This is a genomic window from Halosolutus halophilus (assembly GCF_022869805.1).
Lineage (GTDB): Archaea > Halobacteriota > Halobacteria > Halobacteriales > Natrialbaceae > Halosolutus > Halosolutus halophilus.
Genome location: NZ_CP094974.1, coordinates 2,995,698 through 3,052,696, shown reverse-complemented (window position 1 = coordinate 3,052,696; position 56,999 = coordinate 2,995,698). Strand labels below are relative to the sequence as shown.

At 57.8% G+C, this 56,999-nt stretch carries 57 protein-coding genes and 1 pseudogene (2 of these 58 cut by a window edge); 26 read left to right on the top strand and 32 right to left on the bottom strand.

Translation table 11 applies throughout. The features are described 5' to 3' along the window. On the top strand, nt 1-723 hold the final stretch of the coding sequence (locus MUG98_RS14930; protein WP_265108238.1) for a hypothetical protein. The gene continues 879 nt to the left of window position 1, outside the view; 723 of the gene's 1,602 nt are visible here — the last part of the coding sequence; its start codon lies off the left edge, out of view; its stop codon occupies nt 721-723. Nucleotides 724-813: 90 nt separating this feature from the next. Further along, nucleotides 814-1,374, top strand: coding sequence for a hypothetical protein (locus tag MUG98_RS14925; protein ID WP_265108237.1), 561 nt, complete (start codon nt 814-816; stop codon nt 1,372-1,374). Between the two features lie 152 nt (nt 1,375-1,526). Here MUG98_RS14925 and MUG98_RS14920 read toward each other — a convergent pair whose 3' ends face one another. After that, complete coding sequence (locus MUG98_RS14920) at nt 1,527-1,982, bottom strand: hypothetical protein (RefSeq protein WP_265108236.1); 456 nt, start codon at nt 1,980-1,982, stop codon at nt 1,527-1,529. A gap of 283 nt (nt 1,983-2,265) precedes the next feature. Here MUG98_RS14920 and MUG98_RS14915 point away from each other — a divergent pair, with 283 nt between their 5' ends. Continuing rightward, a complete protein-coding gene (locus MUG98_RS14915; RefSeq protein WP_265108235.1) occupies nt 2,266-2,517 on the top strand; it encodes a hypothetical protein in 252 nt (83 codons plus the stop codon). A 181-nt stretch (nt 2,518-2,698) separates the two neighbouring features. On the opposite strand, the gene MUG98_RS14910 is transcribed toward MUG98_RS14915, so the two are convergent. Next, entirely contained in the window at nt 2,699-3,019 is a 321-nt protein-coding gene (locus MUG98_RS14910) for a hypothetical protein (protein WP_265108234.1), read from the bottom strand. 98 nt (nt 3,020-3,117) lie between these two features. On the opposite strand from MUG98_RS14910, the gene MUG98_RS14905 reads away from it, so the two are divergent. Continuing rightward, a complete protein-coding gene (locus tag MUG98_RS14905) occupies nt 3,118-3,378 on the top strand; it encodes a hypothetical protein (RefSeq protein WP_265108233.1) in 261 nt (86 codons plus the stop codon). A 3-nt stretch (nt 3,379-3,381) separates the two neighbouring features. Continuing rightward, the gene (locus MUG98_RS14900; RefSeq protein WP_265108232.1) at nt 3,382-3,528 is read left to right on the top strand and encodes a hypothetical protein; all 147 of its coding nucleotides are present in this window, start codon (nt 3,382-3,384) and stop codon (nt 3,526-3,528) included. Between the two features lie 194 nt (nt 3,529-3,722). Here MUG98_RS14900 and MUG98_RS14895 read toward each other — a convergent pair whose 3' ends face one another. Further along, entirely contained in the window at nt 3,723-4,157 is a 435-nt protein-coding gene (locus MUG98_RS14895; protein ID WP_265108231.1) for a hypothetical protein, read from the bottom strand. Between the two features lie 353 nt (nt 4,158-4,510). Here MUG98_RS14895 and MUG98_RS14890 point away from each other — a divergent pair, with 353 nt between their 5' ends. Next, a complete protein-coding gene (locus MUG98_RS14890; RefSeq protein WP_265108230.1) occupies nt 4,511-5,059 on the top strand; it encodes a lamin tail domain-containing protein in 549 nt (182 codons plus the stop codon). 76 nt (nt 5,060-5,135) lie between these two features. After that, nucleotides 5,136-5,414 carry a DUF3006 domain-containing protein gene (locus MUG98_RS14885; RefSeq protein ID WP_265108229.1) on the top strand — a complete coding sequence of 93 codons (279 nt, stop codon included), beginning with the start codon at nt 5,136-5,138 and terminating at the stop codon, nt 5,412-5,414. Between the two features lie 131 nt (nt 5,415-5,545). Here the strand turns inward: MUG98_RS14885 and MUG98_RS14880 are convergent, their stop codons facing one another. Together MUG98_RS14880 and MUG98_RS14875 are read right to left on the bottom strand one after the other, a co-directional pair. Further along, entirely contained in the window at nt 5,546-5,941 is a 396-nt protein-coding gene (locus tag MUG98_RS14880; RefSeq protein WP_265108228.1) for a hypothetical protein, read from the bottom strand. A 210-nt stretch (nt 5,942-6,151) separates the two neighbouring features. Further along, nucleotides 6,152-7,021, bottom strand: coding sequence for a PQQ-binding-like beta-propeller repeat protein (locus MUG98_RS14875; RefSeq protein ID WP_345779772.1), 870 nt, complete (start codon nt 7,019-7,021; stop codon nt 6,152-6,154). Between the two features lie 1,084 nt (nt 7,022-8,105). On the opposite strand from MUG98_RS14875, the gene MUG98_RS14870 reads away from it, so the two are divergent. Next, nucleotides 8,106-8,231: a hypothetical protein gene (locus tag MUG98_RS14870; RefSeq protein ID WP_265108227.1), complete on the top strand. Its 126-nt coding sequence runs from the start codon at nt 8,106-8,108 to the stop codon at nt 8,229-8,231. Between the two features lie 360 nt (nt 8,232-8,591). After that, nucleotides 8,592-13,991, top strand: a complete 5,400-nt coding sequence (locus MUG98_RS14865; RefSeq protein WP_265108226.1) for a PAS domain S-box protein — start codon at nt 8,592-8,594, stop codon at nt 13,989-13,991. 66 nt (nt 13,992-14,057) lie between these two features. On the opposite strand, the gene MUG98_RS14860 is transcribed toward MUG98_RS14865, so the two are convergent. From MUG98_RS14860 to MUG98_RS14850, 3 genes are all read right to left on the bottom strand, one after another. Further along, nucleotides 14,058-14,213 (bottom strand): hypothetical protein, encoded by a 156-nt coding sequence (locus MUG98_RS14860; RefSeq protein ID WP_265108225.1) that lies wholly within the window; start codon nt 14,211-14,213, stop codon nt 14,058-14,060. Then, nucleotides 14,210-14,467, bottom strand: coding sequence for a HalOD1 output domain-containing protein (locus MUG98_RS14855; protein ID WP_265108224.1), 258 nt, complete (start codon nt 14,465-14,467; stop codon nt 14,210-14,212). The genes MUG98_RS14860 and MUG98_RS14855 overlap by 4 nt, the downstream gene beginning before the upstream one ends. A 643-nt stretch (nt 14,468-15,110) precedes the next feature. Continuing rightward, a complete protein-coding gene (locus tag MUG98_RS14850) occupies nt 15,111-15,863 on the bottom strand; it encodes an Lrp/AsnC family transcriptional regulator (RefSeq protein WP_265108223.1) in 753 nt (250 codons plus the stop codon). A gap of 138 nt (nt 15,864-16,001) precedes the next feature. Here MUG98_RS14850 and MUG98_RS14845 point away from each other — a divergent pair, with 138 nt between their 5' ends. Continuing rightward, nucleotides 16,002-18,278: an amino acid permease gene (locus MUG98_RS14845; RefSeq protein ID WP_265108222.1), complete on the top strand. Its 2,277-nt coding sequence runs from the start codon at nt 16,002-16,004 to the stop codon at nt 18,276-18,278. A 28-nt stretch (nt 18,279-18,306) separates the two neighbouring features. On the opposite strand, the gene MUG98_RS14840 is transcribed toward MUG98_RS14845, so the two are convergent. The 3 genes from MUG98_RS14840 to MUG98_RS14830 form a co-directional block, all read right to left on the bottom strand. Continuing rightward, nucleotides 18,307-18,747: a universal stress protein gene (locus tag MUG98_RS14840; protein WP_265108221.1), complete on the bottom strand. Its 441-nt coding sequence runs from the start codon at nt 18,745-18,747 to the stop codon at nt 18,307-18,309. 79 nt (nt 18,748-18,826) lie between these two features. Beyond that, nucleotides 18,827-19,183 carry a hypothetical protein gene (locus MUG98_RS14835; protein WP_265108220.1) on the bottom strand — a complete coding sequence of 119 codons (357 nt, stop codon included), beginning with the start codon at nt 19,181-19,183 and terminating at the stop codon, nt 18,827-18,829. A 1,220-nt stretch (nt 19,184-20,403) separates the two neighbouring features. Beyond that, the gene (locus tag MUG98_RS14830) at nt 20,404-21,147 is read right to left on the bottom strand and encodes an Lrp/AsnC family transcriptional regulator (RefSeq protein WP_265108219.1); all 744 of its coding nucleotides are present in this window, start codon (nt 21,145-21,147) and stop codon (nt 20,404-20,406) included. A 431-nt stretch (nt 21,148-21,578) separates the two neighbouring features. On the opposite strand from MUG98_RS14830, the gene MUG98_RS14825 reads away from it, so the two are divergent. The 4 genes from MUG98_RS14825 to MUG98_RS14810 all read left to right on the top strand — a co-directional run bounded on the left by MUG98_RS14825 (nt 21,579) and on the right by MUG98_RS14810 (nt 26,068). Next, a complete protein-coding gene (locus MUG98_RS14825; RefSeq protein WP_265108218.1) occupies nt 21,579-22,247 on the top strand; it encodes a potassium channel family protein in 669 nt (222 codons plus the stop codon). Next, nucleotides 22,247-23,794 carry a TrkH family potassium uptake protein gene (locus tag MUG98_RS14820; protein WP_265108217.1) on the top strand — a complete coding sequence of 516 codons (1,548 nt, stop codon included), beginning with the start codon at nt 22,247-22,249 and terminating at the stop codon, nt 23,792-23,794. Before MUG98_RS14825 ends, MUG98_RS14820 begins: the two co-directional genes overlap by 1 nt. A 342-nt stretch (nt 23,795-24,136) precedes the next feature. Beyond that, nucleotides 24,137-24,424, top strand: a complete 288-nt coding sequence (locus MUG98_RS14815) for a hypothetical protein (protein ID WP_265108216.1) — start codon at nt 24,137-24,139, stop codon at nt 24,422-24,424. 315 nt (nt 24,425-24,739) lie between these two features. Then, a complete protein-coding gene (locus MUG98_RS14810; protein WP_265108215.1) occupies nt 24,740-26,068 on the top strand; it encodes a TIGR00341 family protein in 1,329 nt (442 codons plus the stop codon). A gap of 341 nt (nt 26,069-26,409) precedes the next feature. On the opposite strand, the gene MUG98_RS14800 is transcribed toward MUG98_RS14810, so the two are convergent. From MUG98_RS14800 to MUG98_RS14780, 5 genes are all read right to left on the bottom strand, one after another. Further along, nucleotides 26,410-26,559, bottom strand: a complete 150-nt coding sequence (locus MUG98_RS14800; RefSeq protein ID WP_265112563.1) for a hypothetical protein — start codon at nt 26,557-26,559, stop codon at nt 26,410-26,412. A gap of 255 nt (nt 26,560-26,814) precedes the next feature. Further along, a complete protein-coding gene (locus tag MUG98_RS14795; RefSeq protein WP_265108214.1) occupies nt 26,815-27,294 on the bottom strand; it encodes a hypothetical protein in 480 nt (159 codons plus the stop codon). A gap of 283 nt (nt 27,295-27,577) precedes the next feature. Then, on the bottom strand, nt 27,578-28,159 hold the full coding sequence (locus MUG98_RS14790) for a CDP-alcohol phosphatidyltransferase family protein (protein WP_265108213.1): 582 nt from the start codon (nt 28,157-28,159) through the stop codon (nt 27,578-27,580). A 1-nt stretch (nt 28,160) separates the two neighbouring features. Then, nucleotides 28,161-28,655 (bottom strand): GNAT family N-acetyltransferase, encoded by a 495-nt coding sequence (locus MUG98_RS14785; protein WP_265108212.1) that lies wholly within the window; start codon nt 28,653-28,655, stop codon nt 28,161-28,163. 791 nt (nt 28,656-29,446) lie between these two features. Then, nucleotides 29,447-29,692: a MarR family transcriptional regulator gene (locus MUG98_RS14780; RefSeq protein ID WP_265108211.1), complete on the bottom strand. Its 246-nt coding sequence runs from the start codon at nt 29,690-29,692 to the stop codon at nt 29,447-29,449. A gap of 185 nt (nt 29,693-29,877) precedes the next feature. Here MUG98_RS14780 and MUG98_RS14775 point away from each other — a divergent pair, with 185 nt between their 5' ends. From MUG98_RS14775 to MUG98_RS14755, 5 genes are all read left to right on the top strand, one after another. Continuing rightward, complete coding sequence (locus tag MUG98_RS14775; protein ID WP_265108210.1) at nt 29,878-30,075, top strand: hypothetical protein; 198 nt, start codon at nt 29,878-29,880, stop codon at nt 30,073-30,075. Between the two features lies 1 nt (nt 30,076). After that, nucleotides 30,077-30,556 carry a hypothetical protein gene (locus tag MUG98_RS14770; RefSeq protein ID WP_265108209.1) on the top strand — a complete coding sequence of 160 codons (480 nt, stop codon included), beginning with the start codon at nt 30,077-30,079 and terminating at the stop codon, nt 30,554-30,556. Continuing rightward, entirely contained in the window at nt 30,556-31,044 is a 489-nt protein-coding gene (locus MUG98_RS14765; RefSeq protein WP_265108208.1) for a hypothetical protein, read from the top strand. The genes MUG98_RS14770 and MUG98_RS14765 overlap by 1 nt, the downstream gene beginning before the upstream one ends. 417 nt (nt 31,045-31,461) lie before the next feature. Further along, complete coding sequence (locus MUG98_RS14760; protein WP_265108207.1) at nt 31,462-32,286, top strand: PQQ-binding-like beta-propeller repeat protein; 825 nt, start codon at nt 31,462-31,464, stop codon at nt 32,284-32,286. After that, nucleotides 32,286-33,101, top strand: a complete 816-nt coding sequence (locus MUG98_RS14755) for a hypothetical protein (protein ID WP_265108206.1) — start codon at nt 32,286-32,288, stop codon at nt 33,099-33,101. Before MUG98_RS14760 ends, MUG98_RS14755 begins: the two co-directional genes overlap by 1 nt. Before the next feature lie 88 nt (nt 33,102-33,189). Here MUG98_RS14755 and MUG98_RS14750 read toward each other — a convergent pair whose 3' ends face one another. From MUG98_RS14750 to MUG98_RS14740, 3 genes are all read right to left on the bottom strand, one after another. Beyond that, entirely contained in the window at nt 33,190-33,684 is a 495-nt protein-coding gene (locus tag MUG98_RS14750; RefSeq protein ID WP_345779771.1) for a hypothetical protein, read from the bottom strand. Between the two features lie 660 nt (nt 33,685-34,344). After that, complete coding sequence (locus MUG98_RS14745) at nt 34,345-34,551, bottom strand: hypothetical protein (protein ID WP_265108204.1); 207 nt, start codon at nt 34,549-34,551, stop codon at nt 34,345-34,347. Between the two features lie 513 nt (nt 34,552-35,064). Next, nucleotides 35,065-35,451 carry a hypothetical protein gene (locus MUG98_RS14740; protein WP_265108203.1) on the bottom strand — a complete coding sequence of 129 codons (387 nt, stop codon included), beginning with the start codon at nt 35,449-35,451 and terminating at the stop codon, nt 35,065-35,067. A gap of 636 nt (nt 35,452-36,087) precedes the next feature. Here MUG98_RS14740 and MUG98_RS14735 point away from each other — a divergent pair. The 3 genes from MUG98_RS14735 to MUG98_RS14725 all read left to right on the top strand — a co-directional run bounded on the left by MUG98_RS14735 (nt 36,088) and on the right by MUG98_RS14725 (nt 40,758). Then, complete coding sequence (locus MUG98_RS14735; protein WP_265108202.1) at nt 36,088-37,767, top strand: SulP family inorganic anion transporter; 1,680 nt, start codon at nt 36,088-36,090, stop codon at nt 37,765-37,767. Nucleotides 37,768-38,326: 559 nt separating this feature from the next. Beyond that, nucleotides 38,327-39,766, top strand: a complete 1,440-nt coding sequence (locus tag MUG98_RS14730; protein WP_345779800.1) for a cryptochrome/photolyase family protein — start codon at nt 38,327-38,329, stop codon at nt 39,764-39,766. 689 nt (nt 39,767-40,455) lie between these two features. Further along, nucleotides 40,456-40,758, top strand: a complete 303-nt coding sequence (locus MUG98_RS14725) for a DUF8011 family protein (RefSeq protein ID WP_265108200.1) — start codon at nt 40,456-40,458, stop codon at nt 40,756-40,758. 461 nt (nt 40,759-41,219) lie between these two features. Here MUG98_RS14725 and MUG98_RS14720 read toward each other — a convergent pair whose 3' ends face one another. The 4 genes and pseudogenes from MUG98_RS14720 to MUG98_RS14705 form a co-directional block, all read right to left on the bottom strand. Next, on the bottom strand, nt 41,220-41,936 hold the full coding sequence (locus tag MUG98_RS14720) for a DUF2270 domain-containing protein (RefSeq protein ID WP_265108199.1): 717 nt from the start codon (nt 41,934-41,936) through the stop codon (nt 41,220-41,222). 285 nt (nt 41,937-42,221) lie between these two features. Continuing rightward, a pseudogene (locus tag MUG98_RS14715) lies at nt 42,222-43,039 on the bottom strand (TrmB family transcriptional regulator). Between the two features lie 263 nt (nt 43,040-43,302). Continuing rightward, the gene (locus MUG98_RS14710) at nt 43,303-43,824 is read right to left on the bottom strand and encodes an Lrp/AsnC family transcriptional regulator (RefSeq protein WP_265108198.1); all 522 of its coding nucleotides are present in this window, start codon (nt 43,822-43,824) and stop codon (nt 43,303-43,305) included. 206 nt (nt 43,825-44,030) lie between these two features. After that, nucleotides 44,031-44,564 carry a hypothetical protein gene (locus MUG98_RS14705; RefSeq protein ID WP_265108197.1) on the bottom strand — a complete coding sequence of 178 codons (534 nt, stop codon included), beginning with the start codon at nt 44,562-44,564 and terminating at the stop codon, nt 44,031-44,033. 239 nt (nt 44,565-44,803) lie between these two features. On the opposite strand from MUG98_RS14705, the gene sp36 reads away from it, so the two are divergent. Beyond that, a complete protein-coding gene (gene sp36 / locus MUG98_RS14700; protein WP_265108196.1) occupies nt 44,804-45,010 on the top strand; it encodes a Sp36 family protein in 207 nt (68 codons plus the stop codon). Next, nucleotides 45,007-46,023 (top strand): DUF7972 family membrane protein, encoded by a 1,017-nt coding sequence (locus MUG98_RS14695; protein ID WP_265108195.1) that lies wholly within the window; start codon nt 45,007-45,009, stop codon nt 46,021-46,023. The genes sp36 and MUG98_RS14695 overlap by 4 nt, the downstream gene beginning before the upstream one ends. 592 nt (nt 46,024-46,615) lie before the next feature. On the opposite strand, the gene MUG98_RS14690 is transcribed toward MUG98_RS14695, so the two are convergent. The 4 genes from MUG98_RS14690 to MUG98_RS25655 all read right to left on the bottom strand — a co-directional run bounded on the left by MUG98_RS14690 (nt 46,616) and on the right by MUG98_RS25655 (nt 48,899). Further along, on the bottom strand, nt 46,616-47,089 hold the full coding sequence (locus MUG98_RS14690; protein ID WP_265108194.1) for an SRPBCC domain-containing protein: 474 nt from the start codon (nt 47,087-47,089) through the stop codon (nt 46,616-46,618). Continuing rightward, nucleotides 47,086-47,526, bottom strand: a complete 441-nt coding sequence (locus tag MUG98_RS14685) for an SRPBCC family protein (RefSeq protein ID WP_265108193.1) — start codon at nt 47,524-47,526, stop codon at nt 47,086-47,088. The genes MUG98_RS14690 and MUG98_RS14685 overlap by 4 nt, the downstream gene beginning before the upstream one ends. Continuing rightward, nucleotides 47,523-47,861, bottom strand: a complete 339-nt coding sequence (locus MUG98_RS14680) for an ArsR/SmtB family transcription factor (protein ID WP_265108192.1) — start codon at nt 47,859-47,861, stop codon at nt 47,523-47,525. The genes MUG98_RS14685 and MUG98_RS14680 overlap by 4 nt, the downstream gene beginning before the upstream one ends. A gap of 885 nt (nt 47,862-48,746) precedes the next feature. Next, nucleotides 48,747-48,899 (bottom strand): DUF7837 family putative zinc-binding protein, encoded by a 153-nt coding sequence (locus tag MUG98_RS25655; protein ID WP_486606256.1) that lies wholly within the window; start codon nt 48,897-48,899, stop codon nt 48,747-48,749. A gap of 604 nt (nt 48,900-49,503) precedes the next feature. On the opposite strand from MUG98_RS25655, the gene MUG98_RS14675 reads away from it, so the two are divergent. Next, nucleotides 49,504-50,154: a hypothetical protein gene (locus MUG98_RS14675; RefSeq protein ID WP_265108191.1), complete on the top strand. Its 651-nt coding sequence runs from the start codon at nt 49,504-49,506 to the stop codon at nt 50,152-50,154. Between the two features lie 412 nt (nt 50,155-50,566). Here MUG98_RS14675 and MUG98_RS14670 read toward each other — a convergent pair whose 3' ends face one another. The 5 genes from MUG98_RS14670 to MUG98_RS14650 all read right to left on the bottom strand — a co-directional run bounded on the left by MUG98_RS14670 (nt 50,567) and on the right by MUG98_RS14650 (nt 53,784). After that, entirely contained in the window at nt 50,567-50,791 is a 225-nt protein-coding gene (locus tag MUG98_RS14670) for a hypothetical protein (protein WP_265108190.1), read from the bottom strand. 206 nt (nt 50,792-50,997) lie between these two features. Further along, nucleotides 50,998-51,606, bottom strand: coding sequence for an HD domain-containing protein (locus tag MUG98_RS14665; protein ID WP_265108189.1), 609 nt, complete (start codon nt 51,604-51,606; stop codon nt 50,998-51,000). A gap of 150 nt (nt 51,607-51,756) precedes the next feature. Beyond that, a complete protein-coding gene (locus tag MUG98_RS14660; protein WP_265108188.1) occupies nt 51,757-52,461 on the bottom strand; it encodes an energy-coupling factor transporter transmembrane component T family protein in 705 nt (234 codons plus the stop codon). Between the two features lie 2 nt (nt 52,462-52,463). After that, a complete protein-coding gene (locus MUG98_RS14655) occupies nt 52,464-53,183 on the bottom strand; it encodes an energy-coupling factor ABC transporter ATP-binding protein (RefSeq protein ID WP_265108187.1) in 720 nt (239 codons plus the stop codon). Nucleotides 53,184-53,208: 25 nt separating this feature from the next. Next, nucleotides 53,209-53,784 carry a biotin transporter BioY gene (locus tag MUG98_RS14650; protein WP_265108186.1) on the bottom strand — a complete coding sequence of 192 codons (576 nt, stop codon included), beginning with the start codon at nt 53,782-53,784 and terminating at the stop codon, nt 53,209-53,211. 424 nt (nt 53,785-54,208) lie between these two features. Here MUG98_RS14650 and MUG98_RS14645 point away from each other — a divergent pair, with 424 nt between their 5' ends. Then, nucleotides 54,209-56,999, top strand: the 5' portion of a protein-coding gene (locus tag MUG98_RS14645; RefSeq protein ID WP_265108185.1) for a DUF7282 domain-containing protein. Its footprint extends 1,049 nt past the window's final position; 2,791 of the gene's 3,840 nt are visible here — the first part of the coding sequence; its start codon is at nt 54,209-54,211; its stop codon lies off the right edge, out of view.

Genomic DNA, 56,999 nt, shown 5'->3' with positions numbered 1-56,999 from the left:
GGCTACGGTGGACCGGTCACAATGGCCGCAATCGACGCCGGTGAGATCAGACCCGCAAACGCGCGCCCCGTCGATGGTGACGCTTGGTGGCGCGGAGTCGAAAATCTCCGCGAACTTGGTTTCCCGGTCTCAAAATACGAACCAGCAACTGACGATTCCCGTAACGGCGACGGACGGGCAGTGTCGGCGCTCCCGATCGGTCAGTTAGATGCACTCGAACCCGCTGAGCGCAGTCGATTTGCAAAGAAACGTGGCCTCGAGTGGCCGTCGACAGCCGCCGCTCGCGAAGTGCTCTTCGACACAATCCTCGAGGTGATCCGCAACGAAGACGACCGGATCGTCGATGCGCCGACATCGCTGGGTAAGTCCTACGCGATCGCGTCGACACGCTGGGGTGCTCGTACCGAGATCACCGGCGGCCGCCCGGTCGTCCATTTGCTCGAGACGCAGGATGCTCGTGACGAGGCCGTCGACGTCGCCGAAGAACGTGGCGGGCAGTATCACGTTTTGCTTGGTCGGCACGGGGGCTGTCCCGTCTGTGCCGGTAACCACGACGACGAGATCTCGATTAATGGTGAACCCGCCAGCAAGTGGCTCGACCGGCAGTGCGAGGGAAAGGGGATGCCATTCTCGGCGGCACATCGGTATCTCGAAGAGCACAACGATCAGGGCGTGACCCTCCCCTGTACCAAGGATGGGCCGTGTACGGCAATTTCCCAGTGAGACAAGTACCGCGAGGGCCCCGATGGCGAACTCGAGTACTGGCCACTCGTGATCGCGACGCACAACTTCGCGTATGCGCCCGGACTCCGAATGCACAACAACGTCGTCGACGAGGAACCCAGTTACGAGCAGGACGATCTTACGACCGATCGGATCCGCCTGGCCGTCGGTGCCTACCTCCGCGAGATCGATGCGCCTGTCAGGACATGGGAAGCGTTCAACCAACTCTCTCTGCACGACGACTATCAGGGCGACGCGGCCAAGGAGCGCGACGCCCTCGAGGACGCACTCTACGAGGTGCCCGATCGCGAGTGGTACTTCGAGAACCCCGACGCCCACACGCTCGCACCAGCACTGGCACGGACGATCTTCCGTGCTGAAGAGCGGGCAAACGGACGACGGTTCGGCAAGACGATGCACGAACCCCCGCGACTGGAGGCCAGTGTTCGCGACGACGATGAGTGGAACCGCGAGTGGGTCTCGGTCGTCCTCGACGAGTCGAACGACGTCCGTTCGGATCGACGTCGGTGGGATCGCCGGCGAGGCGATGAGCGTCTACGATCTGGAGATCACGCCGGAGTTGCTCTCGTTGCGGTTGGGGTCGCGCAAGCGCACCGAGGACTCGATCGAGCAGATCCGCTCGACGGTTGACGCCACCAGCGATCGCGTATAGATACCTGCGTTTTTACTGGCGCTCGACAGTGTCGTAGAAAAATCATTAACTGCTCCTCAGAGGAAGGGAAGTGGGTGACCGAACCGTTATACGTTGAGTGGGGAGAACAAGACCACGATTGGAACAACTGCTAGTCGTCCGGAAACCAAGTCGCGTTTCCAGTCACGGCACCTCCCTCAGTAAGCACAAATTCTATTTCATATCCATCGACTTCTGCCCCTTCTGAATTGGTTGTATTAAGTGGCGACAAGTGGTACGTATCGCCAGTGATAGAGTAGCAAAGCGCGACAAACGAACCGTCCTTCTTTGGCCACTCGTCGGTAATTACCACAGATGACTTACCTGCGATCGTTCTTACTGTTGTATATTCCGTATATCCTTCATATACGACGTCGATCGAGATGCGACGCTCGGAATGGCCTTCGTTTTCGACTGTTATCCGTTCTAGTGTCGTAATATCTTTCGGAGAGGATTCTTCAGGATCCTCCGAAGCGAATTCTTGAGGACTTTTGAAGGCAGCACAACCGGCTAGACCGCTTATCGATGCGACTGCCCCGATCGAGACAAGGGCCGTTCTGCGGTTCACAATCATAATTTATCGTTGACATAAAAGTATTTTTCGTTATTATCTATCGAAATCCTTGTCCACTGTGACCCCAATCAAAGTACCACAAGGGTGTTACATTCAATGTAGCATAACAACGCGGCGTGGAAACTGCTTTCAAACGATTGGCTGGCTTTGTTGAAATACTCTTCTTCAGATAGGTGTCTCTGCGAAACAGCCGGTCAATGAGGGCTGCGAACTGAACGTCACTAACAGAATTTCTTAAAAAAAAACATATAGTGATGCATGTCGAAACTATAATAATATGACATCAAATCGCACGGAAAACCGTCGCTCGCTGGTAATGTCCAGTGTGGTCTATTTCGGTTCCGCCTTCTTAATCGGTCTACCCGTTACGTTTTTCGTTTACGAGGTTTTTGCAGGGATACTCAATCTCCTTCAACTCAACTGGTTTGTTACCTCTGCTGCAGGAATCACAGTCCTTGCTGCTGCATTTTTAGTTGGGATGTGGGTCGCTGGAAAAGTCGCCGAACGCGTCGTCAAGAGACTCTCCTAAACAGTTCCAATGGTGTGTACTCCCCCTCCTGTACTCACCGATCATTCCTCTTCCCGGATCGCTCTCAATCCGTGCCACATTCGCGCGCTGTATTCAGCACGCTATTTATAGCAACCGCTGAGGGTTTCAACAGAGCAAACATGCGTGAGGTTGAAGCGGAGGGACACCGCGCTCCTCTCGCTCATCCTGATTTTTCGTCGACACCGTCCGGGTATTCGAGCACCTCGTGGCTGACAATCTCCCGCTGCTTGACCCGGACGACGTCGTGACCGAGATCGCCCTCCGGCCCTTTCATCAACCGATGCTTCACCTGGTAGCCATCCTCGAAGCCGGCGACGTGCTCGGCAATGATCTGCGCATCCCCGTCCGCCCATCGACGGATGGAGATCGACCACTCCTCTCCCCATCGGTCGGTGGCTTCCTCCTCCATTTTCTCGATGAGTTCGATGTCGTCGTCCTGGAGGACGGCGGAGGCCGGACTTCTGGGTGGGGGGCCAGTCATATAGTTGTCGTGCCGCAGGCTCGATTCTTAAGGGTTGTCCTCGTGGTCAACAGTAACTCACGACAAGGTTTTTAGATGACTTGTGAGAAGAATTCAGTATGACCACAGATCAAATGAAAGAAGACAAGTTGCGGTTCAACGCCGGCCGGTTCGAGGACTCCCTCCTCGGCGCGATCATGACTATCCAGTTCACCCTCGCGCTGCTGGCGGTGATGATGGTACTGGGATGGATCGTGGCGATGGTCGAGCGCTGGTTTGATCCCGCAGAGTCGGCCCTGGCGTTCGGACCCTATATTCTGCTCCCCGTTGGGCTCGCACTGGCTGTCCATCTCCTCAACATCCTGTACGACGTGGAGTAGCTCATGAGTGACCGCCCGCCGAAACTCCAGATTGACGTCGGCAAGCACGGGGAGACCACAGCGGACGTGATCATTCTTCTGCAGTTCCTGGTGGCCGCCGTTGCTACGATGGCCATTGGATTTGTGCTCCTATCGATCGGTCGTGTTTAGTTTGTCTCATTATGCCAGCGGGGCACTGTCTAGATGAGGAACGAGCAGGTGGTGGCGAGAAGTGTCCATGTAACTCGCCAACCTGCTCAGAGAAACCTTGGACGTACAGGGTGATGATAGATATCCAAGTCAACAATATGTCACTCAAGGACGGTGTGCTGTATACAGTCTATCTCCTGAGCGGCATCAATGAGTCAAGAAAGGCTGCGGAAATCGACGAACAAATTCGCTGTCGTCTCATCACGGTAGATGCCAAATTCGATCGCTTCTGTGTTCGATTCGGCAGGGTAATAATGCGCGTGAAAGCGTTCGAATCTACCGTTTTTCAGGAGTACACGGACGAGATACTGCCGTTCTGGAACGACATCTGATTCGTGGATAGCCCCCGCAGAATCGTCGGTGTCTTCTGGTGCTGGCACCGTGTAGTCTCGATTGAGTACCGTTGCTTCGGAATGTGTTCGCTCGTCTTCACGAAGCAACTCTAATTTCAGTGGTTGGGGGTTGTCCGTGTAATTGCGGAGCGTCAGACTGATTTGGGACTGTTCTCCCTGACCGATACTTTGACACCCCGAGAGGGCAGTTAGAGCGACGCTTCCAGCAATCAGAAATGAACGACGGCTACGGGGCATGCATACGCATGTAACGGTAGACTACAAATAGGTTGATATCTTCCCAGGTGGTCAATCTATAATCTACTGCGCGATTAAGTCATCTGAATCGGTATGAAATAAATGGCCTGAACTGCTGACTACATTCTCTAAGTCTTGCACCGTGTTTTTGATGGATTTCAGATGGGTCGGTAGCCATCGCGGTATGTATCGTCCCTGTACTGACCGCAGAGGGTTATGAACCTATCACTCTCTGAGGGTTTCAACAGAGCTAGTTTCGATACCACCGGACGGAACACGCAAGCGGCTTCCTTGAAATGAACTGTGTATGAACCGAGCGCTCCTCGTAGTCTTTGTGACGCTCCTCGTCGTTCTTGCGGGGGTGTGCGAGCGACACCGAGGGCTCCGAGGACGCGATCGACGACCTGCAGGCGGTTGGGGACGCCCTCGAAGTCGCCAACCTGAACGTCAAAGACGTCTCGCCCGATGAGGAGTACATCGTCCTCGAGAACACTGCCGACGAGCCCGTCGATCTCTCTGGGTTCGAACTCCGAGATCGGGAAGGCGGACAGGTCGATGGCGGCCTCTCACCGTTTTCGTTCCCAGACGAATTCGTCCTCGAGCCCGGGGAGACGGCACGGATAACGACCGGTGAAGGCGACTCGACAGAGACCGAGCTGTACTGGGGGTACAATGTGAATATCTGGCGGGGCGATGGCGACGTGGTTCGACTTGTCGACGCCAACGATCAGGTCGTACTCGAGCACGCCTACGGTGATATCGATCTCGAGGAGTCCACGGCGATATTGTGGTACGAACCGATGGTACGTCGATCGCAGTGGAGACGAGCGAGTCGTTCTCGACGGATGCCGAGGATATCCTCGCGGAAACGCCCGAATCCGACGACGAGACGAACGCACTAGCATCACGTCCCCGTGTCGCAGGTGGGGTGGCCAGTGGGATTGATGGAGCTGTCGCGCCTGTGATGGGGTGAGAACGATGGATGGGACCTACACCGGCGTTGTTGACCGGATCGAAGACGGTGAGATCGCCGTGATCTTGCTCGAGGAGGACGAGCAGGTGATCGAGCAAGTGGACGTCCCTGTTGATCGACTGCCCGAACCCGCACGAACGGACGGTGGCGTGCTTTCAGTGACGCTCGAGGACGACGAGGTGGTGTCGATAGAGTATCGAGCGGATGCAACGCGAGACCGCCGTGAGTCTGCTCGGGAGAAACTGGATCGGTTGTCGGAGAAGTTGTCCGATCGCGAGGAGTGAGTTGACTCTGGAGTTGGCGAAGGGAGACTTTCGAGGGAGGGATTATTTGTAGTGAACGAGTGGTTCCGGTTCGGAATTCCATCCGGTAGAGGGGGTAAATCTTGGACGGTCAAACGTTCAGTACAGAGGATTTAGTTGCCGGGATTGGCGATGATGTGGTCGCCGGATACGAACCCAATACGATAATAGGTATCACCTCGTTTGAGATACGCTTCCAACCCACCATCAGTCCGTGCTGATATACTTTGTCGCAGATTCTTTAGTGCTGAGGATTCCTCTCCTATCTCCGACGTGTATTCACCCTCCTCAAGTGCTGTTTGTACGATTTCTTTCTGCCTGCTCAAAAGGTCGCTGAAGACAATCGGTTCGATAGAGTCCTGTTCCGACTCGGAAAGTGTTACCTCTTCAAGCCAGAACTGAATCTCGGTTGGCATCTCGTCGTCGGTAGTGTTTGGTGTCCCGTCGTCGGTTGTGTTTGGCGTCCCGTCGTCAGTTGTGGTTGGCGTCCTGTCGTCCTGCTCGGTCACGCAACCTGCGAGGCCGACACTTCCGAGTAAGAGACCGCGGCGTAGGATAGTACGCCGTGACTGAGACATAATGACAAAAGTATCGGCTGGACGTAAGTGTTTTCTTAGAAGTCAAAGGACCGCTTGAGTTGTCAGCGATAACTATGCACGTTGTAGTGAGTGAGTGTTCACACAAAACAGATCTGGAGAACGGATTTTCAACAAAGCCGATCATCCTTCTTCGAGTGCAACGACGCCTTCAGTCGTCGTCACGAGACAGATGCCATTAGCGAGAATCGCTGATTCAGTATAGCCGTCGAAGCCGTGAGTTTCGAGGACATCACCACCTGTAAGATCAAGGAGGTGAAGTTCATCCGCCACGGGAAGAAATACCATTTCTCCGGCCACTGCCGCTGAACCGAGAGCTATGTCTTCGTCTGTTTCTGGTTCGAACGTCCACTGTTTGTCCCCAGTCGTCGGATCAATAGCGTGTAGAATGGCCGGACGACCCCTATCCGATTCGATAACCAGTAACGCCCCATCTGAGAAAGCAACCGGTTCGAGTTCGGGAGGAGCGGCGTTTCCGATCATTTCTGGATGAGTCTCCGGCGTCGCCCAATCAGTCTCACCGGTATTCGCGTCAAGCGCAATCAACAACCCACCAAACGTATGGACAAAAATCCGATCGTCTCCAGCTACGATATGGCCTCGAATCGCGTCGTTGATGTCGTCCTCGTTTGGATGGAAATAGTCGGAGATATCAGCTTCCCATCGTCGGTCGCCCGTCTTTGCGTCGAGAGCGATCACGCTCCCGTCCGTGCCGACGTTTACCACGACGGTCTCACTGCCGTATACGGCGCTCGAACGCGGACGATCCGCGAAACCGCTTCGCCAACATTCCTCGCCGGTTCGTGCATCGACCGCAACGAGGTCTGAATCCTCTCGGAAGGTGAGCAAACCGACATCGAGTAACGGCGTCACGTGGGTGCTGTTCACTTCGCTGGTCCACAGTTCACTTCCGTCGGCGGTGGTCAATGCCCTCGAAATGGACTCGTCATCCTCACGGTCTTGCGGCAGGAAGAGGTGGTCGCCGCCCACCATGAGTGGAACCGTAACCGGTGGTGGTGAGATAAGTCGAGTCCACTGCTGTTCACCAGTGAATAGGTCGAACGAGCGGAGTTGATCCGGCGCACTCACATCCGATGCGACAAAGACGGAGCCGTTAGCTACGATGGGGTGTCCGGGATTCCGGTGGGTAATGCTCCATCGTTCAGAGAGACCGTCGGCGGGTGCGCTTTCTGGCAGTGCTGTACGAGTGTTCGCTCCGTCGTAGTTGGGTAGAGGCCAGTCAGTTGGGGAGCTGTCCAGTGGTGACGGATTACAATCGTTATCTTGCCACAAGTCTGATCCGTATGTATATCCGCCGAGCACACCGATCCCTGTACAGGAACCACAGACTGCTAACAGCTGACGGCGAGAAGGCATACGACTTCGATCGGTAGAGGGCATACTTGTGCGTTCATATTAGCCTATTGAGGTTGCATTTATCTACTGAATTTCAATTCCAAACTATCTTAACAGAATTCGTAGTGGCCCTATGGATCTAGTCTGTTCAGAAGGACTCTCACAGAACCTATTACTCCTCTCCGATCGGCAGTTCGTCGATGGCGTCTTTCGGCGTGACGTCCCACGCAACGAGCCGATCGGCGGCCAACTGCCACGCGTAGTCAGCGAGTTCGGAATCGATGACCCCGATTTCGTAGCTGAGCTCCGCCAGTGCGATCGCAAACCGGCGCTGTCATCCATACGGGAGTCGACCTCGAGGAGAGGAACATTGTCCCAAAGACCGAAACAGTCCGCAATGGATTAGCAGGCGAACGCAATCAGCACCCCGGGGCTACACGATAACCACCTCGACCGGCGAGATTATGGCCCAGTCGAGCGGTGAGATCGCCGACGGCCAGCCCTTCGAGATCGAGTACGACTACAAGATCACGGGAACGTACGAGGTCGTACGGAGACGATCAACGGGCTCACGACCGAGCGCGAGTGTGAACTCGCCGCGAAGCTGATCGTCGACACGGCCTCGACGCCGCGCTGGGAGGCCGACGTCGAGATCCCGGCCGCCCAGTACGTCGACGGGCTTCTGGAGGCGATCGACGTCGACGGGATCGCCGGCGAGGTGATGAGCGTCTACGATTTCGAGATCACGCCGGAGCGACTCTCGTTGCGGTTAGGGTCGCGCAAGCGTGGCGAGGACTCGATCGAGCAGATCCGCTCGACAGTCGACGCCACCAGCGATCGGATCTAACTCTTGATATTGTTATTGACGGTCGCCGGCATCGTTGAATCGATCGTTGAGACCATGCAGTCTGTCCAAACCAAGGATTCGGACGTTGAGTCCCGCTGGGCAACACTCAAATACTGATTACAATGTTGACCTCCTGTAGTCAACGATAATAAGAGGGTGGGTGGCCACGAGTCATCTGAATTTGTGTTGAAGGACCAATCGGCCTTTCACTGTTCATAGATGCTTCTGTCGTCACCCAATCCGACCGTATCCCTTGTATCTCGTGATAGTGTTCACCATCGTGTCGATTATTTATTTCATACAATAACTACTAAATTGAAATCCGATCACTCTTCACCCCTGCAGCAGATAGCTACCATGATGGCCTTCGATACGTGGCTCGGGTTCGTGATCCTCATGTTAACGCCCTTACTCAGCGTAACAAGCGATACAATGAGTGTCGTGACTGGACAGCACATCGGTAGCCTTCCGATCGGGACTCTCCTGATCGGATTCCTTGGACTCGCTACACAAGGGGATTCTGGGAATGAACTCGAACGTCTGACGGAAAAGGTCGAGCGACTCACGGCGGGTGAGCACGAGGTCGATTTCGCGACTGACAGGGACGACGTCATCGGCCGCCTATCTAGTGCGATCGGAGAACTGGCAGCCACGCTGCGCGAACAGAAACGGGGCCGCTGCCTCAAAGAGCGCGCTATAGAGGCGGCACCACTGGGTGTTACCATCACGGATCCCTCTCTGGAAGACAATCCGATCGTATACACGAACGAAGGATTCGAACAGGTAACTGGCTATTCACCCGAGGCTGCAGCCGGGAACAATTGTCGGTTCCTCCAGGGTGAGAAAACCCGGGAGGAACGGGTTGCACAGTTGCGTGAGGCCGTCAATGGTGAGGAATCGACGTCGGTCGAACTTCGCAACTACCGTGAGGACGGGACGGAGTTCTGGAACCGGGTGAACGTCGCGCCGATCAAGGACGACGATGGGACGATAACTCATTTCGTCGGCTTTCAGGACGACGCCACGGAACGAAAGGCCCGCGAGCGTGAACTCAAACGGAACGAACGGCAACTCGACACCGTCTTCGACGATCCAACGATGCTATTCGGGTTGCTTGAACCGGACGGGACGCTGCGACGGGTGAACCAAGCAGACTTCGAATACGTCGACGTCGATCCCGATGCGGTGGTCGGGGATCCGTTCCCGGCGACACCCTGGTGGAAGGATACACCCGAGGAAGACGTCCAGAAGTGGATCGATCGCGCCGCGACCGGTGAATACGTGCAATACGAAGTCGATCTGGACGGGCCGGACGGTGATCGTCACTGGATGAGCGGAGCGTTCCGTTCCGTCATGAACGAGGCGGGAGAAGTCGTATCGGTCGTCGTCTCCGCTCGCGATATCACGGACCAGAAGAAGCGAGAGCAGAATCTCCATGAACTTACCAAACAGTCCAGTGCGATCATTGAGGCGTCGCCGACGGCGTTCGTTGCAACCGATCTTGATGGCAACGTGGACCTGTGGAATCCCGCAGCCGAGGATATCTTTGGCTGGGACGAAGACGAGATGCTCGGTGATCCACCTCCGTTCGTTCCGGAGGACCGCAGCGATGAGTTCGAGAAGTTCCGTAAACGGTTGCTGGACGGCGAATCACTGGCCGATATCGAAACTCGACGATTTACAAAAGACGGCGACCTGATCGATGTCAGCCTTTCGGCGGCGCCGATATACGATGACAACGGAACTGTCATCGGCATCATACAGGAATTTACGGACATCAGTGAGCGCAAAGATCGTGAGCGACAACTCGAAACAACGAACACACGACTCGAAGCGCGGTTCGAGCACTCCCCTGACATGGTCGGCGTGCTTGATACCGATGGAACGATCGAGACGATAAATCGACGCGTTTGCGACGAACTGGGATATACCAAGGACGAATTGGTCGGCACGGGGATCTGGGAGTACGACCAACTATATGACGAAAGCGACGTCCGGGCATTACTCGATGACATATCAGTCGACGAGAGGCGAAAGTTCGAGGGCCGATTTCAGCGTCGCGACGGCTCGATATTCCCCATCGAGATCCACCTAATTCACCTCGACCTTGAGGACGCACCCTGCTTCATGGCGATCAGTCGCGACATCTCCGAACGCAAGGAGCGTGAACAGGAGTTGCAACGGTACAAAGAACACACCAACAACGTACTCGACGCCATCGACGACGTGTTCTACGTTCTCGACGAGGACGGGCATTTACAGCGGTGGAACGAGAGCCTCTCGGAAGCGACGGGATACACCGACGAGGAGATCGCGAAAATGCACGCCCAGGATTTCTTCGACGAACACGCACGGGATCGCATCGCCGAGGCGATCGTAGATGTCTTCGAGACGGGTGACACGCGCCTCGAAGCCGAACTCCGTACGAAAGACGGCGAGCACATACCACACGAGTTCGTTGCGACCGCACTCAAGGATCTCGATGGGAACCCGGTGTTGGCTGGAATCGGCCGGGATATCAGCGAACGCAAAGAAACTGAGCGACAGCTGTCGCGATTGATCAGCAACGTTCCTGGGTTTGTCTATCGCTGTCGAAATGCCCCCGAATGGCCGGTCGAGTTTGCCAGTGAAGGCGTTCGTGACATCACTGGCTACGACCCGGCAGCCCTCGAGACGGGGGAGGTAACCTGGGGAGAGGACATCATGGTTGAGCGGACGGGAGAAATCTGGGAATACGTCCAGAAGCGGTTGGATGATCAGGAGCCATTCGATCTGACCTATCCCATCGAGACCGCCGCTGGTGAGCGGCGATGGGTCAAGGAACAGGGGCGCGGCGTCTACGCCGAAGATGGAGCGGTCAAGGCCATCGAAAGTGTCCTTATCGACATCACTGACCGGATCACGTACGAGCGGGAACTGCAACGGACCCAACGCCTCCTCGAACAGTCCCAGAAACTCGCGCAGGTTGGTGCTTGGGAAATAGATGTCAGTGGAGATGAGCGTTTGGAAGTGACTATGACCGACGAAGTTTACCGGATTCACGACCTGTCGGTCGACGCCGACTTCGATCTTGAGGACGGTAGCGAATTCTACCATCCCGAAGACTGGCAGCGTCTCCGTGATGCCATCGACGACGCGATCGAACGCGGCGAAGCCTACGATATGGAGCTCCGAGTGACGACGGCCAAAGGTAACGAGCGGTGGGCTCGGACCATTGGAAATCCCATCTTTCAGAGAGGAGAAGTCGTCGCGATCCGCGGAGCGTTCCAAGACATCACGGAGCGCAAGCAGCGGGAGAAGGAACTCAAGCGGACAAAGAACCTGCTCGACCGAACCGAAGATCTCGCGAACGTGGGCGGTTGGGAAATCGACATTCAAGAGGGTCCTCCGTACGATGGGACCCAGACTGATGGTCTCTATCGGTTACACGACCTCTCGACGGACGAGGTGTTTCCCATCGAGCGCGGTCTCGAGTTCGTCCATCCTGAGGACCGTGAAGATGTCGACCGAGCCGTCACGGACCTGCTGGTGGACGGCGAACCGTTCGATATCGAGCGGCGTATCGTAACAGCTAACGGCGACCTTCGGTGGGTTCGCGGAGTTGGGGTTCCCGTCGTGAAAGACGATGAAACCGTCAAGTATCGTGGCGCACTGGTGGATATCACCGACCGAAAACGGCGTGAAGAGGAACTCGAACGGACAAAGAACCTGCTCCAGCAGGCCCAGCGCATGACGGGAGTCGCGGGGTGGGAACTCGATGTCTCGACCGGGCCGCCGTATACACCGGAGTTGAGCGATCAGATCTACGAACTGACTGATGTTTCGAAAGGCGAAGCACTCGCGATGGACGAACTATTCGAGTTCATCCACCCCGACGATCGGGAACAGCGGTGGTCGACGTTCGAACAGGCACTCGAGGCGGGTGAGGGATGGGATCACGAAACCCGGTTGGCAACGGCAGAGGGTAATGAGCGATGGGTACACAGTATCGGCGAACCCATTTTCGAAGACGGCGAAGTCACAAGACTCCGTGGATCGATCCAGGATATCACCGAACACAAGGAGCGAGAACTGGCGCTCGAGTCGCTACACGAGGCGACGCGAGGACTACTTGGGACGGAGACTGAAGAAGAGATCGCCGAAGTGGTCGTCGAGACCGCCGAAGATGTGCTTAACGTCCCCGGAGTATCCGTCTATCTTCTCGACACCGAATCAAACCAGCTCGAACCGACAGCGTTCTCTCCCAAATTCGTCGAGCTTTGCGAGGGTGCGCCGGCCGCGGCCCCCCGCGACTCGGCGCCCTGGAATGCCTTCGTCACTGGGTCCGGGACGGTATTCGACAATTCGGAACTCTTCAGCGAGGATATTGCGGACGGGATAGCGGTACCGATTGCCGACCACGGCGTGTTTATCGTTGCTACTTCGTCGACGACGATCGACGACGAAATCCGACGACTGGTTGAAACGCTCGTCGCGACGACAGTGGCCGCGTTTGATCGCCTTGAGAGCGAGCTAAACCTCCGGAAACGCGACTCAGAGCTCGAGGATCAGAATCGCCGACTCAGACGGCAGAGGCAGATCAATAATATCATTCGACGCATCGACCAGTCGCTTATCGGAAGGGATAGCCGAGAAAAGATCGAGACGGACGTCTGTGAGCGGTTGGTTGAGGCGGAAGATATCGCCTTTGCTTGGATCGGCACTTACGACGTCAGTGGAACAGAACTGATGTCTCGGGCGTGGGCTGGCACTGGTGAAAAATATCTCGATGCAGTAACACTCGACGAGCACGACACAGGGATGGAACCGGCCGTCTCCACCGCCCGTGAGGAAGCACCAACTGTCGTGACCAACGTTATCAACGAGTTGAAAACCGAACCGTGGCGTAAGCGCGCGCTCGCTCACAGCTTTCACTCTGTTGTCAGCGTACCGTTGTCTTTCGACGAGTACTTCTACGGGGTACTCACCGTATATGCAGACGAACCGAATGTGTTTGGCGATCTAGAGCAGACAGTGTTCGCAGAACTTGGCGAAAACATCGCAAATTCCATCAACGCTATAGAGACCCGGCAGGCACTGTACGCTGATAACTTCATCGAGCTCACGCTCCAATTCGACAGTCCGGACGCTTTTCTCGCGAAAGTCGCCCAGGGGATGGGTGCTCACGTCGAATATGAAGGACTTGCTACCATCACCGACGGCGAGACGCGGTTGTTTTTCACAGCTGATGTGGATCCAGCTATCGCTGCGGAGGTACTTGATGACCTCTTGATCGTCACTAACCACTGGTTAGTGGGCGAATCCAACGGACGCCCTCTCTTCGGAGTCGCTGTCGAGGGGGAGGTGATCGCCTCTCGTCTTGTGCGCCACGGTGGTCGCCTGCGCTCAATCACCGCGACCGAGGCAGGGCTGGAGGTTGTCGTTGACGTCCCGATGACGATCGATGTCCGCGAGTTCGTCGAGATGTTACGAGAACGATACCCGTCGGTCGAACTCGTTGGCCGACATGATGTTCATCGGGGGCCCCGCGCCGAGCGGCAACAAGTAGAATCCCTGATAGAGTCGTTGACAGACCGCCAGCTGGAGGTACTCCGGACCGCGTATTTCTCGGGTTTCTTCGAGTGGCCCCGGGAGAGCACTGGCGAGGATATCGCTAAGATGCTAAGCGTTAGCCAGCCAACAGTCAACCGCCACCTCAGACTCGGCCAGCAACGACTTTTCGAACAATTGTTTGAGAATACGGGGACCACCGGAAGCTAACGCTTCTATCATTGATATTTGGAACAACACAGATCGCAAATGACGAAATAATATGAGTATCTACCCCTATTGCTCAATCGGGAGCGTATAATCCGACATGATCCATTCGTAGCCGTCTTCCGGATGGCTGATCAGCGCGAACGTGAGCGAGTCGAGCTCGATCTCTTCGTACGTTTCTTCGATCTCTCCGAGCTCGGCTGGCGGTGGGTTCACTCGTGTCATCGCGTGCTCCTGTCGCCGTGGTCGAACTCGTCTTCGCTGGTTGGGACGTACTCAGTTCCATCGACTGCAATCCGTCCGTCACCTTGAATCTCGACAGTGTGGTCGGTATAGTCAAACGTGACTCGGAGATCGTCCGGCGACTCGGGTCTGAAGATTCGATTGAGAGCACTGGGTTCAACGATCTCATAGAGTGGAGGTTCCAGTTCCATCGGGGAGACTGCCTCTGTAATAGCCAGTGCCTCGATGACCTGCATACTCACGCTCTTGTTGGTTTTGGGATTATCGACTACTGTCACGTAGGATGTGTATGTAGTGAAACGTCATCTGGGTGTCCATTATGTATATTCAGGTGAGCACAGCGGTTATTACATGTATAGCTGACCAACTGCCAGGCATGATTTGCGAGTTCAGGAGCGACATCCTCGGTTTCGTAGTTGAACTCCGCAAGTACGATCGCAATCAGGAGTCCCTCCTGTCGATCAGAGAATATCGCCGTCGTTGGGCGTGGCTTCCGATAAAAAGCCTCGGTAGAAACAGGGCGAGAGTGGTGCAATGGGGGGATCGGTCCGGACAATCAAAGATCTACACCCTCTCGCCACTTCAGTGAAATCACTCATGGTAGTTAATTCTACTGCTTTACAAAGCATTCTATTGACATTTTAGGGAATAGAATCAATGCGGCTAGCGTGAAGAGTCCTCACCAAGATCCTGTCAAATATGCGCAAGCAAGTACGGAACCGTCAGACCGTCAGATACGATCTCAGCAAGTGCCTCCTCTAACTCCGCAGCGAGACATCGAGGCGATAGTCCGCCGCATTCGTTCGTGAGTTCTTTGATAGAACGCATTCGCCTAACGTAGCAAATGCTGGGTTCCCTCTACGAGGAACGGTACTACTCTTAAACTGCTTCTTCAGCGATGAACGCATCGAGTACGTGGTCAGTGTCACCGCTACGGGACAGCACCGTTACGATGTCGTCCGGTTGGATAACGGTCGTTCCGTGGGGAGTCAATACGCGGTCTCCCCGTTCGATAGCGATGACCAGCGAGTCGTCGTCGAGGACATCGTTTTGAACCGCTTCTTCGAGTGTGTGATCGACGATAGGGGCATCGGCCTGTACGGTCACATCGACGACGTTCGCATCACCAGCGAGACTAATGAAGTCTGTCGCTTTATTGGTCGAAATCTCCTCGTCAGGCCCAAACGAGGTATAGGGACTATGAGTCTCAGATTCCACGAGTGTCTCATCCTCGATCTCGATACCCAGCCGTGAGAGCGCTCGCGTGATCCGTCTGAGATGTTCCGTGTCTTCTCCAACGGCCATGATGTGCAGGTTTCGGCGGCCGGTCATCAACTGACGGACGTTGATGACACCGGGAACAGCACTCGCCTCCTGTGCGAGCGCCTTGCGTTCGGAGACCGGTGCGTTGCAGACGTAGAGGTTCGTCAAGTGCCCATCTGCTCGTTCGAAGTCGATCTCAGCGGTATAATTCCGGATGATGTCGTGCTCTTCGAGCTGGTTGATTCGATTTCGTATCGTTCCCGCAGAGACGTTGACCTGTTCGGCGATAGTCGGTGCGGACGTATTTCGGGCATCTCGCATCAACTCGTAAATGATGCGCCGATCGATCTCGTCGAGCCGATAGTCCATGGTACTCGTCTAGTAGCGTGGTACTTTATATCGATGTTCCGGAGTGAAATTACTTGATACGTAATTATCTACCCCCAATATTACTGATCGAGCAATTCTACCGGAGTTCTTATATGTGGGGTGTTCGATTTCCCGGGTATGAGCCACGGCGAGAGTAACGAGGAACTCGCAAAGGACCTCGGCCTCATCTCCGCGATGACGATCGGAATCGGGACGATGATCGGTGCCGGGATTTTCGTCTTGCCCGGCGTCGCCGCCAACGCAGCAGGGCCGATCGTCGTCGTGTCGTTCGTCGTCGGCGGCCTGATCGCGATGGTGAACGCGCTGTCCGTCTCCGAACTCGGTACCGCGATGCCGAAAGCCGGTGGCGGCTATTACTACATCAACAAGTCGCTCGGGCCGATGTTCGGATCGATCGCTGGCATGGGCGACTGGATGGGTCTCGCCTTCGCCTCCGCGTTCTATTGCATCGGATTCGGCCAGTATCTCGCTGTCTTCGTCCCGTTACCGGAGGTTGCGTTCCTCAGCCCGATCCAACTCGGGGCGCTCCTTGCCGGCGGTCTGTTCGTCGCCGTCAACTACATTGGGGCGAAGGAGACCGGCGGTGTCCAGACGATCATCGTGTTCACGTTGCTCGCGATCCTCACCGCGTTCGCACTCGCCGGCTTCTCATCGTTCGACTACGCGACGCTCGCCGACGAGGGCGGCCTTGCGCCGTTCGGGACGGGTGCGATTCTGCCGGCGACTGCACTCGTGTTCGTTTCGTTTCTCGGCTACGCGAAGATCGCAACCGTCGCTGAGGAGTTGAAGAATCCAGGGCGGAATCTCCCCATCGCTATCATCGGGAGCGTCGGGATCGTGACCGTCATCTACGCGATCCTCGTGACGACCATGCTCGGAGTCATCTCGTGGCCCGACCTCAGTCAGGATGCGCCGGTCGCACAGGCCGCCGAGGTCGCGTTTCCGACCTCGCTCGGTCCGGTCGGGGGTGTCGCTGCTGCCGCCGCAGTGCTGATGACCGTCGGCGCGCTGTTGGCGACGGCGTCGTCGGCGAACGCCTCGATCCTCGCCTCGGCGCGCATCAACTTCGCGATGGGCCGCGACAAGATCGTCACCAACTGGCTCAACGAAATTCACCCGAACTTCGCGACGCCCTATCGATCGATTCTCGTCACCGGGGCGCTCATCATCGCATTCATCACGTTTCTGGGGAGAGATATCGAGGTCCTCGCGAAAGCGGCGAGTGTCCTCCACCTCATCGTCTACGCGCTGATGAACGTCGGACTCATCGTGTTCCGGGAAGCGGACATCCCGGAGTACGATCCCGATTTCCGGGTTCCGTTCTATCCCATCACGCCGATCCTCGGCGCGATCTTCTCGCTCGGACTCATCGCGTTCATGGATAGGCTGGAGATCGCACTGTCCGGCGCGTTCGTTATCGCAGCCGTTCTCTGGTACTTCCTCTACGCCCGCGACAAAACACCACAACAGGGTGTCCTCTCGAACTACATCCGGAGTCGTGAGGAAGAGATGCCAGATCGGATCGTCGAGGCTGCCGATGCGGTCGCACCGAGTGGCACGGATGGCCCGACGATCATGGTCGCACTGGCCAACCCCCGAACTGAGAGTGCGCTTATCACGCTCGCCAGCGCGCTCGCTGAACACGAGGGTGGTCGAGTACTCGCCACACATATCGTTACTGTGCCCGACCAAACGGCGCTGGCTGCTGCTGCCGAGAACGGCGATCGGATCGACACGGTCTCGGAATCGCTTCTTAAAACTGCCAAAGAGGACGCGGCGGCGTTCGACGTCCCGATCGAGACGAAGACGATCCTGTCCCATCGTGGTCTCGAAGAAGTCTATGATGCAGCACAATCGAACGACGCCGACACGGTCGTGATGGGCTATGGCGGCACGCGGTTTACGGGCGGCCGCGCAGAGAGTACGCTCGACGAACTGACGCACGACTTGCCGTGTGACTTCCTCGTCCTGGACGCGACGGAATTTGATCCGACTGACGTCGTCGTCCCGACGGCTGGCGGGGCGTCGTCCGATCTCTCTGCAGAGGTCGCCCTCGCGCTTCACGAAACGATCGACGCGGAGGTGTCGTTGTTACACGTCGTCGATGAGGGGGAAGAAAAAGAGGGACGGGACTTCCTGCGCGGGTGGGCCGACGGCCATCAGTTGGCGGATGCCGCCGTACATATCGAGACGGGAGACGTCGAGACCGCGATCGAACGCGTCAGTGCTGATCATGGTCTCGTCATCATCGGCGCGACGGAGCGCGGACTCCTGTCGCGTATCGTTCGGGGCTCACTCGTGTTCGACGTCATCGAGGATCTCGATACACCGGTGCTATTGACCGAACGGCCAACATCGCGTTCGCTCCGCGATCGGCTCTTTGGCCGCCGCTGAGACGACCCGGCGCGTTCGATCGGTCGGTTCACTCGTCCGTATCCGTCCGCGGCAGTGCGATGACGGGGCGGTCGGCCCCCGTAACGAGCTTGATCGAGAGATCACCCGACAGAAACTGCATGATCCGGTTTCCACCGCGGGAGCGATACGCGATGGCGCTCGCGTCTACCTCGTCGGCAGCCTCAAAGATCGCACCCACGATATCCCGAGCGTAGGCCGTGTGATCGTCAGCGTCGGGAAACACCCTGCGGACGGCGGCGTACGATTCCGCGGCCAGCTCCTCGGATTGCTCGACGGGCGTTTTGTCCGGCACTCCCTCCCCCTTTTCGACGACGTGGAGCGCCGTCACGTGATCGGGGTCGTACGGTTCGAGCGCCATCGCCGTCTTCTCGGCATCATCCTCGTTTGCGACCGGAACGAGAACGTGAGCGAGAAGATCAGTTTGCGAGGGGCCGTGTGGGTTGCCCATACGAGAACCGGATGAAATCTTACACTATAACAGTTAGGTGGTACAGTCGAACGACCACGTTTGATCGAGCATCCCTGCGTCACTCGTCGTCGAGTTGGACTTCCCCGATAAATCTCCAGTACGACGTTTCTGTGCCGTCGGGGTGTGGTTCCTGCTCGACGTGGTAGAGATACGGGCCGTGCGGACAGTCACCGCAGTCCTCGCCACAGAAAATCTGTTTCACGACTTCGGTATATCCATCGCGCTCGGTGACCTTGAGGATGTCATCCCCAGGCTTCGGCTCGATTGGAAACGGTTCCTCATTTTGGAAGTTGAGGAGTTCCTGTGCGTGAATGATCGTCTTGCGGAATTCCTCGGCAGTAAGCTGATTCAAGTCCGAGACGAGTTGGTCAGGCACCCCTTCTGGAGGAGTTGGTTTATTCGGAGCGTCATTCATAGGTGAGATTTCGTACTAGCCGTACTTAAGCACTGCACAGAGTTCCCTGACGAAGGTAAGGCGATAGTCCGCCGCATTTATTCGTGAGTTCTTTGATGGCGACCTGGTCGCGATCCGCGATCGCGGTCGCAAGGCGCTAGTGTACGACGACGCCATGGCGGATCTATTCGATGGTTGTCTGGACATCTACCACGTCAATCGGCAGAAGATCATGAATATCCAATCTTGGTCCTCAAAAGCAGTCTCGTCTTTCAGAGCGAGGGTCTATATACAAACCGCACATAGAACGATGCATGAACGTTCGGTTGCCGAGCGTTCGTCACCCACGCTCGTTCTACGACGTGTTTAGCATCATCGCTGCCGCAGTGACCATCATGGCAATCATCCTTACCATTTGGTACGGCACGATCGTCCGGTTAGAGATGGTCGTCCTCATAGCGATCGTATTTCTCTGGGCGTTTTGGGCTATTGAACGGATTTTGTCGGAGTCCAAGGGCCGATCAAAACGTCGTCAGAATCGTCCTTGGAACCGATAGTGGTAAGAGTACTCGGTTGTCCAACTCCTCCAATCGGTTACCGATCGAAGCACCTATTCTCATGCTTTGGCCGACATCCCAGTTCCTAGCGTGATTGTTCGAAACGTCTTGTGCAGATTTTGTCCGTAGCCTGGGGATCCCAGGTTATAACGACGAGATGAAATACGGTTGTTTCGGTACGAACAATTATCTCGTGCCGGAAAGACAGCACGGTCGTCATCAGCGTATCTACAACGTGAGGTTTCCCGAAGACGTCGTAGAACAACTGTGGTTAGTGAAGACTGGGTAGTCGAGCGACCGTATTTGTCTTACTATCGGCTTTTACATGGCTGATATTCAAGCAAGGGATGATAAGGATTGGCTGATTAGTGGACAGAAGAAGAGGAAATGGGGGCACTCACCTCGATCTGCAAGGCGCTTGGCGGTGACGGGAGTCGCCTATACGAGTGCCGGAACTGTGGAGTGAAACTCCCACCAGACGAGGATGAGTGCCCTAGTTGTGGCTCGACTGAAATTGCGTGCTACAGCCTGTAATTAGAGAGAAAGCGTTACCCCAGGGGCTATCTCTCTCGGCTCAAACATCCGGCGTCTCCCACAGAAGCGATACCCGATCGCGTTCGTGACTACCATTGGAATAACTCAACTACTAGTCGGGAGTGATCGAATACACGGTCTCCAGTGGCTCTAACTACCAGTAAATACTTCTAGTGTACCCTCGGAAATTCCCGACCGCGAGTGGATCGTAACGAAGTCACCCTGCTTGATCACCGTCTCTCCAGTCGGTGTGATAGCCCGATCTTCTCGGTCGATTCTTACGACCAGCACGTCCGAGGGTATTAGACCACTTTCATTAGCTTCCTGGAGGGTCCTACCTGCAATCGGTGCTCCGTCGTTGACAACAACTTCGATCACGTTCGCGCCCCCAGCGAGGCCTGCAACACCGGTCACTGGTGAGATCGGTTCTCTTTCTCTGGGTCCGAACTGAGCGTATGGACGAAAGTATTCTCGGTGGATTAGGGCCTCATCGTCGATTTCGATTCCGAGCGTGGTGATATCTTGCGCGATGCGTGTAAGATCGTCGGTATCCGTGCCAACCGCCTTAATTCCAAGATCCCCTTTGCCCGTCATGACCTCTCTAACGTTAATAATACCTGGAATTTCGAGCACACGCTGAGCCATCTCCTGCCGGTCAGTTGCTGACGTACTGCACAGGAACAGGTTCGTCAGCAATCCGTTGGCGCGTTCATAATTCACATGCGCGTGGTACCCTACGATAACACCTTCTTCTTCGAGTCGACGGATCCGATTACGGACCGTCGGAGCAGAGACATCTACTTTCTCAGCGATATCCGGTGCAGACGTATGCCGCGCCTCTTGCGTGAGATAATACAATATTTGTTCATCAATCTCATCGATACGCTGGCTCATATTTATACCCAGCAATTAGTCCCCCTATCGACTTTTAAGTTGCCTTTGTTTTACGATTGAAAAGCGTCTCTATTTCACCCGACTCCCCTAGTCTGTCTGATGGGAAACCAGCGATTTCATACGATTTACGGCGTCTCGATGTCACAAACGATTACAAAATATATCGGCCCGAATTCAAACGAATCAGTGAATATTCGCAAGGTATTTTGCCTATCCAGAACTGGATCTTCGGTATGAGCACAGATGGGGCACCAGCACCAGAGCAACTCCCCGATCCCCACGTCGCGAATCTCGACGTGTCAGCAATCGGCTTCTCGTCGCGACCGAAGACGAAGTTACAGCAATTACTCTCCGAGATCTCCTCGCACCGGTTGATAACCGAAAGCCGGCATTCCGTCATCTTCTCAAAAGATCGAACGGAGGGAAAATAGATGTATTTGATTATCGTTGGCGCAGGCAACATTGGTTCGAACCTGATCGAGCGTGCAGTGAATGATGGGAACGACGTCGTCGTCATCGAGCAAGATGAAGAACGAGCGAACGTCGCTTCGGCGGAGTACGATTGTCTCGTCCTGCACGACGACGCGACAAACCACGATACGCTCGTTGAGGCGGAAATCGATCGTGCAGATGCCGTCATCTCCACGACGGACATCGATGCGACCAATATCATGGTCATGTTGCTCGCACAGGAACACGACGTCCCGAACCTCGTGAGCGTGGTCCACGATCCCGAAAACCTCCCCGTCTTCGAGAAGATCGGCGTCACCCTAATCGAGAATCCGCAGCGACTGATCGCGGATTACCTCTATCACGCCGTCCGATACCCGAACGTCAGTGACTTCATCGAACTCGACGATACCACCGAACTGGTAGAACTTACCGTCACCGAAGATGCGCCGATGAGTGGTCAACTCCTTAGCACAGCGTTGGAATCCGGAAGACTTCCTGAGGGATGTCTCGTCGTCGCACTTGAGCGCAACGGAAATATCCGCGCTCCAAGAGGAGATACGACCATACAGGCGGGTGATCAGGTAACGGTCTTCACAGATGACACCTCGTTGGACGATGCCGTTGCAGCGTTTACCGGATCACAATAATGAGGATCCAACACCGGGCCGTCGGGCGGGACGTCGGCCGAATTCTTCAGGTCGTCTCGCTCATGTCTGTCGTGTCAATACTGGTCGCCGTCGTCAACCGTGAATTCTTCGCGGTTCCAGCGTTTGCTATCGCTGCTGTCGTAATGGCGAGCATCGGTGTCCTACTAGCGCGACGATATCGGGACGCAGCGGAGTCTGGAAAGCCCGAGGCAATGGTTACTGCGGCTAGTGCGTGGGCGATGGTCGGCGTCCTGGGTGGCCTGCCATTTCTGTTTATCGCGTGGACGATCTCGCTCGATCCGTTCCCGGCGTGGGCAAACACGCCGCCGATGGACGATACGACGATGATATTTCTCCATCCCCTCGACGCGATCTTCGAGAGCATGAGCGGGTTCACCGGGACAGGATTGACGGTCGCCGCAGTTGAGGAGGAGTTGCCTCGGTCACTCCAATGGTGGCGGTCGTTCACTGAGTGGATCGGTGGCGTCGGAGTAATCGTGCTGACCGTCGCTATCCTTGCTCGTCCTGGTAGCGGCTCGCTCACACTCTACGAGAGCGAAGCCCGTTCTGAGAAGATTCACCCGAGCATTGTCAACACAGTCAAAGAGATCTGGAAGATCTATCTCGGATTGACGCTCGGATCAATCGGCCTGTTCCTCGCAGTCGGGATGCCGCTCTGGGGCGCGATCAACCACGGAATGACTGGCATCGCAACCGGCGGGTTCTCTGTGCATGCGGATTCGATCGGATACTACGATAGCCCTCTCATCGAGTACGCAGTTGTCCCAGTCATGGTTGCAGGAAGTATCGCGTTCCCAGTCCACTACCTGCTATTCAAGGGGCAAATAGAGAATCTTTACAAAGATATTCAGACTCGCTGGGTGTTCCTCTGGTTCAGTATTGGATCGCTCGTATTGACCGGATTTTTGCTTCTCAATGGCCAGTACGAGACGTTTGAGGAAACGTTCCGTGCCGCATTATTCCAGTTTGTCTCCGCAACATCGAACACTGGCTTCGGGACGACGACGATTGGAAATGGGACGGAACAGGTCTGGACAGCCGGGACGACGCTGCTGCTCTGTCTGGGAATGCTTACCGGCGCAGCAGCCGGCTCAACGGTCAGTGGACTCAAACTGATCCGGGTTATTACGCTCGTCAAAGGGACGGCGTGGCAAATCGGAAACGTTCTCCAGCCAGATAGCGCGATTCGGCGACTCCAGATCGGGAAGCGGAATCTCAGCGAAGAACAAGTTCAACGGGAGTACACCGAAGCAACGGTCGTATTCGTTCTGTGGGTTGCCTTCCTTATCGTTGGGGTAGCTGTCCTCCTCCGGGTACTCTCACCAGCTTATCCCCTGGAGTATGTTATTTTCGACGTGATGAGCGCTCAGAGTAACGTCGGCCTCGATTCTGGTATTACTGGACCGGATTTGCCTGCTACCGGAAAAGCGATGTTGATTATTAACATGTGGGTTGGTCGATTAGAGATTATCCCAGTCGCAGTGCTGCTGAGTACGGTTTTACAGCGATTCGGTCTTTACAGGTGATCTACTGGTCGCTTCTTGTGGAACTGCAATCCAGTTGGTGTGATGAGAGATAGACTTTCTCAGATGTATCTGATATAACGGATACGAGCGTTGTATTCAGCACTTCTGATCGAAAATCACATCTGATGAACGAGTTTCAATAGAATTGTCTCAGTAGAATCGGGGCGAGAGGTGTGTAGTGGAGTGTCTGACCGGGTAACAACGGATCTCCACTCCCTCGCCACTTCGATGAAGGATTTATAGTAATTAATTCTAATGACTACCAATGCCTCTATTGATACTTCTGGAAAAAACGGAACCGACCCGGCCAGCGCTAAGAGTCCTCGTCCACGCATTTCCAGTATGCACGACCAGGAACGGAACCGCCGGATCGTCAGATACGAGCTCGGCAAGCGCCTCCTGGAACTCCGCGGTGGCGACGTCGAGGCGATGGTCGATCGGCTCGCCCGCGGGTTCGTCGATGCCGACCTCATCGCGATCCGGAATCGCGGTCGCGAGGCGCTGGTGTACGACGACGCTATGGCGGATCTGCTCGATGGCCGGCTCGATCTCTACCGGATCGATCGGGGTGGAACAGTGTCGCGGGCCTCGTTTAGACGCGGAACAACAGCCTATTTATGTCGCCAATGACGCCGCGAATCAGCCGCTCAATTAAAGTGCGGACTGACCACCGGCGCTCCTATCAATTGCAGATGATGTTCTGAACGAAGTTCGAGATACGGTACGCAGTCAGTCACTATCTACCGCATTTTGTAACAGGAGACTGGTCTTCTTAATGCACGGGATTTGGAAGACCAATGGCCGTGTTGAATCGGTAGACGGCGGAATAGTTCGCTAAATCGATGAAGTTGAAGCGGAAGGCCTCGGTTGCCTATGACCGTCTTCGGTTCCGAGTTGCCGAGACGCGCCCAATGTTTGATGTCTGTCTCTAGTGGTCCGTATCTCATGCGCCACGTCGAGATTTCGCTCCGACCGGAGACGCGCGAACCGGTCCTAGAGGTACTTGACTCGGAACGGATTGACTACACGGTCGTTCCGACCGACGACAGTAGCGAGTACGAATCCCTCGTTTCGTTCACCCTCCCGAAAAGCGCCGTCGAAGTCGTCGTAGACGAGTTAGAGAGGGCCGGACTCGGCGAGGACGATCACACGGTGATCGTTACGGCAGACATGGTCATCTCCCGGAAGTTCGGAGCTCTCAAAGATCGGTACACGGGAGAGGTACTGTCCGATCAGCGCCTCGCTCGCTACGAACTGTACGCCGAATCGGAAGGACTCATACCGACGATTCCGATATACGTGACGCTGACGCTGGTGAGTGCGGTCGTCGCGACGGCCGGGCTGTTACTCGATTCGGCCGCCGTCGTGGTCGGGTCGATGGTCATCGCACCCTTGATCGGACCGACGCTCGCAGCCAGCGTCGGGACCGTTCTCAACGAACGGGACCTGCTCTGGACCGGGGTTATGTATCAAGTGCTCGGCGTCAGTGTAGCGATCGTCGGTTCCGCGGCGTTCGCATGGCTCTCGAAGTCGCTGTTTCTCGTCCCGCCCGGGATCGAGGTCCTCGAAATCGACGAAGTCAGCGAACGGGTCCTTCCTAACCTCTTCTCGCTGGTCGTCGCCTTCGGCGCGGGAATTGCCGGCGTATTGAGCCTCTCGACGGGAATCTCCGTCGCACTGGTTGGCGTGATGATCACCGCTGCACTGATCCCGCCCGCCGCAGCCGCCGGCATCGCTATCGCGTGGTGGATACCAAACGCCGCAGTCGGCTCGCTCATACTCGTCTTCGTCAACCTGCTGGGTGTCAATATCACGGGTCTCCTCACCCTCTGGGCGATGGGGTACCGTCCCCAAATTCAGAGTGAGACAGGGATCGCACGTCAGTTAGTCCGTCGTCGCCTCGTCGTGCTTACGCTCGCCATCCTAGTACTGTCGACATCCCTGATCGGCGTCACGTGGGCGTCGTACGAACGCGTCTCGCTTGAGAACGACGTCACGACGGAAGCGGAGGCCGTCCTCGACTCGCCGGCGTATCAGGACGTCTTCCTCATCGAAGTCGAACTGTTTCTCGAGGAAGGCATCCCGTTCGAGCCCGCAATACGAATCGAAGAAGGGACCCTACTCGAGCAACCCGAACGTATCGTAATCACGGTCGAGCAGCCGGTTGATGACGAACATCCGGAACTTGTCTCGGAACTGGACGAACGAATCACCGACGAAACGGGAGACGACGTGAGGGTCGACGTTCGGTTCATCGAGTACGATACTGCGTAGGAGATCTCGGCGCTCTATGACTGAGTATGTCATAAAATCGTTTCCACTGAATTGATTTCAGCCCCACCTTCAGCGAATCAGCTGTTAAATAGCGTGTGTGAACTTGCGAAGGACGGCCCGCTCTACGCGCCCCGGTTCCCCTTCTCAGTCCTTCTCCGAGCAGATAACCAACTGCGGCTATCATACCGGAAACGGGGGCCTTGTTTAGACGCTGTAGAGAACGACTCACTCCGGTGAACTAACTGACCTCTGGGTCAGACCCGAGTAGTGTGCCCTCTCGTCTCTCGCGTTTTACAGATCGCCACGTAACGTTGGCGAAACGCGCTGTCTCTGACGATCCTTCACCAGTGGTCAAGAAGGGTGACGGCGGCGATCTCGAGGAGTGGCTCGCTGACCATCGCGACGAACTGGACTGGGTCCATCACGAGTAGCGATGACGCTACGACAGCTGGCGCGTCGGTAGGGAACCGATCGGTGGACTGGTTTGTCACCCTGAAATTGAAGGTGCGAACACACACAGTTAGGAGTTGTGAATGTCACTTACGCTTGCCATTCGTGTTAAAAATAAACTCTATGGAAACGCGTTGATTATGATCTCGGCAACTCGTGAAAGAATCAAGAATAGTGATTGACAAAGGGGAGCGAGAAAAATCTGCTCTATTGAAATCTATACTGCGGCCGATTCTCCTCGAAACAGGTGTTAACTACAGATGCGAACTGAACGCTAGAGTGTCTATCAAGTATGCTTAGACGTAGTAGGACGGCGGATCGTTGAACACCCAGAAGGCAGCGACTATGGATAGAGCCAGCAGATCTCCGAGCACCAGCGTCCCGAGGACCGTGCGGAGCGGGAGCGTGCGCAGGGACCTGTCGTATCGCCACAACTGGGCGCCGACGAAAGCCACCGCGACGATCACACTTCCGACCAAGAACGACGGCCGGAAGGCCTCCAGTATCGTCTGATCCTCTATCGTTATCTGAATGCCAATTCCGATGGCGCTAACTATGGCCGCCCCTACCACATATGAAAATCCAGCCACCACGTGTCGTAGGGTTGCATCCCACGAGAACGGATGGAAGGCATCGGCGTCCGCATCAGGCGCTGCAAAACTCGCAATATTGGCGTACAGAAGTGGAAGTGTCCCCACCGAGATGACACATGCATACGGAAACACGGTCATAAAAGCAATCACAATCACGAAGGGGACCACGGCAATTGCCCCCAAATTCCCCAGAGCGATTGGGGGAACATGAGGATAGCGACCGCCGTAATGAGGAATAGGGTCAGCGGAACTGCGTTCTCCTTGTACCGATCCATAGCCGGGGGTAGGAACATAAGCACTGAATATACATAACCGCTAAATGTTTTCTGGTAATCGGAATGACCTCTCACTTTGCGAGGCCGCTTTAACAGTACACAGACAGATAGAGTGCGGCTTCGGAAACTGCCTCCCCCGTACTGAACAATTCGTACAAGCTCTCAAGAAATGGTCTCTGTTCTGGAGATGGTTACACAAGCGCCCCGGTAGTAATGATGGATCCGATGATGACTGCACCAATGAACTGATTCCTAGTGGCGTAGATACGAAAGGGAGCAATCATCAGCGGTGTGATGATGACAATCGAAACTGCTCCGATTAGCGATGGGATGGCTATTAGTGCGACGGCTAGCCGGACGACGAGCGCCCAGGCGGCGACATGAAAGGCCGTAATGCCCTGATAGTATGGGGGTTCGTCAGCGGTGACTGCGCCGTCGACGGAGTAGCGGGCCAACCGCAAGATGCCGAACCCGACGACGACTGTCCCGGCGAGACTCTCGAGCACAGGCGGTCCAGCAAGAAGATCGGATAACACGATCGCAGTTGGAACGAGGTAGATCACTACGTCCGCCAACGCATCGAGTTGGTGTCCGAGCGGCGAACCATAGCCAAGTCGTGCCAGACAACCGTCGGCCTTGTCACACAGAAATGCGAGAAGTAGCGTCAACGTGGCCGCATCAGGACGCCCCTGCAGAAATAGGCTGACTGCCGTCCACCCCAGTCCCAGCCCGATGAGCGTGGCGTAGTCTGCGGGAGCAAGTCGACGGAGCATCTTACACCTGCCCTCTGCGTTGAAACCTGAACAACCGATAGTATGATCGGACGCGCTTCCGTTCGAATCCCAGACTCATCAGAACATCCTTTGATGGAGCGTTATCGATACCAACGAGCGTCTGGACGTGTATTTGAGACGTCTGATCCGCGACGAATGAGAGCGCTCGAGCGACGAGTGCCGTCGCGACGCCCCGCCGCCGCCACTCGGGGGCGACGTAGAGTCCCCAGAAGTATGCACCGTCGAAGTCGATCGTTCGCTCGAGCGGGTCGACATAGAACGGGCGGTCTATCGTGACGGGTTGGACGCCGACGACACGATCGTCCGCGACCGCTGCGACGATTTGATCTTGATCGGACAGTTCCGGACGGTCCATTCGACCTGTCAGAGTAAACGTTTCTGGAGCATCAACGCGAAGTGAGATTTCGTCGGGAACGGATGGGTCTGGGAGTGGGCCGTTGAGCGGGTGTTCGAACTGTTCGAGTCGTGAGAACATCACCCCAGCATTCGCGAGCGCATCAAACACCCAGCGACCAAATGAAGTCCGAGTAAGCCTCCATATCGGGAATGTCACTGAAAATAGTAATTACATACACATAATATGCTTTCTGATTCGGCCAGTCTATGACATGTGTCGGATGACTACGGTCAGCCGACTCATCACGCAGCATGAGACGTGGTAATCGTGAGTCGGTCCGAGGTCAAATCCGGTCGCATCCAGAAAATAGTGCTGCGCTGTTGAGTCGTCCCGCGCGGTTGGTCAATCACGGTTCAAGATGCAAAACTCGGAATGTCAGCCCCGCCCGGAACTATGAACTCGCAGTTTCGAATCCTCATAGTGTTGGAACATTCCTTGAGGAGCGTTAAGCGGGAATGACCGTTGGGCCTGCCTTCTGTACGCGAGGGTAATTGAACGATGACCCACCCGGTTGCACGCTGACGAAACCGATCTCCCAGATATGAACACAAATCCAATCGTCACGTGTTCATATTTCGCCGCTCATGAGTGCGATCATTCCGCCGACTGTGCCGATCACGCCGTCCCCTAATACTCTCTTTATAAGCACACACGCATAAACCACTTCAACAATCCTATGAAAATCAACCCGTGTTCACGACTCTGGCTCGAAACAACGATATCCCTGGCATCAAGCCGTCGACGCCAACACGTGACGATTTGACGAGTCAACATAGGTCGCGGACTATTACAATCATAATCAGACAGCGTCGAATGTGACTCCTATTCGAGGGCCGGCACTACTTGACGTCTTCTTTCAGTATCCAGTTTTAGTCGTCACTGTCATCACCACTCTCGCGTGGATTTTCGACAAGCCGCCAGAGCGCTGTTGGCTCGTGAACATACTCGATCTTCTCGGCAGCGTGGAGTCGATCGAGTCGCTTCGTGACTGTCGGCCTGGAATACCCTGTTTCGTCGACAAGCATTCCAGTCGTTGCGTAACCATGTTGCGACAGCACCTCAAGGACATCTTCTGTCTTCTCGTCGATTCGCAGCCCCATTTCTTGTTGATCCATTCATGGCCCCCATGTTTAGTCTCTCACGCTACTATTTACCTTTGTTGATAGTAGTACGATCTATCTTTACGACCCATTAAGTCCAAGTGACTGGCAAATAGAGTAGTAACTGAGCACGGGAGTTCGGCCGCAGAAACTGGCCGCAGGTGCGCCAACACCCTCGACCGTGCTGGAGGAACCAGCGTATGAGTGTACACACGCAGACCCACGAATCGGTTTCGGAAGAATCGGCGGAAACGGAAACTACCCAGATCGACCTAAGTAGGATCGCAGCCCAGACGACATCGACGGCCGACGCGCTCCCGGACTGGGACGTCCACAACGCGGCGTGTCACGCAGTCCGCGACACGCTCGAGCGCGCCGTCGAAACGGAGAGGATCTGAAATGCAGGTCAACACGCGCCCGAAACCGGACTGGGAGGAAGCCTATCAGCAGTACCGGGGCCCCGAACCGTCGATCGACGAAGCAGAGGCAGTCGCCGGTCCCGAGGGCGTCCTGACCGACGGCGGCGAGGATAGCCACGCCGAGCCCACCGAGACCCAGCTGCCCATGGCCGACGGCGCGGGCGACGATCTCGAGCCGCTGCACGTCGGCGATCACGTCCAAGACGTCACCGAGGACGACGACGAGAAGACGATGGTCGTCGTCGAAACGACGCCACACACCGCCGACGAGTACCGCCTCGAGGGCACGGACAAGACCGTCGCAGACGTCAACCCCGAGTTCGATCCGACCGACGACGTCTACGAAGTCGTCTACTCCGATCGGACGACCAGGTCGATCGAGACGCTGAAGCGCTACGCGTTCCCCCGGAGCCGACTCGAACGTGTCGCAGCTATCCACGACGTCGGAGGTGAGGAGTGATGGCGATCGAGGCCAGTAGCGCCGACGTCGCAGGGGCGCTCGAGGGCGAGAAGGTGACACCACTCCCGCGATCGTTCCTCGTCGAGGCATCGGGCCCCGCGACGATCATCCGCGACCACGGCGACGTCATCGAACGAACCGCAGGCGAGGACCCGAAGCAGGAAGCGATCAACAGGCTACTCGGACGGCAGGAAGACGACCAGGTCCGATACGACGAGCAGGCTGCGGAGTGGGACGTCCTGATCGATGGCCACGTCCAGGCCTACTTCGGCCTCGCCGAGACGATCGTCGATGGTATCGATCTCGAGAGCTTCGACGCACCGGACCAGCGCTTCCACGACCGCGTCCGGAACTACATCGGCAAGGACGTCGACGAGCTCGTCGCGGACTTCGCCCACGACCTGAATCCGTCCTCACTGTGGGGACCTGGCGTTCGAATCGCCGAACTCGCAGTCAAACACGACAACCGGGAAGACCGACAGCAATAATTTCGCTTGTGAGAAACCAGCGAATAGATGCCCTCCTCACGACGTCGGTTTCTTGGACTAGCCGTCCTGGGAATCACCGGTTCAGCTGGCCTTGCGTCCCTCGATACGCAGGAACACACAGACAGCCAATCACCCTATGACTGGCCGATGGACCGGTACGACCCTTCCGGAACCGGGTACAACCCTAAAGTATCGGGTCCAAAAGACAACGTGTCAGTCGGGTGGATACACCAGACACCAGATTGGTTCCAAGGGAGCACGCAACCGATCCGCTGGGGGGAAACGCTGTATGTCGGTGGCAATGGACTGCTCGCACTTGATACCGAGACTGGCCAGCGACGATTCAGCTTCTAGGGGCCGTATCACTCGAGTCCAGCGATCGCGCCAGCATCAATCTATCAGACCAAGACATTCGGTATGACCGGACCATCTGGCATTTACGGGCTCGACGCGAATGGTGGACGAGAACTTCCTCTAGCAGAGGTGAGAGTAGGTAGCGAGCGATGGACAGGGCCACAATCACCTGCATCCGGTTTGTTCGGGCCGGCCGAGTCAACAACCCCGGTCACTGCAAACGGGACGATATACACGGCGGTACCTGGGACGAACTCGGTCGTAGCACTGAATCCGAATAATGGAGAGGTGCTGTGGCGGCGAACTCATCACAAAGACGAAGCCGCCAGTGGCACGTACAACAGACCCGCGGTGGACGGCGGCATCGTGTTCGTTACCGCGTGGCCGCAACAGGCCACTGCGTATCGTGCTGATACTGGTGAGCAACACTGGCACCGTGAACTCCAGGAAATGACGGTTCTGCCGCCAGTGGCGACAGACGAGGGCGTCGTCATTCCGACGCGCGAGTCAGTCCAGTTGCGTGCCCGGTCCGATGGCTCACTCCTATGGGAACGCAACCTCGACGGGAATGCGACCGACAGCACGCCAGCAGTAGCTAACGGCACGATCTTCGTTGCCGATGAGCGAGAGTCACTGCATGCGCTCTCGCTGGCAACCGGCGAGACACGGTGGACAACACCCTTCGACGGAAAAACGACGCCGGTCGTCGCTGATGATCGTGTCTACGCTGTGGACTCACTCTGGGCACTGGAGGCGTTCGACGTCGCCACGGGTGAGAAGCAGTTCGAGTATCAGCCTTCGGAAGTACCCCTCTCGCCACCGATCGTCGGGGATGGCATCCTGTATCTGGCGAATCGTGACCGAATTCTCGCACTGGAGGAGGCATAATGTCCGGACAAGATGGGGACGGAAGCGAATCGGTGTCTTCGGTCGGACACCCATTCCAGACGACTCGACTATCCACCTTGGGTGTGCTCAAGTCTGCACTTGGACGCATTCGTCGCGATCCCGTGCTCGCTGTCCCATTCGCCGTCGTTGGTGTGCTAGTTGCACTCGGCGACTGGCTTCGCCAACACGATCCGATTCCGATGACATCATCGGACGCACTCAGTCAATCGGTTAGTATCCAATATTCAGTGCTTCCCCAGGGTACTGCACGAACGGTCCGACACGTTGGTGCGTTGGTCGACCTCAAAAGACAGTATCTCCTCTGGGCTGTCGGGCTCGAAGTCTTCGTTCTACTCGCGGTTGGGATCGCCGGTTGGGTGACGATCGCACAGGCACTCGATACATACTCTCGTCTCCGTGCGTTGAGCAGGTATCTTATCGTACTGGCTGCAATCGTCTCGATCCCGCAGCTGCTGGGCGGTTCCTCCGTCGATATCAATAACTTCCTGCTCGGACTGGTGCTGTTGGCGATGGCCCTGTTCGTCTTGACCCGTCTGTTCCTGTTTCCCGCGTTGCTGGTCACCGGGAGTGGCTTTGTGACGGCACTCAGGCAGAGCTATCGTCGATCACGCGGTCAGGGCATGACCATCGCCGGCCTCATCATTGTCATTGGTCTCGCCTACTGGGGCCTCGCGACTGTGCCGGTAGCCGGCGGGTTTCTGAGTACTGCAGTTGTGGCGCCAATCCACGCCGTCGCGATTGTGACCGTTCTTTCGGCCGACTCTCATGGCACAGTGTCGACCCCGGTCGACTGAATCGAAGCGAGAGATACATGCTCGGACGAGAGTCGGCAACTGCGTTCGTGGGTGCTCTCCCTGTTGTGGACCGCTACCAGCGCATCACTCAGGTACACGTTGAACTACCGCTGGTTCCACCGTCCTCGAAGGTCAAACTGTGCTCCTGGCCTCCTCTGGGACACGTCTGGATTCTAGTTGAGACGTGCGTCTCATTATCGTCGAACTTCTCGACGAGATATACCGTCACGTTCCCTCGCGTCCACCCATCAATCGGGGTCGTCACCTTCTCGCCGGGAACTACGGTGATTCGTTGCGTGGGGATACCATCGTCAGCTAGCGTCACGTTTCGATCTCTGTCCGACCAGACTAACTGTGAGAGTGTCTTGAGCCTGTGTTCGTCATCTCTGGTTGTGACCTCGAAATTCACGTACATCGCTTGCTCTCTGCTCTCGACAGTGTAAGCTGACACCTGATACGCTGTCGTGTCGTTATTTTCGACGGTTAGTGTGGGTTGGGAGGGCCCAGAGACGGTACCATACAGGACATAGCCACTTACGAGCGCCAATCCGAGGAGGAGCGCGATCGTTCGACGGGGGACCATCCGTGCGGTTATGTTCCTACAGGAAACACAATATCATTCCGATTGTCTAATCCGAGCGCTACTGTTCGCGATCGAACTGTTGTGTTTCATATACAAAACAAATCTAATCTGGAGTAAACACTGCTCGGAATGTACTGATTACATTCCACTGCTCTCCGACTGCAGTCCAAGCGCGCTGACTATGCGCCTCGGGCCGTGTTTAGACGCGAAAATTCGAGGGTAACGAGGTCCACAGACCGAAAGTAGATATATAGGTGTTGGAAATGGAATCGCCATCGTGGAACTGGACTCTACAATTTCGGTTCTGCAGCCGTTTTATCGAGATTGGAGCAACACCATCACCTCGGTCGAGGGGCAAAACTCTCGACGAGGTCTCGTCTGGAAGATCAGAATTGAGCCACAGCACCGCTCTCACTAGCGTCTAAACAAGGCCTGCGCCTCGTATTCAGCAAAACCTGATCGAGCTACCGAGTCGCTGTCAAGGGTGGCGTGCTGGATACAGAGGCTGTATTCTGCTACAGAACTGTCTCCATTCACGAGACGCTGGGCGAACCGTTAGATCAAACATTTGAGTTGGTCGCTCACATCTGACGAGAGGTTTTGATGTGAAAGTGAATCTGCCGTGCCGTAGGACGGTCGGACCCCTCGACACGAGATCGGCTATCGGTACCACATAACCAGTACACTGACCACCAGCAGCACACCAACGGCGATGAGTATTCCGCCACTCCGTGCCGACTCGCTGAAGATCCCTACACCGATTGCCGTCGTTGCAACTCCTCCTAAGATAAACAAGAACCCCCATACGACGTCGGGGACGACTCGGAGCACTAGGGTGAAAACTTCTTCAAATAATTCATCTATCATGGTTTCAGGAATTTCTGTCCGGAAGTAATCATCCAGCGAACAAGAACGTACCGATGGCCTCGACGAAAGTGCCGATGTACGGCGGCAGGTGGAGCACAGACGGGCCGCTCGGCTCCCTTCGGTCGTCTCTGCGGACTGAGGTTCTTCGATTCCGAGTCCCTCCCAACCCGTTTCTGCGCCACTCGATACATCGAACTGACTCCTCGCAATATGAGTTCACTGACCGATATGCGTCCTGTATTCAGCACGACGCCTGAAACCTATCAAGCCAAAGAGCACCGGCGGGGCGTGGCGGACGGCCGTAGAACTCGCCGACCGGCACGGTCTAGATCCGGCCGAAGCCGTTCTCCAACTTGAGAATCCAGAGGAGACTGATAGCCACACCTCTCAGGTGAATAACGGCTACTTATAAAATCGTGAGTGGATTTGCTGATCAACCATTTCTGGTGTGCATCGTAATACCTTGTCAGAGTCAGGATGACTGAACGCAGGCGGATTGTCCTCCACGGCACTTCACAATTCAAGAAGTTCGCCTTGATCAGCAGTGAACAAGAACGTGTCTAGTTCGTTCTTAGTTGCTTCTTCGTTGACAATGTTCGAAATGGCTTCGTCCGGGTCGTAATCACATCTCTCGACAGAAACATCGACATTGATTTCGCCAGCGAAGGTTTCTGATTGGTTTCGTTCCCAATGCTGAATTGCACTTTCTAACGTTGACTTCACGTACTCATTTGGCCGATCTACTCCGGAGGATAACTGCGCCCAGAAGTAAGAGTAGACGAACAATTGATAGGCTGGATCCTCTGCAGGTCGGAATTGAGGCTCCAATTCTTCGTTGACTGCCTCTATAAAACTGATCAAGCGACCCGGCTTCCAACTCTCTTGCCGTTCAGCCAGCAAACCTGCATACCTACCGAACAGCGATCTCGTTGACGCATCCGAACGGCCAATACGACGACCTCGGCAGGTCCAGATTCGTCGTCGAGTTTCGTTCTCTCACCTGGGACCAGAGCGATTTCATTTTTGGAGACTCTGGAGTGATCAGACAGAGGATACGTCCAGCACGATCGTGCGATATATTAAAGAATTAGCGTTTGTCGCACCGTGGTTACTATCATTCGATCAATAAATTGTAGACAAGTATCGCACCCGTATTATGTGGAACGCTAAAGTCGAAAACATGTGAGTATGATCCAATGCTGCCGAGACCGCTCAGAGAAGCATGAGTGACGTCGTACCGTGTTCGTCTCCCAGCGATCTTCAACTCGGCGATTCAGTCATCGTCTCCGGACTAGACATCGACGACTGGCACCAGTCGATGCTGTGCATAGACTAGGGCCAGTTGGAAGAATGACGACGATCGATTCGTACTGATAAACAATGCATTCTTCAGAAAAACCAGCGAGCATCTCGGAACGGCGTCCTGAATTGGGTTACCCACCAACGGCGATAATCTCTCTGATCAGGAGGTGAGTTTCGGTGTCGACAAAACGCCTACGAGAACGAATCAGCCGACGATTTTCGTCGACTCTCCCGGTGCTCGAGTGGCTTCCACAGTATAACACGTCGTGGCTCCGTCTGGACGTCGTCGCGGGAATCACCGTCGCGGCGTCGGTCATTCCCGAAGGGTTGGCGTACGCATCGTTAGCGAACATGCCGCCGGAGACCGGCTTGTACGCCGGGTTGATGGCTGTTATCGCCTACCTGTTTCTCGGCACCTCCCGGCAAGTCATCGTGGGACCGACCTCGGCGCTGGCGATTCTGCTCGCCAGTGGTGTCGGGACAGTCGCTAGCGGAAACACCGCCTCGTATGGGTCACTCGTCATTGTGACGACGATCCTCGTCGGCGTCTTCGCAGTTATTGCGTGGGCGTTTCGGGTGGGCTTTCTCGTCCACTTCATCTCGGGATCGGTTCTCACGGGGTTTTCCGCCGGAGCGGCGCTGTACATTATGTCCACCCAGATCAGCAAACTGTTCGGCATCGAGAGCAGCACGTCGGGCGGCTTCTTCGGGGAAACGTTCTTTGGGCGGATCTGGTTCGCCGGGACTCATCTCGCTGAGACGAACCCTGAGACACTAGCCGTCGGTGTTGCTGGCATCGTGTTGCTCCTCCTTGGAGAACGGTACGCGCCGCGTGCCCCCACCGCGCTCGTCGTCGTCGTCCTCTCGATCGTGCTCATGTCGGTGACGAACCTGCAGGCCCGCGGTGTCGACGTCGTCGGGTCGATTCCGAGCGGTCTCCCCTCGCTGACGGTTCCGTCGATTCCCAGTATCGCGACGCTGGGCGCCCTCGTCCCCGTCGCCGCTTCGTTGTTCCTTCTCTCGTACGTCGAAGGCATCGGCGCAGTCGAGACGTTTGCCAGACGACACGACTACCGAACCGATGCGAATCAGGAACTGTTGGCCGACGGCGTCGCCAACCTCGCCGCTGGCTTTGGTGGCGGATTCGTCGTCGGGGGAAGTATGTCTCGGTCGGCGCTCAACGACGCTGTCGGCGGCAAAACGCAACTCACGAACGCCGTGGTCGCTCTCGTTCTCGTCGTCGTCCTGCTGCTTCTCACCGGCGTATTCGCGAATCTCCCAGAAACGATTCTCGCAGCGATCGTTATCGTCGCCGTCACGTCCCTTTTCGACGCGAGCACACTCCGCCAACTGTACCACGTGAGCAAGAGTGAGTTTGCCATCGCGATGTCGGCCTTGCTCGGAGTACTCACGGTCGGGATGCTCTGGGGCGTCTTCATCGGCGTCGTCCTCTCGTTGCTGGTCACGATTTCTCGGGTCAGTAGTCCCACGACACACGAACTCGGTCAGATCGCCGGGACGGACCATTTCGTCGCTCTCGATCTATACCCGGCGGCGACGACCATCACGGATGTGTTCGTCTACCGCGTCGAAGCCGAACTGTTCTACGCGAACGCTGATACAGTTCGGACCGATCTCCTCGAACGGCTCGCAAAACGCGACTCCGATGTCGAATTGGTCGTCTTCGACCTCACATCATCGTCAACGGTCGACTTCGGAGCCGCGCAAATGTTGGAGGAACTCCAACAGAAACTCGGATCACGTGGAATTGACCTCCGTTTTGCGGAAGCCGAGCCCGAGGTCGTACAGCTGTTCGAAACGATGGGGTTCGCGGCGAACATTGACGGTGTGAAACCCGAGGAATCGGTCGATGACGTTATCGACCGCTGGAGCGCGGAGCAATCGTCCGAATGAGGGGCCTGAGGCGAGCCTATCCGATGAATCTCGGTCAGGCACTACGGCTGAACGACCGATACGACGACCTCAACAGTTCCATATTCGTCGACTCGTTCGGCGTTTTGTCCTGATGGTGGTGCTGAACACATCCTCTGTATTCAGCACGCCCCTCTTGACAGCAGTTCGGTAGCTCGATCAGGTTTTGCTGAATAGGGGGCGCGAATGATGCACGACATTTGGCTCGATCTGCGAAGACGGTGATCGCTCATGACAGATTTCGGTAGTATATTGGGAATCAGATACAGTCATCCATCCACCACTATCCTCATTTCGTGAAATCCTTCTCAAGTATCGTCGCCGTATTATATGGACTGCTGGAGTGGGAGCGTGTGAGTCAGTCCCGATTGCTGCTATGGGCTACTTCAGAGAGGCACGAGCCATGAGCAACGAGCCACCCCACACGACTGCGGAACCAGAATCCGAACCGATGCGAGCAACCCGTCGAAACGCACTTCGCGGGGCGGGTCTCGCCGGAATGCTCGCGATGGGCGGCGCCAGCGCCCGCCAAGACTCCGGTGTGCGACTCCACTGGCACCGCCGCGACCTGCGTGTGACCGACAACCCGGCACTGGAGGGCGACGGCCGCCTACTCCCGGTGTTCGTCCACGATCCCGCGATACTCACTTACGGCGCGCCGCCCGTGGTGGCGTTCCTGCTCGATGCGCTCGATTCATTGCGCGAGCAGTACCGCGAGCGCGGCGGCGAACTCCTCCTCGCTCGCGGCGACCCAAGGGCGGTGCTTCCCGAGCTCGCCGCGGCCTGCGACGCCGATGCGGTTACCTGGAACCGCGACTACTCCGGCCTGGCGGGCGAACGCGACCGTGCGGTCGCGGCGGCGCTCGCCGACGCCGGCGTCAGCGTCGACATCGAGCGGTTCGGCGGCACTCTCCTCCACGAACCAGAGACCATCACGACGAACGACGGGAGCCACCACTCCGTCTTCTCGAATTTCTGGCAGGAGTGGCGCACCCAGGAGAAGGCGGCCCCCGTCGCCGCGCCGGTTCGCGGTGACGTTGTCGACCCCCGCGACAGCCTCGACGAGGAGTGGCTCGGCGAGGCCTCCGGTGTCGCCGGCCCGCTCCCGTCACTCGCCGACCTGGGCTTCGACGATCCCGAAGCCGACGTGCAGCCAGCGGGCACCGACGCCGCCCACGACCTACTCGCCGACTTCCGCGAGGACACGATCTACCGCTACGGGGACGACCGCGAATACCCCGCCCGAGAGTCGACCTCGCGCCTCTCGCCGCACCTGAAGTTCGGGACAGTCGGCGTCCGGACGGTCTGGGAAGCCACTGAGGACGCGGCGGCCGCCGCCAGCGACGGGGACGCCCGGGAGTCGGTCGAAGTGTTCCGGCGACGGCTCGCCTGGCGGGAGTTCTACGCGCACATCCTCGACGCGCGTCCCGACGTAGTTACCGAGAACTACCGCGAGTACCCGAACGAAATCCAGTGGCGCGACGATCCTGAGGGGCTCCGGGCGTGGAAGGACGGCGAGACGGGATATCCGCTCGTCGACGCCGGGATGCGGCAGTTGCGCGCCGACGCGTGGGTTCACAATCGCGTCCGGATGGTGACCGCCTCGTTCCTCACGAAGGACCTGCTGATAGACTGGCGCGAGGGGTACGACTGGTACCGTCGAAAGCTTGCGGACCACGACACCGCCCACGCCGCCGGCGGCTGGCAGTGGGCTGCCTCGACGGGAGCGAACGCCCAGCCGTATTTCCGCCTCCTCGACCCCACGACCCAGGCCGAGAAGTACGACCCGGACGGCGAGTACGTCAGGGAACACGTCCCCGAACTCCGGGACGCACCGACCGACGCCATCCACGAGTGGCCCACGCTGGATGACGAGACACGCGCCGCCATTGCGCCCGACTACCCCGCTCCCATCGTCGAACTCGGCGAGTACCGCGATCGCGCAATCGCGGCGTTCGAGGCCGCGCGCGGCGACGGCTGACGGGACACGCGAGAAGCGGCGCCGTCAGGGGCACGAGGACACGGCGGGGCTGGTTTCCGTGGGCGGGGATACTGAAGCGACGAAACTCCAACGCCAGGCCGAACATAACGGAACGGCCTTGTTGAAACCCTCAATCGATGATAGATCGTAGCGACCGTGCTGAATACAGCGCGCGAATGTCGCACGAGATATGGCTCGATTTGCGAAGGTGGTGATCGCTCAGTGCAGAGGAACTACGAATCGCTCTGTGGAGACGGGCGTTTCATTAGTGATGTTTCCTGACCCACTCGAAAAGTTGTTTAGCGAAGTAGAGTGCGAACAGGAGGACCAATGACGTAACGACCGCCATATTCGGGCCAAGCCCCGTTGTGAAATTACCCATGGATAACACTATTCGAGCGTAGTTGTAGGTTTTTGTAGCCGTTAGACTTGCATATCTACTGATCAGCTGATTCATTGACTTCGGGATGAAACAAACGATGCCGTCGTGCTGAACTCATCCTCTATATTCAGCAGGCATATTCTGACAGAATCTGAGTAGAACGTTCAGTCTCTGCTGAATACAGGGCGCGAATCTCGCATGGTGTCATGTCCAGTCTCCGGCGGACGAGTCGCGAAGCCCGGGAGACAGACGTTCTACCAGGAGTGCGTCGAGACATCATTTTGTATCTTGAGCAGGAACGTCGCTTATGCTCTCCTATATCACCGAAGTGCTGTTCAACGAGCCACAAGGTCGCCCCCTCGCACTCTTTCAATTCGGCGTGTCGCTCACCTTCTTGTGCATGTTCGTGTATGCCTGGAGCGTCGGCGACGCTGGCGCAACCCGGTGGTTACTATTTATCGTCGTCGGAACTGCGCTGTCCGGTATCGCCGAGTCCCTCCCCGAGAGCCGGCGACAGGCGGCGGGCGTACTCCGCTTCGCGGGGATTCTCGTATTACTAATTCTGGTCGCTGCACCCTTCGTTGATCTTGAGTTTATTATTGGGGGGTAACCGTCGGCGTCGTCGTTCTCCGTACCACTCTTCTCCGGCGGGACAATCGATTATTCCAGGGTCAATTCGCAGTGTTACTCGCCGCCCGTTTTCTTCTAAGTGCTTGACCCGAACAATCCTCGTGCTGCATTTAGCCTCTGAATGTTGCAAGCCGCCTCTGACAACAGTTCGGTAACTCGTTGAGTCTCTGCAAGATACAGGGCGCGAATGTCGCACGAGATCCAGTTCGATTTGCGAAGGTGGTGATCGCTCAGTACAGATCGTCTACTGAACAGCTGTTTCATTGATATCGGAATGAAACAAACGAACCTGTCGTGCTAAACTCATCCTCTGTATTCAGCATGCCGTTCGTGACAGAAGATCGGTAGATCGTTCAGTTTCTGCTGAATACAGGGCGCGAATGCAGCACAGATCGACGCCCATTCAGAGGGTTGCCCAATCGCTCAGTACAGAGAACGGATTTATTGGTTCTCTTTCCAGTCGTCCGGGTCCCCTTCACGGAATTCTCCCTTGGCATGGCGCTCGTGGGGCCAGAAGGTGACGCCCAGCAGTACGACGTAGAACACACCCACAATGGCAACCACAGCAATCCCGGGGATACGGGCGATTCCAGCGGTTGTCAGCCAGTCTTGGCGCGGCGCGAACGCTGTAATCCTGGAGACCCACGCGACCAATAGAACACTGAGCAGAGCAAGGTACACACGCCGGAGCCGGTTTGCGAGTGCTTCGTGGAACGAGACTTTCAGCGTCGGCCTGCGATAGTCCCTGCTCAGTTCTGCTCGCCAGTCGTGACTTTCAGTGCCTTGGGACGGATCGAGGGCGTTTGCGAACAGGTTCTCTTGGATGACTCGAGCACGAGAGCGAAAGACATCGTAGTCCCGGTACCGCCGTGCTTCGATGCCCAGAAAGATGGTGACGACAACGATCCCGATCAGCAAGATATAGTGTGGGTTATCGGTACTCGAAAACGCCCACGTCAAGATTGCTGCCATCAGCGTCACCGCCCACTTCGTCGTCTCGTCGAGGCGCTGCCGCCACGTCCCCACTCGGTCTATCTCTCCGCGATAGGCGTGGGCCATCACCGAACCGAGTCCCGTACTGTCGTCAACCATTTTGCGGCCGATCTCCCGGTGATCTGGTGCTGTTGGGTCGAACTCGTCGCTACCCGAATCGGTCATAAGGGAGAGACACCTCCTCGCTCCATAAGCAGTGATGGTAGCGGCGTAATCTGAGTGTTAGTACTGGAGAACATCGAACAGTACGCACATCCACTTACCGGATGGTTCAATCAAATCAGGTTGAAATAAATTGCCTGCGAGTATTTTTGTGACGCCCCCATTGAATGCAATCAAAGCGGCTCTGTTGGAATTCTCAATCGCTGACGGTTCGCTGAGGCCGTGCTGACTAGAGAGCCTGTAGTCATCACGCTGTTCGTGCAGTCTGGCCCGGGAACCGCTGACTGGCTACCTCGCCGGGGTCGCCACGGGGAGCAGACCCGAGGAGATTATCCGGCGAAGGAGGACGACGATACCGTTCTCCAGGCCGGTGGCGAAGATTGCCTGCTCGCCTGAATCGTCGTGGTCGGCGTGCGGGTAGAAGGAACTGACCAGCAACGTCGTGCGGTCGACCAACAGCAGGCGGCTGATGGCAATCTCGTCGTCGCTCCCCGGCCCAGGAGCCAGTCCAGTTCGGTTTCGAACACCTTCACGGATGGCATCTCGGTACCGAGCTTGGTGATGATTGCATCCGTTTCGCCACCGATGATCACGTCGACGCCGCGGTCGACCGCGTCGCGGAGCCGCTCGTACAACGCCTCCGTCAGAAGTTCCTCCTCGACGATCAGCAGCACGATCTCCGATTCGGCGTCCTCCAGCAGCGTGTGTGTCCGGGCCTCGATGCCGTCGTGGCCGGACAGCGTCCATACCTCCTGCATTCGGTCGCTGTCGTCGACCTCCGGCTGGAGATCGAGCGCTTCGAGGTGTGACTCAAGGGTGTCGATCCGTGTGCCGAACTGCTGCCGCAAGGTCGTGGATGCCTCCTCGATGCTGACCGCGCGAAACTGCTGAGGGGTACCGTGCTGCACTTCGACCAGCCCCCTCGACTCCAGCACTCGGACCGCGTCGTACACCCGGGTTCGCGGAACCTCCGAGATATCGCTGATTTCCTTCGCGGTCCCCGTCGAGAGTTGGGTCAATGCCAGGAAACTCCGTGCCTCGTACTCCTTCAGCCCGAGGTCCTGCAACAGACTCACCGTCTCGACTTTACGTTGCTCAGCTGTCATTAGGTGGTCCTGTCAAGTCCGACTGGTTGAGAGGGGTAACCGCCGAACGGGAACTGACTATGTATTGAAAGTATTGTTACCGCCTCAATTGATTCGGACATACCGGGGCGAGGACGTGCTAACGAATAAGCCCTTTTACCCATATAATTATCACATTTGGGAAATCCAACCTAAATCGGCTATCGGTGAATATATTAAAATCCAAATGTGGAGCAGGGGCCTATAGACGTGACTAGGTTTGAAATTTTCAAGCGATCTCCCGACTATCCTTGATCGGTGACCGACCCATCGTCGGTGTCGTCGTCTTGGCGCGCGTCGGGGCCCGTCCGTGGATAGAAGTGGTCCCATGACTGGACCTGCGTCTCAGAGATAATCTCGGAGCTGTTGATCGTCATGCCCAACTCCGCCAGTTCGTTGCGGATCTCTTCGATCTCCCTGACCGCGCCGGCGACGACCTCGACGTGGATATTCCGTTCGCCCCCAAGCAAATCCCGGGTGGTCACCACACCGCGAATGTCGAGGATCTGTTCGGCTAGCGATTCCAACTCATTCGGATTGACCGTGCAGACGAACATGGCGTGGAGGGGGTAGCCCGCTTCCTCGTAGTTGATCTCGGGATGATAGCCCCGGATCACGCCTCCGTCTTCGAGTTTGTCGAGGCGATTTCGGACCGTCGTGGAGGTCACATCCACCTTCTCGGCGATCTCCGTATCGGTCTGGCGAGCGTTGAGTTGGAGTTGGTGCAGGATGCTCCGGTCCACATCGTCGATTTGAGTGTCGTCCATACCGTGTCCTTGGACGGGGCGACTGAAAAGTCCGCATGGGCCCTTCACCAACATAGATTGACGCAGTCCGTCCGATAACTCCGCAAGCATATCTCTCATCGACAAACCGGCGACTACGAACACCAAGTCACCGAGGGCTAATTCCAAAAAACGCCGAGTGCGGCGTAGCTCGCCACTCCTCTTCGAATAGATGGATTGAATCCACGCTACTGGATGAGGGACTCAAGGTACTTGCGGAGGTCTTTTACCGCGTCTGTGACCCGTCGCCGTCGACGTGAGTTGACATCGACTTCTATGCCGTGACTCTCGATCCATTGTCGCATTTTGTTACGACCGGCTTTCCGTTTGATGCCGACCTGCCGGAGGTGTTTGAGCGGGTGTCGCAGCCAGTTGTACTCCTCGTGGGCGAAAACGTCGATATACTCTGGCGAGTGGGCGATGAGGATGACGTGGATCTGTCTGTCGGCCAGCAAGGCCCGTCGATACGCCCAGCTACCATTTGGGTCCGACCCAACTGACGGCTGGTGATACCACGCTAGCGGGTCCCACTCGAACCCGTGTCTCTGGAGTGTCTTTGTGAACTCGTCCAGCGGCTGCTGGACGGTGCCAACATATTCGGTATCACGAAGGCGGTACTCGGGCTGTCCGAGAGTTCGCCCAAGTCGGGTAATCAAGGGACCGAGCCGCGTTCTCACGCGGTAGGGAACATTGGGTTCGAGAGCCTCAATGATGGACTGCATTTGGTGGCCGTTGGGTTTCCAACACCTCGAATGTATTGCAGACCCGGCGAAACGCAAGTGAAGTGAGCGGCATCCCGCCACCGTATCCTGAGCGGAATCGCCCCATGCTGACTACGTTCTCTGTATTCAGCACGACCGCTTAAACCGATCACCAATCGAGGGTTTCGACAAGGCCGAAATATTCCATCCATTTCGGTGGTGGAGCGGGGTATAGAGGGCTACAGTACCTACTAGGAGTGATGTCCGAATCAGAAGCAAATCGCTGGGAGTACGAGACGCTTCGCCCACCGCGTGATGAGACCCAAAAAGAAGCAGAGGATCCGAATGCAGAGTTGAATCAACTCGGTGCAGAGGGCTGGGAGTTTGTGGAGACGATCGACTACGAGGGAGGCGGCACCAAGTACCTCGTTTTCAAGCGACCTGCCCAATCGAGTGAGCCAGTATGACTGACGAGACCGACATCAGTACGGCCAACACGATGCGTGAGCGCTCAGGCGAGAGTCGGATTAAACTCTGGTTGCTGCTGCGCGCGAACCGCCTTCTCGTCTCCAGCGTCCTGATCAGTGCCGTGTTCGTCGCATTCGTCATCGCCGTCGCTGTCCTCAATCCACCATTTTCACGGCAAATCGAGTCCGGCGACATGATCGACACGATGTTCTCGACGATGATCACGGTCATCGTGACTGGGACGACACTCGTCGTCACGATCGGTCAGCTCGTCCTCACCCAAGAGAACGGCCCGCTCGGCGATCAACGCGAGCGTATGTCCAGTTCAATGGATGTCCGGGACTTTACTGAAGAATTAATCGGGTCTCCGAGTCCTGCCGACCCATCCGAATTCCTCCGCCAGATCATCGGAATCACGGCACAACGGACGACGGCTCTTCGAGAGTCTATTGACAAGAATGATAACGAGAACCTCCGAGAAGAGGTCGAGGAATTCGCTGAAAGCGTCACCGGGAACGCTGACACGGTACGTGACCAACTTGAAGGTGCGCAGTTCGGCTCGTTCGATGTGTTATTCGCCGCACTGAATTTCAATTATAGCTGGAAAATCTTCCAAGTTGAACGTCTCGCGAACGAATACGAAGAGAGCCTCAATGAGGAAGAACACGGCTTGCTTGACGACCTCAAAACAGCGCTGTCTCTGTTTGGTCCGGCGCGCGAACACATCAAGACGCTGTACTTCCAGTGGGCACTCATCGACTTGTCTCAGATGATTCTCTATGCTGCAGTCCCGGCATTGGCCGTTGCGGGTATCATGGTCGGAATCGTCGATGTGGGGACGTTCCCAGGAAGCACACTCGGTCTCGATCACATCATCCTCGTCGTGGGCGGTGCGTTTGCGGTGACGCTCGTTCCATTCATGCTGTTCGTCTCGTACGTCCTTCGCATCCTCACCATAGCAAAACGGACACTTGCCATCGAGCCGCTGATCCTCCGCGAATCACAACGCTAAGATCCGACGCAGAACTCAAACCTCAGACACGGTTGGATGTGGACGCTTCGTGAGGTACTGAGGGTAGTCACTCTCAGAACGGGCGTCGATTGCTCGCGTCCCGCCACAGTTCCAATACCCTCCTCCGCGAGGAGATCGACACAGGTGCTATTGAATGCCTTTGGAAATTCCCCAACCCAATTGCAATTGCAGCCTCTAACATCGAAAATATAGCCCCGAAACGATTCATCGTCCTTAATCCACTGGAATGACCGATGGACACTCTGTATTCAGCACGCCCCTTATAGCAGCAGTCCGATAGTTCAATGAGGATCTGCTGAATACACGGCGCAAATGTCGCACGAGATATGCGAACATACTTTTAAAACATTAAACGTTATACTCCGGAGGGGGATTCTCTCGCTGGCTGTCACTCAGTTTCCCAGCGATGCCACGAGGCGACGCCGCCCCATGTCGTTCTCAGTCGTTGCTCTCTGCAATCCCGGTCGAGTCGATCCGGGGTGCGATTCCGTCGACGTCGCCGGCGAAACGCAGGACGCCGTCGATATCGTGGCGTCGGCACAGCGCGACCGTCGTCGCCTCGGTTCGACCGTCACGATGTCCCTTCCACCAGTTCCGCGAGGTTCGACAGCGAGTCGGTCCACCCCTCGTTGGCGTCGCTCGGGGAAGTGGCCTCGGGGAATCCCTCATGACGGACGGTGACCTCGGTCCCCTCGGGGACCACCTCGAAGGTAACCGTCACCGTCATCTCTCCGGTCATCTCAGGCTCGTCGGTCTCGAATTCGTCGGTATAGACGATGCGTTCACCAGGAACTAGCTCCAGGTAGGTGCCGCCGAAGGTCAAGCCGTACTTGGCGAGCGCCTCGGTCTCGCCCGTGAACGTCATGCGGTACGTTCCGCCCACCTCGGGCTCGAGGTGGTGGACCTCGGCGGAGAAGCCGGTCGGCGGGAGCCACTGGGCGAGCTGGTCCGGGTCGAGGAAGGCTTCGTAGACCCGCTTGGGCGGCGCCTCGATGATGCGGCTCACAGTGATGCTCCGTCCCTCGGTCGTCTCGGTGTCGGTCATGGCTCGGTGAGCACGGCTTTAAGATTGTCGAGGATGCCCGCCCAGCCCTCGGAGGCGCCGTCGGGCACCGGACCGGGGAAGTCCTGCGTGACCACGACTTCCGTGCCGTCGTCGACGTCCCGAAACTCGTAGCTGAGACGCAGTTCACCCACCTCGATCTCCTCGACTGTGACGAGACGCTCGTTTTCGACCACCTCGACGAAGGTCCCCTCGTTATCGATGCGATTCTCATCGGTAGTCCAGCTCACGGCGAAGTCGCCGCCAGGTTCGGGCTCAATGGCGTGGACCGCCGCCTCCATACCTTCTGGCACGAACCACTGCTCCAGCTCGTCGGGATTCGTGAACGCTTGGTAGACGCGGTCGCGCGGGGCGTCGAACGTCCGCCGGATGGTCAGTTGGTTGTCCTTGCTCTCCGCGTCGGTGTTGCTTTCGGTCATTCTTCTGTTTCCTCCAGGTGGATGGCCAGCGCGTCGAACCGGTCCTCCCAGAAGACGCGGTACCGGGTAAGCCATCCAAAAGCGGCGCTCAGGGGCGCGGCATTCAGGTGGCATCGGCGAACGCGACCGTCCTTCTCGATGTCGATCAGGCCGGCGTCTTCCAGTACGTGGAGGTGCTTCGAGACGGCGGCGAGGGAGACGTCGTGTGGTTCGGCCAGGTTGCTGACGCTCTCCGGTCCGTCGGCCACCTGTTCGAGGATGTCCCGACGGATCGGATGTGCCAGTGCCTGGAAGACCGTGTCGAGATCGAGGTCGTCCGGCGGTTGTTCAACCATCCGGTTGAATGGATGTGGGGCAAATACTTAACTCTTTAGTTAAATGCTGTTTCCCGGGCATCTATCGATCGCTCGCAGGTTGCCAACGTATCCACGATGATCCCAGTAGTGCCATCAACGGTATCACACGGTGGTAAGGTGCGAGAAATTGGGGACCTCGACCTGCTCTACAAGGACGTCTGGCATGGAAGGGATACTGAAAGAACCGATAAACTCGTCCACGGTACTTACCGACTTGCTTAGCCACATCAGGAGGCCAGCCAGTAACCGATACGCGCTCTGTATTCAGCACGACAATCTTGGCAATGGTTTGGTAGTTAGATCCGGTCGTGCTGAATACAGGGCACGAATGTGGGACTCGGTAGAGCGCGATCTGCATGAAGGGTCGAACGCTCAGTATAGAGGATTCAATTACCAGACCGACCAGTCTGGTACTTCATGATGGTTTCTTACGACATGGACAAGAAGATAGAGTGGTAAGAGGAAGACTATCAATAGAGAGACGCTACCACCGATATCTCGAAAAACTTGGTTTGTGTCAACTGTGACGGTTTCAAGGGCGATTACAGCCAATAAAAAAGTGATGAGCGCAAGGAACCAATCTGTTCTGTCCATGAGTAAATTCACTAACAATATCTATTACAAAGATTTCGATAAATACGCGGGTCTACTGAGCAGGGAGTTCATCGACTTCGGCGTGAAATAAATAGGGTCGCCGTGCTGAACTCATCCTCTGTATTCAGCATGTACTTTCTCCTGTTTCCCGGATAAATAGGTCATCGCTCTGTTACCTACTTCACCTGCACTGAGCAGCGGGGGTTCCGTACCTGATACCTATCGTGGATTTCAACAGAACTACCGATCAGGACAGTTGGATCTCCGGTGTTACTCTGGAGCGACGACTTCGTTACACGACGGGCATTCAGCGAAAATTCCGAGTGGTCCGTCATCGCGTTCGTACTCAATCAACTTCCATCCGCTCGAGATCGAACTGCCGCACTCTGGGCACTGCCCGACCGTCGACTGATCACCGTTCATAGACGTTGGAAGGGGGGTGGGGCGTGTGAGAAAGTAGCCCACCATCTGAAATCTGGGAACCCACACCATTTAAAATTTGGTAGATCGATCCTATGTATCTGGTTATTATACGTGCGTATTCTTAGCTAACTCCAGTTTATTATAAAGAGATTCGAGACCTCCTCTACTAGTCATTTGTATCATATCATCATAACTTTCGACATGAGGATTCGGAAATCCAAGGGGTTTTTAAGCAATTTCCAGTCCAACAAGCGACTGTTATGTCGGCGACTGACCGCCAACGAATCGACATCGACCTCCGGACCGATCTCGAGGGCGACGTACCACCGGAGGCCCCCAGAACAGCTACGTTAGAGTTGACCCACAGCGAGGGCGGCGATCGAACCTCTGTAAGCGACCGTTCGACACGATCACCGATCTCGCGAACCACGACTGTCGGCCAGTCCGCACAGACGGTGGTACTGACCAGGAAGACGAGTACTACGTAGTCGACGAGACACGATCGGCGGTCGTCGACGGACCGTTCAACGCGAAAGAATCGGCGGCCGCAGCAGCACGCGATCGCGGACCCGAGCACGTCGTCGCGACCGACGGCGCACTCGAGTTGCTCGCACTCACGTCGAACACGACGATCCGCTGGGAGAACGACGACGTCGACCTGGTGACTGATGGCGGACGCGTTCAGGACCGTGCCTCGATCGAGAATCACTCCTCGATCAAGAGTCGCCTCGAGGAGATCGACCAGTTGACCAGGTCGCTCCTCGAGGACGTCCAGGACGACGAGGACCTCGCCGAGCCCACCCGGAAGGCAGGTGAACGCTACCTCCGTGGAATCCGCGCACAGACCGAGAGCGCGATGACCGTCCTGGTCGGACCCGAGGCTGCCTTCGACGACTGGCCAGACGACGATCACGATGACTCGGCGCCGGTCGCGACCACGGACGGCGGGCAGCCGATCCACCGTGCGACGTGCGAGGACTGCGCCTGGTCGTTCGAGAACAAGGACCTCGTCGACGTCTCCGACGAGATGGAGCGCCACGCGCGCAAGGAAATGCACGACGTCGATCTCGAACGCGCAGTCGCGACCGACGGAGGGTACGACGCGACCGATCGGGCACGTGCACTGACCGACTCGATCGTTGAGGCCCAACGTCGCGGCGCCCCGGCCGAGATCGTCGACGAACTGGAATGGAAACGGCAGCGAGTCAGGAAGCGTGCTGAGACGCGACAGCACTCACGAGGTGAGACAGCGTGAGCCACAGAACTCCCTCCCAAGTTCCGCAGGATCAGCTCCGGTTCATCCGGCGGAACGCCCAACTGCTCCAAGAACTCCCCGCGCCTGACGAGCGCTGGCGGTCCGATGCGATCCCAGACGAACTCGCGAATCAGCTGATCGGACTCCAGAATAAGGGGACGTCCAGCGCGTCGATCGCGTCGAGTGGGTCGTCCCGACCGACGAAAGCTGGGCAACGCGAGAAGTCGTCGTCGAGGGCGGTTACGGCTCGACCTTCTCGGTCGCTGCTGTCGATGGGGACGAGCAGGTCGAACTCGAACTCCGGCGTTACCCTGGCGGGCAGAAGCGAGGAGATCTCGAACGCTTCGAGCCCGTCGACGAAAACGGGAGTGGCACCTCCACCGAGGATGATCCATCCACCACCGAATCCGAGTCAGAGGCACCCGAAACGAACGCCCTCGAGGAGGAGGCCACGGACGACGCGCCGGCGGGCACCGGCGACGACGTCCAGGACGCGATCGACGCCGAAGACGTCCCCGTTGACAGTGTCGACGAATCCGACCACGACGAGAGTGAGATCACGCTCCCCGATGGAGTAACCGCCGCCGACGTCGAGGCTGCTGTCGAAGAGAACGAAACGCTCGGCGATGTGGCCCACGAGATCGGTGTCACGCGCGGCCGCGCCCGGACGATTACGGTCACGATTGGCTGCTACGGTGACGTGAGGGACCTCCCCCGGAGTGGTCGATGATGATCCACAAGCGCCCACCTGGCTCGCGTTCGTTGTGATCCGCCTGCTGGTCCTCGGCACCGCGTTCGCGATCGCCAACGGAGTGATCCGTGGAGAGCGGTGAGGAAAACCGGTCAAAGCTGACAAGAGCGTCCGATCTCCCGTTCGTACTCCGATTTGATCCGTTCGAACAGGTCCTCACCTACCGCCGTCTGGAAGCGCGGGGCCGCAGTGGCAAAGAACTCGTCCAGATTGTCGAATTCGGAGAACTGGTCGTTCGCTTCAGTGTCATCGTACCGGTTCTGGCGCTCGTACTTGAGCGCTTGCAGACAGTTGTCGATCAGATCCATGTCCTTGACGAACTTCGAAGTCGGGGTGTTACGGGCCTCGTATTCCTCCCACAGCGCCAGTAGCTCGCCGTCGTCGAAGGGCTCGAGGAGGGCGGTGACTGCGCTCCGTTCGGCGGCTTCCTTCTCCGATGCGGTGATGTTCTGTTTCCCGTCTTCCGCACGGGTTGGGACGTCTCCCGTCCGTGCCTCGCCGAGATCGTGAACGAGCGACATCGTAACCGCCTTCTGGCGATCGACGTGAGCTCGTTCGGCGTAAAGCAGACAGAGCGACGTCGTTCCCCAGGAGTGTGCCGCAACTGACTCCGGCGACTCGATATTCCGCAGAACCCACCCCGTGCGGAGTTCGTCCTTCAACTCGAACCATTCGAGCAAGGAGTCTAGCTCGTCGGTCATCGCGTCTCACATCTGCCGGCTCACAGTTCAACGTAGCGACTTCCGCTTCGTAGCACCGAGAGAGCCGCGTTCGCACGGCGACGGCGATTGCGACGTCTCGATCGCACCCACGATCGATGCGATCGGGATCGGGCGAACGCCGTCGAACCGCTACAGGAACGCCGAGAGCGCGAGGACGACGCCGATCGCGATCGCGGGGTAATCGAGGCGGCCGAACGACAGCGCCGGGAGCGTCGGGTTCCACGCGAAACAGCGCGCCTGGAGCGCCAGGGAGAGTCGATCGGCGCGGTCGAACGCGCGTTCGAGGCCGAGGACGCCGATCGTGCTGGCGCGCTCGACGGCGCTCCGTTCGGTGCCGAGGCGGGCGGCCATGGCGTCCTGAATCGTCCGGAGGTCGGCCCGGAGCACCGGGAGGAATCGGAAGACGAGCGCGACGCCGATCCCGAGTAGCTGACCCGGTTTGCCGGGGATCGTGCGCTGGATCGCGGCGCGAGAGTGTCGAACCGGCGTCGATCGGACGTAGGCGGCGCTGACGAGCAGGACGAGCAGGACGCGATAGCTCGCGCGAGCGGACGCGAACCCGGCGTCGACGTCGACCCAGGGCGCGCCGAGGGACATCGCCGCGACGATGGGGGCGAGCGCGAGAATCACCAGCGCGAAGCGGTAGGCGACGAGCGTCCGCCACAGCGGGACCCGCGCGGCCGCGAGGAGGAGCGCGGCCACGACGGAGAGAACGAGAAGGGCGCGCGGACTCGTGTGGGCCAGCGCCGTCGCGGCGAATCCCATCTGAACCGCGAGCTTGGAGCGGGGATCGAGCCGGTGGGCGATCGTTTCGTCGGGGTCGTACGTAAGCATCGCTACTCGTGGTGTCGCCGGGAGCGTGGCACCCGCACCGGGAGGTCGGCGAGTTCGTCGAGCGCTCCGGGGGGCGTCCCGTCCACGACGACGCGGCCGTCCCGCATGGCGATCACGCGATCGGCCAGCGAGACCACGTCGCGGAGGTCGTGGGTCGCGAGGACGACCCCCGTCCCGTCGTTCGAGAGCGACGCGAGCCGATCGAGGACGGATCGGCGTGCGGGGTCGTCGAGCCCGGTGAACGGTTCGTCGAGGACGAGGTGGGACGGGTCCATCGCGAGCGCGCCCGCGATGGCCACGCGGGACTGCTCGCCGCCCGAGAGGGCGTCGATCCGATCGGTCTCGCGGCCACCCATATTGACCGCGTCGAGAGCGGTTTCGACCCGTCTATCGATCTCTGCACGCGGGAGGCCGAGGTTCTCGGGGCCGAAGGCGACGTCGGAGCCGACGGTCGCCGCCACGAACTGGTCCCGCGGGTGCTGGAAGACCATCCCGACGGTCGAGCGAGCGCCCACCAGGTCGTCCTGGACGGGCGTGCCGTCGACGCGGACCGTTCCCGAATCGGGTTCGAGGAGGCCGTTACAGTGTCGGCACAGGGTGGTCTTCCCGCTCCCGTTCGCGCCCGCGAGCACGACGAACTCGCCGTCGTCGATCGTCAGGGAGACGTCCTCGAGGACCGGCACGTCCTCGAACCCGAACGAGACGGCGTCAAACTCGATCATCCGTCTTCGGTGCGTGGCCGGACGATCATCCGATGTCGATGCGGCCGGTTCGGATGATGGCGATCGCCGCGGCCATCTTGAGCAGATCGCCGGGGATCAGCGGCGCCGCGACGACCGCGAACGCCTCGGCGAGTGCCGTGTCGGTGACCCAGGCGTACCAGCCGAAGCCGGCGACGTAGATCACCGCGGTCGCGATCGCCAGCCCCGCGACGACGACGGGCAGGGGGACGGACGCGGGGTCGCGGAGGTCGCCGCCGCGGTGGATGACGAACCCAGCGATAACGGCGCCGAGCGGGAACGTCCAGAGGAACCCCGCAGTTGGCCCGACGAGCACGCCGAGGCCGGCGCTGAACCCGGAGAAGACGGGTGCACCCATCGCTCCCACCGCCAGGTAGAGGACCATCGAGGCCCCGCCCCAGTACGGGCCGAGATAGAGCGCGGCCAGAAACACGATCAAGGTCTGTAACGTCCCCGGGACTGCCGAAATCGGGATCGAGACGAACGCGGCCGCGCCCATCAACGCCGCAAGTAACGCGGCTCGAGCGACGGCTCTGACGGTTTCGCCTCCCACGAGATCGACGTCGGACTGTTCCGTTTCCATACCGCCGGATCGATCGTATACCCGGATCAATACTTCGGTTTACGACACCCGTTTCGATCACAGGCATCGCTCTCACGCGTTCGAACTGGTTCGTACACGTCGCGCGATCTGTTCGAAACAGCGGGCTACCTGTCGGTTCCGGCGACTGTCCGGTAGCGTCGCGCAACGCGGCTTCCCCTTCTTCGGACGGGACTTTCTCGGTTGGAAGAATTCGTTTCGCCCAGTAACGTCCGATTGTGTCCGCGATGCAACCGAAACGGACGGCGACCTTATGCGCTCGTTCGATCCCTCGTGAGGGAGCTATGGGTTCGAGTAGCACGGCAGTACGACGTGGGGGAGATCGGTGGACAGGATCGACGTTTCGATCGCGGACCGGGACTGCGGCCCGGGGCGAAGGGACGGGTTCGAAACGGGGGAAGGGTGTATGACACGATCGTCCGCGACGGCGGCAGTGGTGGTCCTCGTCGCCGTCGGAATGGCGACGAGCATGGCTGCCCTGCCGCTCCTCGGTGGTGGGACCGGGAACGTCGGTGACGTGGGAGCCGACACGGGCGGAGTCGTTTCGGCCGCCGACGGCGAACCACAGTTCGATCGCGGGTCGGCAGTCAGTGGGTCCGATGACGGTACGGCGGCCACCGCGCTTGATCGCGAGGCGGCGACCGGGGCGACGAACCCGCGACTGGTCTCGATGGAACCGACGACGGCGTCGGCGAGCGACGGCGGGAGTGCGACCGCGTCGCTCTCGCAAGCACAGGAAGACGCCGTCGAAACCGGCGTCCAGGAGGGGATCGACCTCGTCCAGTCCCAGGGCGTCGAGGTGACCCAGGAGCAGGAGGCCGCCGCGATCGAGGGGGCGCGCGAGTCGGTCGCCCGGCACCAGGAGGCCTCCGTCGAGCAGGTTCAGGAGGCGACGAAAGGGGCAGTCCACGGCACGCTGATCCAGCAACAGCGCGTCGAGGTCGAGCAGGTCCAGTCGGCGGTCGGCGGGGCCACCGACGGCGCGCTGGCCCAGTACCAGACGGTCGAAGCGAGCCAGATGCAGAGCGCGACGTGGGGGGCGACACACGGTGCGATCGCCCAGAAACAGCGCGTGACCGTCGAGCAGATTCAGGTGGCGACCCGCGGTGCCGCCGCCGGGGCCGCGAGCGAGGCCGGCGACAAAGACGTTCGGGAACAGCCGAAGATTCAGGAGGCGGCCCAGGGGGCGGCCTACGGCGTGCTCGAGCAGTACCAGAAGATTACGGTCGAGCAACGGCAGCGGGTCTCCCTGGAGCACGTCCAGAACGCTGCTGCCGGCGCGTCCGCGGGTGCGCTCGACGGGAGTACGAGGGCGGCACTCGAACAGGAGCAAGACGTCGACGTCGAACAGCGCCAGCGGGTGACGATCAAACAGGTCCAGAAGGCGGCCGCGGGCGCGGCGGCCGGCGCGATCGTCCAGAAACAGGAAGTCTCGGTCGAGCAGACCCAGGCGGCGGCACGCGGCGCCGGGAGCGGGCCGCTGAAACAGGTTCAGCGGGTCACCGTCCGGCAGGTCCAGCGGATCTCCATCACGCAGATCCAGGAGGCGTCCTTCGGCGCGGCGAAGGGGTCGATCACCCAGAGCCAGGAGGCGACGGTCGAGCAGATCCAGGTGGCGGCCGACGGGGCCTCTCAAGGTGTCCTCGTCCAGCAACAGGAGGTTTCGATCACGCAGATCCAGTTCGCCGCGCTCGGGGCCGCGAAGGGGTCGATCGAGTCGGCGGTTCAGCGCCAGATCGTCGAGGTCGAGCAGATCCAGGCCGCGGCACGCGGTGCCGGCGAAGGGGCGGTGATCCAGAAACAGATCGTCGACGTGGTCCAGGTGCAGAAACTCGCCGAGGGGACCGCCGGCGGCGTGCTCGTCCAGCACCAGGAGGCGACGATCGAGCAGATCCAGATCGCGGCCCGCAGCGCCTGCCAGGAGACGGCCCGTGCGGTCCAGTTCCAGCGGATCAGCGTCACGCAGCTACAGATCCTGAGCCAGGAGACGGCGTCCGACACGGCCGCCTTCGCCGTCGACGAGGGGGTCGACGACGAGACCGAACTCCGACAGTTCGCGCAGACCGAGACGGAACAGGAACTCGAGGAGATCGACGAACTCGAAGGTGCGGCGTCGATCGCCTTCGAGGACGGCGAGAGCGACGGCGAGCGCGTCGTCGTCGACGAGGTCGATCTCTCGGAGGGCGGCTTCGTGGCGGTCTACGCCGGCGCCGACGTCGGTCTCGAACCCGACGCCGTCCTCGGCGTCTCGGAGCACCTCGAGGCCGGCACGCAAGAGGACGTCGAGATCCAACTCGACGAACCGATCGCGGACGACCAGCCGCTGGTCGCCGCCGTCCACCACGATACGGACGACGACCGGACGTTCGACTACGCCGAAACCGACGGCGAGGAGGATCAGCCGTACGTGACTTCGGGCGGATCGCCCGTCCTCGACACGGCGATCGTCGAGGTCGGGGACGGCGCTGACGAAGAGGAGGAAGCCGAAGCGGCCGAACCCGAAGGGACGCTGTCGGTCGCCGACCAGACGGGCGACGGCGAGACGCTAACGATCGAGGAGGCGAACGCGTCCGTCGAGTACGCGATCGCCGCGGAGTACGACGGCGAGACCGTCGAGAGCGAGACGTTCGAGCCGAACGAGACGATCGAGAACGAGTCTCTCGATCTCGATCCGCCGATCGAGGAGAACACGACCGTCGACGTCGCGCTCGTCGGGCCGGACGACGAGGAACTGGCGAACGAGACGATCGAGTACGCGATCGCGGACGAGGCCGACGGAGACGACGAAGCGCCGGAGGCGTCGCTGACGGTCGAGAATCAGACGGGCGACGGCACGAACCTGACGGTCGAAGCGGCGAACGCCTCGGTCGAGTACGCCCTCACGGTGACCGACGAAGACGACCAGCGCATCGGCGAAACGGACCCGTTCGTTCCCGGGGAGCCGATCGAGAACGAGACGGTCGATCTCGACCCACCGCTCGAAGACGACGCGACGCTCGACGTCGAAGTCGTCGACGAAGCCGACGAGGAACTGGCAAACGAGACGATCGAGTACACGGTCGAGGAAGTCGAATCCGAAGCGACGCTATCGGTCGCGGATCAGGAGGGCGACGGCACGAACCTGACGGTCGAAGCGGCGAACGCCTCGGTCGAGTACGCGCTTACCGTCGTCGACGAGGACGGCCAGCAGATCGGCG

What these genes read in the sequence shown, in the direction of transcription:
- MUG98_RS14925 (WP_265108237.1), top strand. Translation starts at nt 814, where the DNA reads ATGCACAACAACGTCGTCGACGAGGAACCCAGTTACGAGCAGGACGAT.
- MUG98_RS14915 (WP_265108235.1), top strand. Translation starts at nt 2,266, where the DNA reads ATGACATCAAATCGCACGGAAAACCGTCGCTCGCTGGTAATGTCCAGT.
- MUG98_RS14910 (WP_265108234.1), bottom strand. Translation starts at nt 3,019, where the DNA reads ATGACTGGCCCCCCACCCAGAAGTCCGGCCTCCGCCGTCCTCCAGGAC.
- MUG98_RS14905 (WP_265108233.1), top strand. Translation starts at nt 3,118, where the DNA reads ATGACCACAGATCAAATGAAAGAAGACAAGTTGCGGTTCAACGCCGGC.
- MUG98_RS14900 (WP_265108232.1), top strand. Translation starts at nt 3,382, where the DNA reads ATGAGTGACCGCCCGCCGAAACTCCAGATTGACGTCGGCAAGCACGGG.
- MUG98_RS14895 (WP_265108231.1), bottom strand. Translation starts at nt 4,157, where the DNA reads ATGCCCCGTAGCCGTCGTTCATTTCTGATTGCTGGAAGCGTCGCTCTA.
- MUG98_RS14885 (WP_265108229.1), top strand. Translation starts at nt 5,136, where the DNA reads ATGGATGGGACCTACACCGGCGTTGTTGACCGGATCGAAGACGGTGAG.
- MUG98_RS14875 (WP_345779772.1), bottom strand. Translation starts at nt 7,021, where the DNA reads ATGGTGGGCGGCGACCACCTCTTCCTGCCGCAAGACCGTGAGGATGAC.
- MUG98_RS14870 (WP_265108227.1), top strand. Translation starts at nt 8,106, where the DNA reads ATGAGCGTCTACGATTTCGAGATCACGCCGGAGCGACTCTCGTTGCGG.
- MUG98_RS14865 (WP_265108226.1), top strand. Translation starts at nt 8,592, where the DNA reads ATGGCCTTCGATACGTGGCTCGGGTTCGTGATCCTCATGTTAACGCCC.
- MUG98_RS14860 (WP_265108225.1), bottom strand. Translation starts at nt 14,213, where the DNA reads ATGACACGAGTGAACCCACCGCCAGCCGAGCTCGGAGAGATCGAAGAA.
- MUG98_RS14855 (WP_265108224.1), bottom strand. Translation starts at nt 14,467, where the DNA reads ATGCAGGTCATCGAGGCACTGGCTATTACAGAGGCAGTCTCCCCGATG.
- MUG98_RS14850 (WP_265108223.1), bottom strand. Translation starts at nt 15,863, where the DNA reads ATGGACTATCGGCTCGACGAGATCGATCGGCGCATCATTTACGAGTTG.
- MUG98_RS14845 (WP_265108222.1), top strand. Translation starts at nt 16,002, where the DNA reads ATGAGCCACGGCGAGAGTAACGAGGAACTCGCAAAGGACCTCGGCCTC.
- MUG98_RS14840 (WP_265108221.1), bottom strand. Translation starts at nt 18,747, where the DNA reads ATGGGCAACCCACACGGCCCCTCGCAAACTGATCTTCTCGCTCACGTT.
- MUG98_RS14835 (WP_265108220.1), bottom strand. Translation starts at nt 19,183, where the DNA reads ATGAATGACGCTCCGAATAAACCAACTCCTCCAGAAGGGGTGCCTGAC.
- MUG98_RS14830 (WP_265108219.1), bottom strand. Translation starts at nt 21,147, where the DNA reads ATGAGCCAGCGTATCGATGAGATTGATGAACAAATATTGTATTATCTC.
- MUG98_RS14825 (WP_265108218.1), top strand. Translation starts at nt 21,579, where the DNA reads ATGTATTTGATTATCGTTGGCGCAGGCAACATTGGTTCGAACCTGATC.
- MUG98_RS14820 (WP_265108217.1), top strand. Translation starts at nt 22,247, where the DNA reads ATGAGGATCCAACACCGGGCCGTCGGGCGGGACGTCGGCCGAATTCTT.
- MUG98_RS14815 (WP_265108216.1), top strand. Translation starts at nt 24,137, where the DNA reads ATGCACGACCAGGAACGGAACCGCCGGATCGTCAGATACGAGCTCGGC.
- MUG98_RS14810 (WP_265108215.1), top strand. Translation starts at nt 24,740, where the DNA reads ATGCGCCACGTCGAGATTTCGCTCCGACCGGAGACGCGCGAACCGGTC.
- MUG98_RS14790 (WP_265108213.1), bottom strand. Translation starts at nt 28,159, where the DNA reads ATGCTCCGTCGACTTGCTCCCGCAGACTACGCCACGCTCATCGGGCTG.
- MUG98_RS14785 (WP_265108212.1), bottom strand. Translation starts at nt 28,655, where the DNA reads ATGTTCTCACGACTCGAACAGTTCGAACACCCGCTCAACGGCCCACTC.
- MUG98_RS14780 (WP_265108211.1), bottom strand. Translation starts at nt 29,692, where the DNA reads ATGGATCAACAAGAAATGGGGCTGCGAATCGACGAGAAGACAGAAGAT.
- MUG98_RS14775 (WP_265108210.1), top strand. Translation starts at nt 29,878, where the DNA reads ATGAGTGTACACACGCAGACCCACGAATCGGTTTCGGAAGAATCGGCG.
- MUG98_RS14770 (WP_265108209.1), top strand. Translation starts at nt 30,077, where the DNA reads ATGCAGGTCAACACGCGCCCGAAACCGGACTGGGAGGAAGCCTATCAG.
- MUG98_RS14765 (WP_265108208.1), top strand. Translation starts at nt 30,556, where the DNA reads ATGGCGATCGAGGCCAGTAGCGCCGACGTCGCAGGGGCGCTCGAGGGC.
- MUG98_RS14760 (WP_265108207.1), top strand. Translation starts at nt 31,462, where the DNA reads ATGACCGGACCATCTGGCATTTACGGGCTCGACGCGAATGGTGGACGA.
- MUG98_RS14755 (WP_265108206.1), top strand. Translation starts at nt 32,286, where the DNA reads ATGTCCGGACAAGATGGGGACGGAAGCGAATCGGTGTCTTCGGTCGGA.
- MUG98_RS14750 (WP_345779771.1), bottom strand. Translation starts at nt 33,684, where the DNA reads ATGGTCCCCCGTCGAACGATCGCGCTCCTCCTCGGATTGGCGCTCGTA.
- MUG98_RS14745 (WP_265108204.1), bottom strand. Translation starts at nt 34,551, where the DNA reads ATGATAGATGAATTATTTGAAGAAGTTTTCACCCTAGTGCTCCGAGTC.
- MUG98_RS14725 (WP_265108200.1), top strand. Translation starts at nt 40,456, where the DNA reads ATGCTCTCCTATATCACCGAAGTGCTGTTCAACGAGCCACAAGGTCGC.
- MUG98_RS14720 (WP_265108199.1), bottom strand. Translation starts at nt 41,936, where the DNA reads ATGACCGATTCGGGTAGCGACGAGTTCGACCCAACAGCACCAGATCAC.
- MUG98_RS14710 (WP_265108198.1), bottom strand. Translation starts at nt 43,824, where the DNA reads ATGGACGACACTCAAATCGACGATGTGGACCGGAGCATCCTGCACCAA.
- MUG98_RS14705 (WP_265108197.1), bottom strand. Translation starts at nt 44,564, where the DNA reads ATGCAGTCCATCATTGAGGCTCTCGAACCCAATGTTCCCTACCGCGTG.
- sp36 (WP_265108196.1), top strand. Translation starts at nt 44,804, where the DNA reads ATGTCCGAATCAGAAGCAAATCGCTGGGAGTACGAGACGCTTCGCCCA.
- MUG98_RS14695 (WP_265108195.1), top strand. Translation starts at nt 45,007, where the DNA reads ATGACTGACGAGACCGACATCAGTACGGCCAACACGATGCGTGAGCGC.
- MUG98_RS14690 (WP_265108194.1), bottom strand. Translation starts at nt 47,089, where the DNA reads ATGACCGACACCGAGACGACCGAGGGACGGAGCATCACTGTGAGCCGC.
- MUG98_RS14685 (WP_265108193.1), bottom strand. Translation starts at nt 47,526, where the DNA reads ATGACCGAAAGCAACACCGACGCGGAGAGCAAGGACAACCAACTGACC.
- MUG98_RS14680 (WP_265108192.1), bottom strand. Translation starts at nt 47,861, where the DNA reads ATGGTTGAACAACCGCCGGACGACCTCGATCTCGACACGGTCTTCCAG.
- MUG98_RS25655 (WP_486606256.1), bottom strand. Translation starts at nt 48,899, where the DNA reads ATGAACGGTGATCAGTCGACGGTCGGGCAGTGCCCAGAGTGCGGCAGT.
- MUG98_RS14665 (WP_265108189.1), bottom strand. Translation starts at nt 51,606, where the DNA reads ATGACCGACGAGCTAGACTCCTTGCTCGAATGGTTCGAGTTGAAGGAC.
- MUG98_RS14660 (WP_265108188.1), bottom strand. Translation starts at nt 52,461, where the DNA reads ATGCTTACGTACGACCCCGACGAAACGATCGCCCACCGGCTCGATCCC.
- MUG98_RS14655 (WP_265108187.1), bottom strand. Translation starts at nt 53,183, where the DNA reads ATGATCGAGTTTGACGCCGTCTCGTTCGGGTTCGAGGACGTGCCGGTC.
- MUG98_RS14650 (WP_265108186.1), bottom strand. Translation starts at nt 53,784, where the DNA reads ATGGAAACGGAACAGTCCGACGTCGATCTCGTGGGAGGCGAAACCGTC.